Source organism: Streptococcus anginosus (assembly GCF_001697145.1).
GTDB classification, from domain to species: Bacteria; Bacillota; Bacilli; order Lactobacillales; family Streptococcaceae; genus Streptococcus; species Streptococcus hominis.
The window spans coordinates 22,501-80,171 of the sequence record NZ_CP012719.1 but is presented as its reverse complement, the minus strand read 5'-3'; the positions used below and the strand labels follow the sequence as shown (position 1 = coordinate 80,171).

Here is a 57,671-nt window from a genome sequence, read left to right as displayed (position 1 = left end):
CTGCAATCGTATTATATCCAGCAGGAGTTTGGGTTTCAGAAAGTTTATAATCACCTGCGCTGAGTCCTTTAAAAGTAAAGGTCGTTGTTTCTCCAGCGGCAATTTCTGTTACTTTCGTATACTTTCCAGTAGCATCTTTCTTATAAAGTGTGAAACCTGCACCTTTCAAAGGAGTTTGTTTATCTTGGTCAACTTTATTGATAACTACTTGATAAGTAAAGACAACAACTTTATCTTTTGGCGTTTCACCTTTGCTACCACCACCTGTACTATTTGGGTCATTTGAATAAATCAAACTAGCTGTATTTGAATTTCCAGTTGAACCAATCACAGCTTGGTCGTTTAATTTTGCAGTATAACGAACGACGATTTTAGAATCTTTTGTAATGGTAACAGCTTGCCCTTTGTCATCTGTCGTAACAGTCTTCAAATCGTTGATTGTATAACTTGCACCATTTGAATCAATAGTAAACTGACTTGTAACTTCTTGTTCATTATTACTATTGATAACATAAACTTTCGCATCTTTATTATAAGTCAAACCTGCCGATAAAGTATCATTAAATGAAAGATGATATTCTTTATAAGAGTCGTAGTTACTTGGCAGCGTTGCAGTTAATTGGAATGGAACAGAAGCTCCAATAGCATAATCAACTGCATCATGGTAGCCATTTGTATCTTGCACTTTTTTCTCGATAGTTGGAACATCAGCCTTTAGATTTGCTTGTGTATCTTTCACAACTTCTAAAATGAAGCGTGTGTATGAGCTAGCTTTTCCATCTTGAGAACCACTTTTGTCTTTAATCAAGTAGTAACCAGCAGCCAAGCCTGAAAAAGTAGTTGTTCCAGCTGTACTCGTTACTGTAGCAGCAGGATTTTGTAAATATGGAGCAACATCTTGAGCAAATTTTTGAGCTTCTGCAGCATCTTTTGCTTTTCCATCTAAGCTCTCTGCCTTGACACTCGCATCGCCAAGAGCAGTTTGCCCGGCAGCACTAACTCCTGATCCCCATTTAATGTTAGAAAGAGTGCTTCCAGACAAATCACCAGCAAAAATTTGGTAGGCTTCATAAGTATGTCCAGTAGTTGTTCCATTTAAAGTGACTGTATAGCTATCCGCTAAAACTTTACCACCAGTGAAGACGGCTAGTACAGCAGCTAGGGCCGCTAAAATATATTTTATGTGTTTCATTTTTTCTCCTTTTATTAACCTTACAATAGCAACTTTAATGATTTACTATGTGTCTATCCGTTAACTTTTCGTTTATGATAGAAACGGTAAGTCAACACAGCAACTGCACCTACTACCAAAGCTGAACCTAGCATTAGATAGATCCCAATGCCTGTTCCTCCAGTTCTTGGCAAACTATATTGCTTAGGAGTTGGATTTTTAGTTGTATTCGTTTTTACAGTGTTATTTCCAGTAATGACTTGAGCAGTGTTTTCAATTTTATCTTGATCAACTTTGTCATCAACTTTAACCTTGAATTTCACTGTCCAGGTTTCATTTGCAGCTACATTCTTAGTCCAAGTAACTTTACCGTCCGCATAAGTTCCAGCATTATCTGCCGAATTTTCAACATAGGTTGTGTGTTCAGGGATTGCATCCGTAATAGTGACATCCTGAGCTTGTCCTGTTGTATTTTGATAAGTTACAGTATATGTCAATTCCTGTCCACGTTTTACTTCTTGACCATCAATGCTAGTGCCCTTAGTATCCAAGACATCTTTGACTGGTTTTTTAGGAGTTGGATTATGGGTTGGATTTGTATCAATTTTTTGTAGACCATCATCCACATGTCCTGTATTTTCTATAGCTTTACCATTTACATCATCATTAACTTTTACTTGGAAAGTCACTTTTAAAGTAGTGTCTTTAGCAACCGTTTTTTTCCATGTCAATTTCCCGTCTGCATAGACACCATCATTATCTGCGGAGCCATTAACATAAGTTGTTGATTTTGGAATTGTATCTGTAATAGTTACTTCACGATCGCTATCCGTCGTATTTGTATAACTAATTGTATAAGTTAAAACATCGCCAGGCTTAACGCTTTGACCATTAATACTAGTCCCGGCTGTATCGGTAACATCCTTTACTGGTTTAGCATACTCTTCAATCACCCAAATTCCGATAAAATGAGCATCCTTGTTGTTAATGACTTCTGATTCTTTGTCGTAGCCTTTAAAGACCCAATTTCCTTCTGGTACACTGACTTTTTGGATATTATTCTTTGGTGGGTCAGGTGTAACCGTTGTTCCATTTGGAATATCTAATTGAGCCGGTGGAAGTAAATCCAAAACAGATTGCGGTAGTTCTTTACCTAGTGTTCCGCTTCGATATTCGTGTGTTTTCTTAAAAAGTACCTGTGTTTTAACCGTATTAGAGTGGGACGGAACATTATCTAGAATTTGTTCAGCTCGATTTTCAATATCTGAACCATTTTGCTCAATTTTACTATTAGTTACCGTCTTATAAGTGATAACATAATTTTTACCACCGTTCCCTTTAGCTAGATACTTAGCTGCTGGAGTCACCGTGACAGTTTGTCCAGAAACATCTACAGTATAATCCTCTCCTTCTATTAATGTCTTACCATCTAAAACAACACTTAAACTTTTAAAATCGAGCCGTTCATCAAAGGTGTCTGCCATCTTCATACTATCCAGATTCCCAATCAAGTCAACCCCTGGAACTGGAGCAGTATAATTTACTGTATAATTAATCTCTTGCCCAGACTTAGCAGTCACTTTTTCAGTACTGACTGTTTTAACAGGTGGAGCCGCGGGTACTTCAGTATAAATCCCAAAGAGACCTCCGCAACTTGCAGTTGTTCCATAGGAAAATGTCACTGTATTGTTAACTGACCGTACTGCAAGACCTGTTTTATTATGTTCGTACCAGTCACCGCTTGTTCCATTAGGATCAGTAGGGGTCCAAGTAATATTACCTCCAGACGCTACTTCTGCCAAGTTGTTGGCATTATTGGTTACTATCTTTGCAATAGTACTAGTAGCATTTTCCAATGTAAAAGATTCTTTAAGGGTTTGTCCATGGATATTACTGATGACATCAATATCAGATGGTGTCATAACTAATTTTAAATCACAGGGGGTTCCATCTTGATATCGCAACTCAGCAGTAACATTAGCGTTGATCCAGTAAGATTGATAGATATCATGTGTCACCGTTGGATGATTTGGATAAATATAATCCATAATTTGAATGGATTTTGTGCCCCAATTTTCATCTACCGTTAAGAAAGGAACTACTGTTTTTGATGAGTTATTATAGTCAGCATTCTTTTCAGCTAGATTAGCTGTAACATTATTAACCTTAACGTAGACATCAACCACTTTACCATAAACAATACCAGCATTTTTAAATCGTAGTGTTATCGTATTTGGAAAAGACTGGCTATTTTGATTCTTATCTACCTTCAAAGAAAAAACTGTGCTTTCTTTCCAAGAGCCATTAGCAGGAACAACATCCTTAACTACAGCTGCATTCTGGTTAAGGACTTCCATATTATCCTGTCTCAAAGTAAATTGGTACAAGTTTATCTTAGATAAATCTGTGTCGTCTTTAATCCGCGAAATTGCCATAGTATTCTTCGCAGAAAAAACCAACAAAAGAAAACTGAAAACCGCTATGGCTGTCATAGCAATTCTTTTTCCTATTGACTTGAACATGAACTTTGTCTCCTATTTATTCTTTAACTGTGTCTCTTTTATTCTTTAACTGTGTCTCTCACTATTGCGGATAATTAAATATCTATATTATTATACTGCAATAACCTTCATCAGTCAATAGTTATATCTTAGAATGTTTACATTTTGTAAACTTCTTATGTCTTTTTTCTAATTTTTACTCGTGGTGCTAGTTAACCTCAAAACACCATAAAAAGCCCATTTGGACTATACTGTAAGTGACGAAACAAACAGGAGGTTGTCCAAATGAGACATTTACAGTATACCGCTAAATCCCATCATTTACAATGGAATATGAAGCAATTATCCAAAATTTGTCATCAGCTTTATCGGGATTATTACCCTGATTCATTGAAGCATCGCCGTAATGTCAGCTTGTCAAAAGTTTCGGATGAATCTCTATTAGTCTTACTGCTCTTGCAAGCTGAACTAAGAATCAAATCCCAACATCATTTTCACCGAATCTGCCAACTATTTCCTTGTGGCCAAATGCTTGAAAGAAGTCGCTTTAATCGTCGCTCAAGACAGTTGATTTGGCTGCTACAACTCATTCGACAAGCGATGAATGACCAAATCTCCTCCGATACGATTGCCATCGTAGACAGTTCTCCCCTACCACTTTGTCAGTCTGTTCGTAACCATAGGGCAAGTATTTTCGAAGGAGTGGCAGACATTGGCTACAATGCGTCAAAACACTTATGGTTCTATGGTTTCAAAGTTCACATGCTCGTTACCTTATCTGGCTATATTCTGAACTATATTGTCACCTCAGCTGCTGTTCATGATATCAAAGCGGTGGAGGATTTATTGGAAGGCTGCCAACAATCTGTGATTTTAGCAGATTTAGGTTATCTCAGCCAGGCTCTTAAAGATCGGTTGAAACAGAGAGGGTATCACTTATGGACCCCACTGCGTCAGAACATGGAAGGAGCGAGCCAGCATAACAATGGGAGATTACTGGCTATGAGGCGAACCATTGAAACGCGCTTTTCTGAGTTATGTGCTCTCTTTGATATGGAACACACCTTCGCCAGAGGAGTAGCTGGACTACAGTTGAGGATTGAACAAATCCTATTGGCTTATCATTTGAGCTATTTTGAACTTAACTAGCACCACGGGTTAATTTTTAGGCTCTATAATTTCTGTAGTGGGTAAAACTACCGCAGAGATTATGGAGCTATTTTTGTGTATACAAAAAGTCCCATATGACCTATAATGAAAAGCGACCAAACTACTCATTAGAAAGACTCATATGGAACAATTCGATTTTATCACAAAACTTCTTGGAATTGAAGACAAAAATATCAAAATAGACAATCTTTTTGATGCCAGCACTCACAAAGAAATCCTGGCCCACCTTGACTATGATGCACCTCCATGCCCTGCCTGCAAGGGACAGATGGCCAAATACGACTTCCAGAAACCTTCTAAAATCCCTTATCTGGAGACAGCGGGATACAAAACTCTTATCCGACTCAAAAAGCGGCGCTTTCGCTGTAAAGGATGCAGGAAAATGGCCGTCGCTGAAACCTCCCTCGTCCAGAAAAATCACCAGATTGCCTCTGCAGTCAAACAAAAAATCGCTCAATTATTGGTTGAGAAGCAAGCCATGACTGATATTGCCCACAGGCTCTCAATCTCAACCTCAACCGTCATTCGCAAGCTCAAGGAATTCAAATTTGAAACCAACTGGCAGAAACTGCCAGAAATCATGAGCTGGGATGAGTATAGCTTCAAGAAAGGGAAGATGAGCTTTATCGCTCAGGATTTTAATACCAATGGAGTCCTAGCCATCCTGGACGGCAGAACCCAAGCGGTCATTCGAAATCATTTTCTACGCTATCCTAGACAGTTTCGTAGGGGGGTCAAAGTGATGACCATGGACATGTTCAGTCCTTACTATCAGCTGGCCAAGCAGCTTTTCCCGCATGCCCAAATTGTTCTCGATCGTTTCCACATTATACAGCACCTCAGCCGAGCTATGAACCGTGTCCGCATCCAAATCATGAACCAATTCGACCGAAAATCTCAGGAATACCGAACCCTCAAACGCTATTGGAAACTCCTCCAGCAGGACAGCCGCAAGCTCAGCCATAAGCGTTTTTACAGACCAGCTTTTCGGGCGCATTTAACCAATCAAGAGATTCTCCATCAGCTGCTCAGCTATTCGGACCAACTTCGACAGCACTATGAGCTTTACCAGCTCCTGCTCTTTCACTTTCAGGAAAAGCAAGCTGACTATTTCTTTGACCTGATGGAGGAGAATCTTTCAGCTGTTCACCCGATTTTTCAAACCGTCTTTCGAACTTTTCTGAAGGACAGAGACAAGATTACCAACGCCTTGGAACTCCCCTACTCCAACGCCAAGCTGGAAGCGACTAACAATCTCATCAAGGTCATTAAGCGAAACGCTTTTGGATTCAGGAACTTTGATAACTTCAAGAAACGCATTCTCATCACCTTAAACACAAAAAAGAGAGAACGAATCTCGTCCTCTCGTGATGTTAGCTGACATCAACCCACTACAGTTGACAAAGAGCCAATTTTTATATAATTTTAAAAAAGCACAAAAAACTCCACCTTTTTCGGTGGAGTTCAGGGAGATTATTATGAAAAAGAAAAGTTTTTAGGAGTTCAAGTTAAGTTCTTCTCAACTTGTAATTATAGTATACCGATTCTGACTTAAATTTTTCTTAAAGATTTTACTATTTTTGAGAAATTTTAAAGAAATTCAATTTGAAGATTGTTCCACTTCTTCTGCCAATTCTTTTTGCTCAGTCGTTGTTCATAAAGAGCTTTTCTCGCTGGATCTGTTAAGAAATGCGGAGTCGGCTGAACACGAAAATGGAGGATGTCGTCTAAGCCATAGGGAGCAAAGAATTCCAGCCGTCCATTATCCAACAAACGTAAGCCTACAGCTGTACAACGCTCTGGATATTTACTCATGGCATCTTGTGAGCTAGTATAGGGTTGGGTATTTGGACTGTGGATATGCATATAGACTTGATTCTTGACTTCCCAATGGTAATGTGGAAATTCTCGCTTGAGCCGATTTTCAATGTTGAGTGTTTCCTCATAAGAAACATCTGGGTCAAAGAAAATCACATCCACATCCGTCTCTGTATCAAAGCCGGGCTTGTCCGACAGGATATTCCAGATGAAATTTCGCACCGAACCAGCACAAAGCCAGCTGTCTTTCAATTTCAAGTCATAGATAATCTGTAAGATAGTCATCATATCTCGGTCTGATGAAAACGCATGTAAAATCTCTTTTTCGGACAGCATGTTATTTCTCCAAATACTCATAACCCAAATGCTCGTAAGCCTTACGGGTTGCCACGCGCCCTGTTCGTGTCCGCATGACAAAGCCTTTCTGGATCAAATAAGGCTCATACATATCCTCTACCGTTTCCTGCTCTTCTGCTATATTAACAGACAAAGTTCCCAGACCAACTGGCCCGCCGCCATACACTTCAATCATGGTCTTGAGAATCTTCTGATCCACATAATCTAGACCTTCCTGATCCACATCAAGCATCGTCAGGGCTTGATCAGTAATTTGGTCATCAATTAGTCCGTTGCCCATAATCTGAGCAAAATCTCGTACGCGTTTGAGAAGCCGATTGGCAATTCGAGGGGTCCCTCTGCTACGTAAAGCCAACTCCTCAGCCGCTTCATGTGTAACCTCCATCTCAAAGATTTCGGCCGTTCGCTCTACAATCTCGGTCAAATCCGTCTCCTCATAGTATTCCATATGTCCAGTAATACCAAAGCGAGCCCGCAAGGGATTTGACAACATACCTGCCCGCGTTGTTGCTCCAATCAAAGTAAACGGTGGCAAGTCCAAGTGAACACTACGGCTCGCCTCACCCGTTCCAATCATAATATCAATGTAGAAATCTTCCATAGCGCTATAGAGCACCTCTTCAACAGACATAGGCAAGCGATGAATCTCATCAATAAAGAGAACATCTCCCGGCTCCAAATCGTTCAAGATTGCTACCAAATCGCCCGCTTTCTCAATAACTGGACCCGAAGTTTGCTTGAGATTGACTCCCAGTTCATTGGCAATGACGAAAGCCATAGTGGTCTTTCCCAACCCTGGAGGTCCAAAAAGCAACGTGTGATCTAGCGCCTCATCTCGCAGTTTAGCTGCCTCAATGAAAATTTTCAATTGATTTTTGACCTTGTCTTGACCGATGTATTCTCGTAAATACTGGGGACGCAATGTGCGCTCTACGAGCTCCTCGTCTCCCATCAATTCATTATCCAAAATTCTACTCATAATTACTATTATAACAAAAAATCAGGTTAGTAAGTTAGTTTGAACTTAGGTTTTACAAATAGAAATTGAAGGGAGTGTTATTATGAAAAAGACTAGAAAGTCTTTATTTGATAATGCTGGATATCTCAAATAAAAAAACGACAGACAAATAATCTATCGTTTCAATATATCGTGTTATTTAGTTGTTGCATGATAAATCGTTGTGCTGGTAAAAATCTCACTCGCTTTTAAGATAACATCTGCTTTCAAGTCGCTATGAATCGCATCAGGAAGTGCCTGAGTTTCCAGAGCTAAGCCGTTGTGCTGGATCATGGGATGTCCATTTAAAATGACCGTATCATCTACAAAATTTGCTGAATAAGTCACTAGGCATGGCGCACTTGTTTTAAACGTCAAAAAGCGACCTGACTTCGGATCGTACAAGGAGCCAGCTTCCTTCTCTCCTTTTTTCAATGCAAATGGATGATCCAAACCGGAAACAATCTGAATCTGCTCATCTTGATTGGCAAAAATATCTTTAAAAGCCACACCTTCCGTTAAATCTTTGACAAAATCTCGCTCTGAATCTGGCGTTTTAGCAGGCACACCGTCCGGTGCGATTGGAAATACCCCTAAGGTATTTAGCTGCAATACACAATTGTCAATCGGTTGACTGAAATCGCCCGATAAATTGAAATAACTGTGATTGGTTGGATTGACCAAGGTATCCTTGTCCGTCTGGACTTGGTAAGAAACTTCTAATTCGCCTATCTCCGTTAAAGCATAGGAAACCCAGACTTTCAGATTTCCCGGAAAACCACCAGTGCCATCTACACGCTCGGTGTAAAAAGTGACGCCTTCATTCGTGACTTCCTCAACTTGAAAAATAGCACTATCCCAGCCAGTAGAGCCACTATGATTACAATTTTCTGCATTATTGACTTCTAACTGATAGGTTTCACCATTCAGCTCAAACTGTGCTTTTGCAATCCGTCCTGCAACTGGTCCGACGCTTGCACCATATTTAGGGCTGTTGCCTACATAGGCATCAAAATGATCAAACCCCACCACGATATTTGCAAATTCAAGATTTTTGTCCGGAGTGACATACTCTAAGACAGTCGCACCATAAGTCATGACTTTCAAACGATAGCCCAAGTCATTTTCAAATGTGTAAGCAACAATATCTTTTCCTTGAAATGTTCCAAAAATAGCTTCTTGATAAGATTTCATACAACTTTCCTTGTTTTTATTACAAATTTATGTTTTCCTCTTTTAAATCTCTAGCTTTTCCGTCCACGAAACGGCTGTTTCACGTAAAACATGATTCAAGTCTTCAATATTTTGACGCCCCGTTTCATCAAGCCAAGCTTTGGCTGCTTCTGCTCCTTGATTAGCAAAGACCGTAACTGCATCTTTCCAAGTAGCACGTCCGCAAAGGACACCGTTGAATTGAGAACCTGCTTCATGCGCTACTTTCAGCGTTTCCTGGAAAAGATCTGCGCTAACTCCAGCACTCAGGAAAATAAAGGGCAGATGAGTTGCATCAGACTGCTCTTTGAAAAATGTCTTGGCTTCCGCGAGGTTGTAGACAGCTTCAACTCCGCCTTTCGTAAACCCTTCGACAAAATTCATATTGACCGGTACTTCCACTTTCAAGACATCAACATTGTAGCGTGGATCTGAAAAGAGCTTCATGGCTTCATTGACTTTGTGTGGTTTTACTTTCGCATAATCTGCATCTACTACACTAGCACGCTTCCTATCATAAGTCAAGATTTCAAGGAAGTAAGGAATGTCTTCTGCCACACATTCGCTTCCTACGCGCTCTACCCAGGCTTGTTTGATGTCGTTGATTTCAGGCTTGTCATCTACATCATAGTAAATCAAAACTTTGACTGCGTCAGCGCCTAACTCTTTCATGCGTTTAACCGACCAATTTGGTAGCAAGTCTGGCAGGCGCCCTTCTGTCGTCGCATCATAGCCTGTTTTTTCATAAGCAACAATAAGACCGCATTCTGGCGCACGTAATTTGGTAGCAGGTACACCGAATTCTGGATCCAAAAGGATAGAAGTTGCATACGGAGTCAACTGACTGGAAATCAATTGTTTAAATTCAATGAGCGCTTCATCTCCTGACACAGCATGTGCGCCACTTGCCAGCATTTTTTTCAATGAACCTCTCTGGTCAATCGCCAAAGCTCCAATAATGCCATTTTCATCTGAAAGATTCTTTAAATGTGATAATTTTTCGTGACTAATCCTTAATTTTTCCATGGATTCCTTCCTATTCTTTGTCAAATGGATGAATGATAACGCCTTGCACGACACGGTTGACAGTACCTGTCGGAGACGGTGTGTCTGGACGATTTTTCACTTTGAGAGCTGTCAACAAGGCAAATAATTGACCATAAACAATATAAGGGAATACGCGATAAACATCATCCACAAGATATTGACTAGAAAGAATGACTTGTTCAACATTTTCCAAATTTTCTTTTTGATCTGTCAATAAAATTACCTTGCGGGCAATCTCATCTCCAGCTACTTCTCGTACTAAGTCAAGATCGTATAATTTAGTATAAGTATCTGTCGAGCTAAATACCACAACGACCGTTTCTTCATTCACTAACGATTTTGGACCGTGGCGAAAACCGATGGGACTTTCATACATCGTTGCCACCTGTCCTGCGGTCAATTCCAAAATTTTCAGCTGGGCTTCATGCGCCAAGCCAAAGAAAGGACCTGCTCCCAGATAAATGACACGATTATAATCTAAGGAAACCATCTTTTGAATGGCTGCTGCTGAGTCTAACATCTCTTGGCTCAAGGCTATCAAAGCAGAAATTTTCTCTTCTTTTGTAACTAAGTCTGTTTTGGCAAAAACGAGCAAGGCTGTCAACATCATAGACGTAAAGCTCGATGTCATGGCAAAGCCAGCATCATTTGACGGCGCAGGTTGGAGCAAGAGCAAATTGCGTTCATCACCATGTGCTTGCTGGGCTAATTTGCCTTCTGCTGCACATGTAATCGTGATTTGGTAAAGTTCCTCAACTATGTCTTTTGCCAAGTCAACTGCCGCAACACTCTCTGGTGAATTGCCACTACGGGCAAAAGAAACCAAAATAGTTGGTACTTCCTTGTGCAGATAAGCAAGCGGATTAGCGACAACATCTGTCGTTGCAATGGCATTAAAGTTCCACTTGCGCTCATCGTAAATCTTTCTGAAATAAGGGAGAAGTGTTTCTCCGACATAGGCTGAAGTTCCAGCACCTGTCAAAATAACCTTGATATAATCATACTTTTCATCAATATTATTCAGAAAAGCAGCAATCTCATCAGCTTGCGCTTTATAATTTTCAAAAGCTGTCTGCCAAACTTGCGGCTGTTGATAGATTTCCCGTGTGGTGATTTCCGCACCTAATTCAAGCAAGTCTTCCTTTGTATAATCTAGCATGGTTCTCCTTTCTGCTTTGCAATGCTAACTAAAAGAAAGGGAGTGGGAAAATGATGATTTCAAAGAAATCCATTTTCTTGCCCCAGCCCCCTTAGTTATACAGATTGCTCATTGGAGCAATTCAAGCAAGGACGTGTTTTTCAGCGACTATTAGCTAGACACTCCTTTATTCATCTTCGTCATCGTTCATTTCTGCTAATACATCATTGACTTTCACGATGTATTTGTTCGCTTTTTCGATATATTTTGCTTCAACGCCAGTCAGGGCAGAATTGATAAATTCAATCACCATTGGCATATTCATCCCTGCATAAAGTTCAATTTGGAGTCCTTCCAAAATCAGACGGCTAACGACATTGCAAGGCGTTCCACCAAACAGGTCGGCAAAGACGATATAATCATCTAAATCTTTTACAGTTGCTGAAAATTTAGCAGTAAAATCGTCTATTCCTTCTTCTGGAAGCAGGGGAACTGTATGAATGAAGTCCAGTGGCCCCATAATCATTTCGGTGCTTTTCTTCAATTCTTCGCAAAAGCGACCGTGACTGACCAATACAAGTTGTTTTGTCATTTATAGAGAAGCTCCTTTTAAACACCTAAGATTGGTGTATGAGTAAAGTGTGAAAATGCAGAAACACCAATTGCAATAATAATCACGATAAAGATTGCTTTTGTTGAATTCATACCTTTCTTACCAAGTAGCCAATAAACAAAACCTGTAAACAAGGCTGGAACTAAACGTGGGAAGATTTTATCCAATGTTTCTTGAAGATTGAAGGTTACACCACCGAAGCTTTGTGTATAGGTAAACTTAAAGTTAATCATCGTAGCAATCAAGGCAGCCACCATGAAAACACCAAGAACTGTTGCAGCATCTGTGATGGCAGACAATTTGTCCTGCATGGTTGTAACTAATTTCACCCCTTCTTTATGGGCAAACTCTAATTGTTTCCAACGGAAGACATTGATTGCGATTGTCACAGCTATCCAAAGGAAAATTCCAAGAGGATTGCCTTCAACAGCAAGTCCAGCAGCCAGACCACCCATAATAGCAGGAATAGTAGAACCAAAAATCGCATCGCCAATCGCTGCAAATGGCCCCATTAAACCAGTTTTAATCCCTGTAACGGTATCTTTAGCCGCAACTCCTTCATTTTCTTCAAGTGCTAGGTCAATCCCTGTTACTAAAGTATGGAAAAAGTTAGATGTGTTGAAGAATTGCGTATGTGTCCGCATCATTTCCTTTAATTCTGGCGTACCGTCTCCATATATCCTGCGCAATTGCGGCAAAATCATATAAAGATAGCCTGACGCTTGCATACGCTCGTAGTTCCAACCCCATTGGAAAGTAAAGAGACTACGACGGTTGATTTGGTTAAAATCTTCTTTTGTTAATTTATAATTAGAGTTCGTCATCGTCAATTTCCCCACTTTCTGATTGTTCTGCAGCAACAGTCACGACTTGTTTATTAGTTGCATTTTTATAGTTGATTGTTGCCAAGGCAAAGCCAATAATCGCAATTCCAATCATTGGTAGGCCTTCAAATTTTGCACCACCAAGAGCTGTAGCGATTTGTTTGACAGCTCCTGAAGCAGCTGCCAGTGTTGAAATATAGTCAAAAACAACTTTCAACATAGCTGTAATGGCAAAACCTAAACCAAGATAATGAAGATTTTTCTTGACTGGAAGGTAACGAAGCAAAATTGCAAAACCGACACCAGGAAGCATTTTACCTGCAAGAATCAATCCATCTGCAATCCATTGTGCATTATTGGCAAGCCAGTCTGAGAAGGCTTTTACAGCGTCTCCACCGAGCCACAAAGCCAGAAATACTGGAAGTGCACGTGAAAGTCCCCACGGAATGGCACCTAGTAAGTAATTGCGTTCAATGCCTTTGTAGTCAAATTTTTCAACCGCTGCATCAATACGATGTGCAAAGTAAGTCGTAGAGAACCGTCCAAGGACGTCTGTATAAACCAGCAAGGCTGCTACCGGAACGGCAATAGCTGAAATAGCGAGTTCTGATTTCATACCTGTTGCCACAGAGAATGCTGTTGCAAGAACCGCACCAGAAGTTGCGTCAATCCGAGAGGCACCACCGAATGTACCAACCCCAAGCACAACGAGTTGGAGACTACCACCAATAAACAAACCAGTCTTCAAATCTCCCATGACCAGACCAGTGATAAAACCTGCAAAAACAGGGGAGCCAGCTGATGAGTTAATCGTCAACTCATCCAAAATTTGATACGCTGAATACAGCGTCAATAAGAGAATTTGCCACCATTGTATCATAACAATGACCTCCTAAATTTATTTCAATAATTTCATAAAGTCTTCAACTGGATCATTTGGAACCATTTGAGCTGTTATTGTCACACCTTTATCATGCAGTTTGTTAAATACTGCCACATCTTCATCTACCACGTTAATTGAGCGTGTGATAGAGCGCGTTTCAGGTGTTTGCGACATATTGCCCACATTGAGCGTTTCAATTGGTACACCTGCTTCTACTAATTTCAAAAAGCGGTCCGGTTTTTTCGCAACAATGAGCAGACGTTGGCTATCATATTTGCCTGCTAAGATATTTTCAGCTGCTCTTGCGACTGGCAAGACACTCAATTTCACACCAGCTGGTGTTGCCAATTTCAAGCCGCTTTTTTCAATAGCATTTTCTGCTACTTCATCATCCACGACCATAATCCGTGAAATATTGAGCTTAGTAGTCCAAAGATTGTCTACCTGTCCATGAATCAAACGTCCATCGATTCGGTTACCTACGATTGTCATAAATTTACCCCCTTTATCGTTTTAAATGTAGGTTTGTGAACTAAATGAATAAATTCGCTGTATTTCCCTTCGGTTTCAAAAATAATAATTCGATTTTGTCCGAGTTTTAACAAACTATGTGGAATATACAGCGATAAGGTCGGTCCGACATCCCAGAAGCGACCGATATTGACACCATTGACAAAGACGATTCCTTTGCCAAAGTGGGTCAACTCCAGATAAGTATCTTTAAGCGCTTTCAATTCAACGTCAAACGCATAGAAAGCTGGCTGATTTTCATGCCATTCTTTCGTAAAATCAATTTTTTCTGGATTTTTCAACTCTAATGGATACTGTTTCCAATGGAGCATAAAGTGCAAATCCTTGCAGACTCCAGTCCGAATACCCTTGTGTTGCGTCTCTGCCAACAGTTTGTGGCCATAATTGACGCGCCCCATATTTTCTATCAAAATATCAATCTGATGCGTGGATTGCTTCTGCCGGGGAACAAAGATATCTTCACCAATTTCTGTCTGATACTGAGTGGTGATGAAGTTCCCGTCTACAAAAAGCTGCATCCGGTCACGCGCATCAATGACACGAATCCGTTCCTCGTCCGCATCCCATTCCGCTTCTGTACGATAGAGCAGATAACCAACATTTTGGCCCAACTCCTCCATTTTCATAGGATACAAGCTCTCGATTGGCTGCGCTACATCTTCTAAAGTCTCAAATAAACTAACTTTCTCACTGAGCGGAATATCCTTTAACTCAAACGATTCTTTTACCAACGGCTCCATTTGTGGATACTCTGGATAATATTTTTTTAACATTCGCTGAATAGCAAAGTATTTAGGTGTTGGATTTCCTTGTTCATCAAGGAGAGCTTCGTAATCATAAGATGTCACCTGCGGCAGGTCAATGCTGCCTCGCGCTGAACAGCCATTCATGAAACCAAAATTGGTTCCCCCGTGAAACATATAAAGGTTGATACTGCCTTGTTGCAAGACTTCGTGAACCGCTTCAGCCAACTCTTCTGGATCTCGCGTGACAACCGGCTCCTTCCAACGATTGAACCAACCGTCCCAAAATTCCATACACATGAGTGGCCACTTCTTGCCATGCTCATCAAAGAAAGCTTGCAGATTTGCAAAATTATAAGCAGCTTTAGAGCCGAAATTTCCCGTGACCAGCACATCATCTTCAATCAACGTCCCTGCCCTTAACGCCGCACGCCAGGGTCCGTCTGATGTAAAGAGTGGGCACGTCACACCTCGCTCTAGCATCATATCTCGAACAGCTCTCAAATATTCCTTATCTTCGCCATACGAGCCGTATTCATTTTCGACCTGCATCATGAGAATGTTGCCGCCATTTTCCAAAAGATGCGGGACTAAGCGCGGCATTAATTCATCGTAATAACTAGCAACCGCTGCAAGATAAGCAGGAGCAGAAGAGCGAATCCTCATCTCCTCCTTCAAAAGCCAAGCAGGCAAACCACCGAATTCCCATTCTGCACAAATATAAGGTGACGGACGAAGCAAGGCATACAAGCCTAAATCTTGAGCGATTTGGAGAAATTTTTCTATATTAAGGCTACCTTCAAAATCAAATTGCCCTTTTTCCGGCTCATGCATATTCCAAGGAATATAGGTTTCAACCGTATTAAAGCCCAGAGCTTTCAAATTATAAAGCGAATGATACCAATCCTCTGGCTGAATCCGAAAATAATGAATGGCACCAGACAATAGTTTAAAAGGCTGTTGATTCAGATAAAATTCTTCTCTAACCTCAAATCTTGCCAAACCATTTCCTTCTTTCACACAATGTTTTTGCAATCGTTTACATTGGTTAATATAATATATTTTGTATGAAATGTCAATAGTTTTTGAAAAATTTAATAAATTTAACCATTTTAAGAAAAATTATGGTAAAATTTTTTATGAGAGGGAAGCGAAAGAGAGGTGAATAACATGGCAATCCCTAAATACCAATACATTAAAGACGAACTCAAAAGCAAGATTATCTCAGGTCAATTTGAGAATGGAGATAAATTTTATACAGAAGCTGAGCTAATCACAATGTACGATGTGAGTTCTATTACTGTTGTCAGAGCTTTAAACGAGCTAGCAAAAGACGGATATATCATTCGCCAGCAAGGAAAAGGAACATTTGTATCACGTGCCCGCAAACACAAACTCGTTGAATTTTCTGACGTTGAGATATTTCCTACCCAAAATGATCAAGTGACCGTTTTATCGATCGAGCGCGGAAACGACTTGAAATTTCTTGATAAGTTAGATTTGAAGGGACACCAATTTTACTATAAAATTGAGCGACTTCGTAAAGCAAAAGATATCCCTTACATCTATCATCAATCCTATATCCCAGAGCAATATATCAATGCAAATTATCCAAATCTTGAATATTACAGCTCTATCTACAACCGCTTCAAACAAGACTATCATATTCACATGAATGACGAGCACTTTGAAGAAACCAATGAAATTATCTTCCCGACACCAGAAGCTGTTGCAACATTACTGGATATTGACACAAACTTCCCGACCGTCTTCCAAGTAAAAACAACACAGTTAGAAAGCACAGGGCAAATTTTAGAGTATAGCGAAGCCTACAAACGTGGCGATTTCTTTAAAATCAAGTTCGTGTCACGCAGTGGAAATCACTAATTATTTTTTACGTAAAGAACATCTGAATGCCAGTTGTTCTTTTTTATATCTTGAGATTATTATAACCTATCTAGACCAATTTGAAAAGTATTTTATTATTCTTTATTTATCAATTTTTCTATCCTTGCTATAAGAAAAAAACTGCAAAGATTAGGAACATCAAAAAAGGCAAACCACAAAAGCAAGTTTGTCTTCAGTCTGAAACAAGATTTACTGTCATCTTGTTTTTCTCTTATTTATTAAAATTCTCAATTTCTTTAGTAGTCATATTTTTCTTGATTTGTAGCACTTTTTCTTCTGTAAAACCAGTAAATTTTCCAAAATAAGGAACAAATTTTATCTTATATACTTCACGAAAAGCAACTAGCTCTGGTGTCTTTTTCTCACTATCTAAATAATAAAAAGATTTTGTTTTGATTCGTTCCAGTTGTTTCACAAATCGCCTACAGTGTGGACAAGTTCCCCGACCAATGTAGAGATAAAAATTTTCGCTCTGAGCCTGCTTTTCTTTGAGTTCAGGCACGGTTATCTGATGAAATTTCGCTACAATAGCTCGATACTCTTTTTGTTCATCTATTCGCTCAGCTGGATCTAGCAAAACTGAATGACAGGTAACTATTCCAAAAATCAAAAACATTCCAAGTAATTTCAGCCAATGCTTCTTTGCCATCTCTATCCTCGCTATTCTATACAGCTATTATAAAAAATTCAGACAAGAAGCACAAGAAGAGACAGCAAAAGTAGGCCGAAACCTACTTTTTGACTGCTTTTAAACGATACCCAAAATGATATTATACAGCAAGGCCCCTACGACACCGCCGACAATTGGACCTAGGACTGGAATCCAAGCATAGGACCAGTCAGAATCCCCTTTATTTGCGATTGGTAAAAGAGCATGCATGATACGCGGGCCCAAATCCCGTGCAGGATTGATTGCATAGCCTGTCGTTGGTCCAAGTGAGAAACCGACTGCAAAAATAACCGTTCCTACGATGATTGGACCCAAACCAGCAGCAACTTTATTTGGACCAATTGCCATAATCGTGATGACAAGAATGGCCGTTCCCAGTGCTTCCCCCAAAAAGTTAGAAGCTGTGTGGCGAATGGCTGGACCCGTTGAAAAGCTGGCTAAAATCAAGCCTGAATCTTTCGTTTCAGCCCAATGAGGGTAATAGTGAAGCCATAGAACAAAAGCCGCAGCCATGGCACCCAGCATTTGTGCAAGAATGAACGGAAAAACCTGTCCCCAACTAATCGCTCCAATAGAAGCCATTGCAAATGTGACCGCTGGATTCAAGTGAGCTGGACTGAAAAATCCAGATACATAAACCGCCACTGTACAAGCAATCCCCCAGCCTAAAACGATAGCAACCCAGCCAGTTCCTTCCTCTTTTGTCTTGCTCAAAACATTCCCGGCAACAACCCCGTCGCCAAGCAATACTAGGATAAAAGTTCCTAAAAATTCACCGAGATACTGAATCATAATCAAACTCCTTTATTTCTTAATTTCTAACTCTTTCAATTGTTCTTGTATGGTTGCCAAATCTGCACCAGCTTGCAAAAGAGCAGCCGCAGTATAAGCTCCTTCAACAATGGGAACATTGTTAATGATGATGTCTTTATCTGAAAAATCTGCTACTAGCTCCAGATTCATGCGAGCCGATCCAAGATCAAAGAAAGCTAAAATCTTCTCTGCTTCATTGGCTTCTACAATCGTTTGGACTTGCTCAAAACTTGTACCAATACCTCCATCTTCTGTACCACCTACATAGGTCAGCACAACGTCTTTAGCAACTTCTGAAATTAAATCCACAAGGCCTTGAGCAATCCATTTTGAATGAGAAACGATGACAATCCCAACTTCTGTCATGCTTTTCCCTCCACTTCTAGCAAGGCTTCAAAAAGTAAGCCTGATGAATACGAACCGGGGTCAATATGTCCGATAGAACGCTCTCCGACATAAGAAGCCCGACCCTTCGTTGCTTTCATATCTTTCGTCGCTTCAACCAAAGTATGAATGGTTTCTTTGGTCAATTCTCCTTTTTGAAGAGCCATCACCACACCAGACCAGACATCCACCATGGTTTTTTCACCCGGAACAGCCTTTCCTCGCTTTTGAATCATATCAAGCCCTGCTTGAACAGCATCCGCCAAGCTAGTACCCTCTTTTTCAGCCTTCATTATTCCCATAAAGGCTGAGCCATAAAGGGGGCCAGAAGCCCCGCCAACCTTGCTAAGCAATTGCATGGAGACAACTTGAAAGACTTCTGCTGAATTGGCAAAATCCTTTCCTTCCAGATTTTCAACGACAGCTGCCATGCCACGCGCCATATTTCCTCCGTGGTCTCCGTCACCAATGGGCGTGTCTAACTCTGACAAGTAGTCTTTGTTGGCTTGAATTTTTTCATTAAAGAGAAGCATCCATTTCTTTGCTAATGCTGCATCCATATCGTACCTCCTACCAAGCAATCGTTGCAACTGGACTGTTCAAAGCTTCCAGCCAGTCTTCACGTTCCAATTTGACAAAGGTCAGAGAAATGCCTGCCATGTCAATAGATGTCATGTAATTTCCTAATTTCTTGTAAACAACTTCCAGACCTGCTGCTGCGAGAATTCCAGCCACATCGTTGGCAAAGACGTATTGTTCCATGAGCGGCGTTGCCCCCATACCATTGATAAGGATTCCGATTTTATCTCCTGCTTTGAATTCAAAAGAATCTTTTAATTTCGCCACCAATTCTTGTGCCAAGTCTTTAGACGGCTGCATTTTTTCTTTGCGATAGCCGGGTTCTCCATGAATGCCGATTCCAAATTCAATTTCATCATCAGCAAGCACAAAGCCGGGTTTTCCGACTTCAGGAACAGTTGCTCCACTGAGAGCCAGCCCAACCGTATGAATCTGAGGAACCAATTCGTCAGCCAAGGCCTTGATTTCACTCAGTGATTTTCCAGCACGCGCAGCATTTCCCAAAATCTTATGAACCAAAATGGTACCAGCAACTCCACGGCGGCCTTGCGTGTAAAGGCTGTCCTCAACAGCAATATCGTCATCGACAACAACACTTGCCACCTCGATTCCTTCCATTTCTGCCATATCCTGCGCCATTTCAAAGTTCATGATGTCGCCAGAATAATTCTTGATAACCATGAATACACCTGCGCCCTCGTCTGCTTCTTTGATTGCCTGCAAGACTTGGTCAGGAGTTGGGGAAGTAAAGACCGCTCCGCAAATCGCAGCTGACAACATACCATCGCCCACAAAGCCAGCATGAGCAGGCTCATGACCGCTCCCGCCACCTGAGATAATCGCTACCTTGCCAGATTTTTCGCTATTTCGAGCAATGATATCAAAGCCTTCTACACGATGCACCAAATCACCATGGATATAAGCCAGACCGTCTAGCATTTCGTCCACAACAGCCGTTGGTTGATTGATAATTTTTTTCATGAGTTTCTCCTTTGCTTTATTTTTCTTATTTTTATTGTAAAATTCTTTGCTCTTTTTTGGAACGGACAAAATTAGGAATATGTCCCTCTTTTTAGTTTTCCTATTGCATCATTCATGATAAACTAAGGATAGAACAGAAAAGACTAAGGAGTAAAAATGACATTATCCTTAATCACGAAAAAAAGGATTGCCAAATCCTTTAAAAAATTACTGACCGAACAAGCTTTTGAAAAAATCTCTGTTCGGCAAATTATGGAAGATGCCGGTATTCGCAGGCAAACTTTTTACAATCATTTTCTGGATAAGTATGAATTATTAGAATGGATTTTTCAAACGGAGTTGCGAGAGCAAATCACAGATAATCTGGAATATATCTCTGGCTATCAGCTGCTGCAAGAATTGCTGCACTATTTTAGCGTCAATAAGAGTTTTTATGCACAATTATTTGACATCGTTGACCAAAATGACTTTTCTTCTTATTTTCAAACCTATTGTCAGCAGCTTGTAGCCAAACTCGTCAGAGAATATCATTCCCGTCCTTTCCATTCTGAAATGGAGTATCATTTTTTCATTCATTATCACAGTCAAGCGCTTGCGAATGCTATCAAACATCTGCTGGATTTATCTGAGCAAGATTACCAGCAACAGGCGCAACTCTTGACACAACTAATCAAAACAGCTATAGAAAATTAAGGCAAGTATATGGTTCACATTATCAATTCAATTCATTCAAGCATTCAGCAAAGCATCAATGCAATTACTCGCATGTATCCTCACCTTTCGCAGCTTAAACAGCTACCCGTCATCTATCACAATCAGCACGATTCTTCTGTCGTACCCATTATTTCAGGCGGTGGGAGTGGTCATGAACCAGCTCATTTTGGCTATGTGGGCGATGGTATGTTAGCCGCTGCTATTAGTGGTCCCATTTTTGTGCCACCTTGTGCGGAGCATATTTTGGAAACCATTCGTTTTCTGCATCGAGGTAAGGGCGTTTTTATCATTATTAAAAACTTTGATGCAGACATTAAAGAATTTTCACAAGCCATTCATCAAGCACGCAAGGAAGGGATTCCAGTCAAGTACATCATTTCTCATGATGATATTTCTGTGGAAAAAAGCAATTTCCAAATCCGCCACCGCGGGGTTGCAGGAACAATTCTTTTACATAAAATTCTCGGGCAAGCTGCCAAAGAAGGAGCCAGTCTGGATGAGTTGGAAAAACTCGCTCTTTCTCTGTCCACCTCCATTGCGACACTAGGAGTAGCTACAAAATCTGCCACCTTACCAAGCAAGCAGCTGCCTATCTTTGATTTGCCCCAAGGTCAAATTTCCTACGGAATTGGAATCCACGGTGAGCCCGGTTATCGGATGGTTCCGTTTGAATCTTCCGAACTGCTTGCTGTTGAGCTTATCAACAAAATCAAAATGAAATTCAAGTGGCAAGAAGGACAAGAATTTATTCTCCTCATCAATAACTTAGGCGGCACTTCAAAATTGGAAGAACTCGTTTTCACAGATGATATCCTGCAACTATTGGATATTGAGGGCTTGAAACTTTCTTTTATCAAAACAGGTCACCTCATCACAAGCCTAGATATGGCAGGGCTTTCTGTTACCCTCTGTCGTGTTTCCGACAGTTCCTGGCTAAAAGCCTTAGAAACCCCAACCAATGCTTTTGCTTGGTGAGAGAACAAAAATCCAGTAAAATCAAGTTTGATTTTACTGGATTTTTTAGTTTTGTTTTAATCCAAACCTATACGGTGGAAAATATCATCCACCCGTTTCGTGTAGTAAAGAGGGTTGAAGATTTCGTCAATTTCTTCTTGGGTCAGGCGGGAAGTAACTTCTGGATCAGCTTCCAGAAGCGGTTTAAAGTCCACTTGGTTATCCCATGAGTGGGCTGTTTTTGGTTGCACTAGGTCATAGGCTTGTTCACGGGTCATGCCTTTTTCAATCAAGGTCAACATAGCCCGCTGGCTGAAAATAAGACCAAAGGTTGAGTTCATATTGCGGCGCATATTTTCAGGGAAAACAGTCAGATTCTTAACGATATTGCCGAAGCGATTAAGCATGTAGTCAATCAGAATGGTCGTATCAGGTGTAATAATACGCTCCGCTGAAGAATGCGAAATATCACGTTCATGCCACAGCGACACGTTTTCATAAGCCGTCACCATGTGACCGCGAATGACACGCGCCAGACCGGTCATGTTTTCAGAACCGATTGGGTTGCGTTTGTGAGGCATAGCAGAGCTACCTTTTTGTCCCTTGACAAAGAACTCTTCCACTTCACGCTGTTCAGATTTTTGCAGACCGCGGATTTCTGTTGCCATACGCTCGATTGATGTGGCAATGCTGGCTAGCACGGCAAAATACTCGGCGTGCAAATCACGCGGTAAGACTTGGGTCGAAATTTCCTGAGCACGAATGCCTAATTTGTCACAAACATATTTTTCCACAAATGGCGGAATGTTGGCAAAGTTCCCAACAGCACCAGAGATTTTCCCAGCTTCCACACCAGCAGCAGCATGTTCAAAACGCTCAATATTACGCTTCATTTCGCTGTACCAAGTCGCGAGTTTAAGACCAAAAGTCGTTGGCTCCGCATGGACACCGTGTGTGCGCCCCATCATGATGGTGAACTTGTGTTCTTTGGCCTTATCAGCGATGATATTGAGGAAATTATCCAAATCCTTACGAATGATGGTATTAGCCTGTTTGTAAAGATAACCATAGGCTGTGTCCACCACGTCTGTCGAGGTCAGACCAAAGTGTACCCACTTGCGCTCCTCACCCAACGTCTCAGAAACCGCACGCGTAAAGGCCACCACATCGTGACGTGTTTGCTGCTCAATCTCCAGAATGCGATCAATATCAAAATCCGCCTTCTCGCGAATCTTGACCACATCTTCCTTAGGAATCTCACCCAACTCAGCCCAAGCCTCGTCAGCTAAAATTTCTACTTCAAGCCAAGCACGGTACTTGTTTTCCTCACTCCAAATGTTCGCCATCTCAGGGCGTGAATAACGTTCGATCATGTCATGATACAGAGGGTGTCTAAAAAACAAGAGAAAAATAGGAGACTGATGCTGTGTGCTTGCACACTAGGAAGTCTATCTGTTTTCCGATGCTTTTAGCCCGAGTTCAAATGCTTGAACTTGCCCTCTTCTCCTTTCTATTTCTTAAAATTATGGTATCAAATTTATAGGAGCAGGTCTATTTATTACCGAGTTTTCCGTTCGGGTTCGGTTTAATAAACTAGATGCCTGTTTTCCTTTCAGTTTTTGTTTAAATTATTTTTTAATTTTTAACTAACACAGCGTATTAGCTAAAAATACTTAAAATCTTTATTTTTCCCACAATCAACCAATGCAACATTTAAGTCAAGTAAATCTTTGTAAAAATTATTTATGTTTTGTTGACTCCCTTGAGTAAAAATATACTTTGCATTTAGTTCTGACTTATAGCCATTTCTTCCTGATTGAATTCCTTTACTTTTCAAATACGACTTGACTATTGTATCATTAATTATATTGTTTTTTATTAAATAATATATAAAATATCTATAATACCACAATTTTCCTGAAAATCGTGATTGATTCGGATAATTTCTACAAGTTTCTTCTAACAAATCATTTATTTTATCTAACAAATCTTTACTATGTAGCTTACGCTTTATGTAAATAATAGTTAATAAACAAAGCGAAAAATCATCTACCCGCTCATCTATCAAAGATAATAGACTTTTTTTAGATATAATTCCTCTTGTATCTACATTAAATTAAACTATATAAAGTAAAATTTGATAAAACTCCTGACTGAAATTATTCTTTTTATAGTAAAACATTTTAGATATTAAACTTTTAGTATTGTCTTCAAAGTATTTCTGAATTATTTTTTTTGCACTTATTTTAAGTTTAGCACTTGTAAACAAATCCTCAAACAAATCCATGAATCTATTAGTCAATTCTGGTTTTTTTATAGAAATATCAAATATTTTTTCTAATAACGATGTTTTTGTCTTTGGATTTATATAAAGAAACAATTCATTAATTCTATTTTCTGATAGTTTACCAAAATATACAATATTTCTTTGAAGACCTGAAAAAATAATTTTTAATGCTCCTTTATTTCCCTTACTTTCCTCTGTAATACACAGATCTAAATAATTATTAATCAAATCTCGCTGCACTTCTGGTTGTTTTGTTATAAAATCACAACTATCGAAAAAACTAAAAATTTTTGATTTACTTCTGCTATTGTTTTGTGGGAAGTCCTCAATTATAGTTTTTTCAGAATTTAAATATAAGTTATATTCTCTACATAATAAATTTACTTGTTCTAAAAATTCCTCTTTTTCTGATTCCATGGAATACGAAAAAGTGAAGTCATCAACATAACGAGCATACTTAAAGCCCTTTTTTTCTATTTCTTTATCAAAATAACACATGAACAACTCAGCTATAATCCTTGAAGCTAAATTCCCAGTTGGAATTCCGTGGGTTTCTCCATATTGACAAGCCTCAATTAATTTATCTAAATAATTTGCAAAACCTCCACTTCTATGTAATTTGGCATTAGCTTTTCCCATTAGCATCCAAGGGATACTATGGGTATATAAAGTGTGATAAAAATTAGATAAATCAAGATGTAACTGCTTATTTCCAGAATATAATAATTTTGATTTTATTTCTTCTGTGACGGCATATTTATATTTAGGAGAATCAAAATATTTAGATGTTGAAAATTTATTTTCTAAAAAAATATCAATAAACTCATTTTGGTTAGCACACATATACTTAACCAAGTTAGTGTAGCTGTACAAATTCGGGAGTTTATACTGTCTTCTAGTAAGACCTTTTTTAGGAATGCTAAAATATATTGGTTCTGTAATTGTCATATCATAATCAGATGGTAACCTATAAATGGCTATTTGAGAAAGTTGATTTAAGTTGAACATTCTATAAAATGTTTCTGTACTAAAATAGCTATCATCATCCGAATTTTTTTCTTTATTCTTTTTATAAGAAAAATAACCATATTTAATCAGATACTCTGGATTAAAAATTTCATTATAAACATCTTCTAACAAGATTGCTAAAACTCCTCTTTTCCTATCTCCACCGACGGATAGTGGACTAAAGTATCAAGATCTATATCCAGTGGCAGGTCATAGGTTGCTAGGTAATCTGCTGGGTACTGTTTTTGCAATTCCTCATATTTGGCTTGGATTTTCTCAGCGTCTTTGCTGGCAAAGAGCACTTCGACGATTCCTGCTTTTCCATTTTCAATAAAGGCATGGACAATGATTTGAATCATAACAAACTCCTTTAAAAATCTATTCCCTCACCTAGTTCTCTCACCTCATCCGGCTCATCACTAAACAGGGTCACGTGGCCCATTTTGCGGTTGTGTTTGGCTTCTGTCTTGCCGTAAAGATGGAAGTGGGCGCTAGGGTTTTGAGCGACGTAGGCTTGGGCTTGCTGGATATGCTGCCCAAGGACATTAAGCATGACAGCGGGAGCGTGAAGTTTGATGGCTGGGAGGGGTTGGCCGAGGATGCCTAGGATATGGGTGTCAAACTGTGAGAAATCACAGGCTTCGATAGAATAATGCCCTGAATTATGCGGGCGCGGTGCGATTTCATTGACCAAAATCTGGTTGCCAGCCACAAACATCTCTATACATAGTGTACCAGAAAGTTGGACTTCTGTGGCAATTTTTCTTGCCATTTGCAGTGCCTTGTCCGCTAAATCTTGGGAAATCCGCGCTGGGACAATCGTTTTAGAAAGGATATTGTTGCGGTGGATATTTTCCTGAACAGGGAAAAGGGTCAAATCCGTGCCATTTCCAGACACAATGACCGATATTTCCATGGTGAAGGGGACGAAATCCTCCAACACACAAAGAGTCTTGTCTGCCAAATCACGCGCAGTCGCTAAACTCTCCTCGTCTCTAATGACCACCTGACCGTGACCGTCGTAGCCACCCGTTGCTGTCTTTAGTACACGCTTGACAGAGAAATCATAATTTCCCAAGTCTGCAGATGAGCGAATGACGCGATAAGGAGCTAAATCCACGCCAGTACTTGAAAGAAATTCTTTCTCGTGTACTCGGTTTTGAGAGATACGTAGCAACCTCGTTCCTTGCGGCAGATCTGCCAAATCAGCTACCGCATCTAAGCTGTCTGCGTCCACATTTTCAAATTCATAAGTCAGGACATCACAGCTCTCAGCCAATTGACGAAGAGCCGACACGTCATCATAAGGAGCAACAATAACCTCACTGACACGAGCAGCTGGACAATTAGCAGCTGGATCTAGCGTAATGACCTTGTGACCTCGATAAATTGCAGCAATCGCCATCATTTGTCCTAATTGACCGCCACCGATAATTCCAATCGTTTTAGTTGAGTTCATTGCTAGACTCCTCAGCAATCTTTCCTTGTTTTTCTACAAAATCAGCTAGTGCTTGGGCAATTTTGGCATCTTCAACAGACAGCAAGCGCAAAGCAAAGAGCGCTGCATTGGTCGCACCTGCTTCGCCGATAGCCATTGTTGCCACAGGCACGCCGCCAGGCATTTGCACGATAGAGTAAAGTGAGTCCACTCCGCTCAAAGCACGAGATTTGACAGGCACACCGATAACCGGCAACGTTGTTTTAGCTGCTACCATACCCGGCAGATGAGCTGCACCACCAGCCCCTGCAATGATAACCTTAATCCCACGGCCACGCGCTTCCTCAGCATATCGAAACATAAGGTCTGGTGTTCGGTGGGCAGAGACCACCTTTTTTTCATAAACAACACCGAAGTCCTCCAGAACTTGGGCTGCCTTTTTCATGGTTTCCCAGTCGGATTTAGAACCCATAATGATAGAAATAATTGGTTGCATAATTTCTCCTTTTTTCAAACCCGCCTTAGGCTGCGGGGCCGTCGTGAGCTTTCTTGTATGCAATGTTACGCTTCTCTTCTTACCTTTTCTTAAAAATCGAGGAAAAGCTAAAATCACATCTAAAAAATCTTCTTAACTAGGTTTGTAGACCTTTGAGCTACAAACTTTCCCAAAATACCACAGCGATAGCAGGCATGGTTTCATAGCGACCTTTGGTCGCTTGAGCTAGCGCTATACTTTATTTAATTATATCTTCAGCATCAATAACTCTGTAGCCTCGTTTTTTTAATGCTTGTGCAAAAAGACCGCTGCCCTCTATTTTTCGACCAGTAAAACGACCATCGTAAATCTGGTTGACACCACAAGAGGGACTTCGGGACTGAAGAATAGCAAAGTCAATATTTTTTTCAGCTAAACTAGACAATGTGCGATCAATTCCTACTTGAAATTCTTTATCATAAAAATTCCCATTAACATCACATGGCCGCCCTTTTAAAATCTCTACTGGCTCTCTTGGAACTGGTAAGCCGCCCGCAACTTCCGGGCACACTGCTAAGACATCTTTATCCGCAACAAAGTCAATAACAGCTTGATTATAATTATTGCCTCCATTGTACTTGCAATTTTCTCCAAGTAAACAAGCACTAACTAGTATACACCTTTTATTTTTCAAGAGCCTTACTCCCGATGTCAGTTCTGTAGAAAAGTCCAGTCGTGTCTTGTTTGTCGAGTTGGGCGTAAATTTTTTCCTGCGCAGCTGAAACGCTGTCAGATGTGGTGACTAACATATAGACTCGGCCGCCATTGGACAGCAGTGATTTGCCATTTTCATCAAACTTGGCGCCCGCATAGTAGGTGATGATATCACCGTCAGTCTTTTCTGGCAAGATTACACCTTTTTCGTAGGCAAGTGGATAACCTTCAGAAGCCACGACAACGCCCAAGGTCACACCGCTGTCCGTCCAGGTCATATCTGGCTCCTTGCCCTCCAAAATGTCCGTGATGTTCTGCGCCAAGTCAGAAGTCAGGCGTGGCAGAATAACCTGCGTCTCAGGATCACCAAAGCGAGCATTAAACTCAATGACCTTAGGGCCTTCCTCGGTCAGGATCAGGCCTGCATAGAGGACACCGACATAAGGTCGCCCTTCTTTAATCATCCCCTCCAGCACTGGCTTGACAATGGTGTCAACCGCAGTTTCAACCACGCTTGCTGACAGATGTGGCACGGGCGCATAAGCACCCATACCGCCTGTATTAGGACCCTTGTCACCGTCATAAGCACGTTTGTGGTCCTGAGCCGTTGGCATGATGTAAAACTTGTCACCATTAACAAAGGCAAAAAGAGAAAATTCCTCTCCAGTCAAAAATTCCTCAATCACCACACGCGCACCAGAATCGCCGAATTTATTGTCTAAAAGCATTTCATGCGCTGCTTCGACCGCTTCTTCCACCGTTTCAGCGACTACCACACCTTTCCCCAAGGCCAAGCCGTCCGCTTTCACCACGATTGGAGCGCCCTCTTTTTCGATATAGGTTTTAGCTTTTTCAAAGTCTGAAAAAGTTTCGTAGCGTGCTGTCGGCACACCGTATTTTTTCATGATTGACTTGGCAAAATCCTTGGACCACTCCAGCTCCGCAGCCAGCCGAGTCGGACCAAAAGCCTTAAGTCCAGCCTGATTGAAATCATCAACGATACCTGCCGCTAGCGCATCATCAGGACCAATGAAAGTCCAAGCAACATCATTTGCTTTAGCAAAGTCAATCAGCGCTGCATGCTCAGAAATCCCAATCGAAACCAACTTAAGACCGTCGAAGGTCATCCCGTCATTTCCAGGAGCCACAAAGACCTGATCCACCTGCGGTGACTCCAACAACTTCTTAGCAATCGCATGCTCACGACCACCCGAACCAACAACTAATAGTTTCATGACGCAAGATACCAAGAACAAACAGAAAAGCAACAGAATTTTAGAGAATCACCGTATTGTACTGACACACAAGACAATCTTTCTAAATTCCGAACTTTCCACTCGGGTTCAATTCCTTTCGTTTTACGAATTATATAGAACCATTATAACATATTTGTTCGGATTTTTGAACTTCTAATCCAATTTATTCGAAAAAGAAAAGCACCACAAATGTGAACCGCACCCCAAAAGTTAGACAGAAAAATCTAACTTTTGGGGTGTTTTTAAATGAAACTAACTTATGATGATAAAGTCCAGATCTATGAACTAAGAAAACAAGGACAAAGCTTCAAGCAGCTTTCAAAAAGATTTGGTGTGGATATTTCTGGTCTAAAGTACATGGTGAAATTAATTGACCGTTATGGAATAGAAATCATCAAGAAAGAGAAGAATCGTTACTATTCCCCTGAATTAAAACAAGAAATGATGGATAAAGTTCTGCTGGAAGGTTGTTCACAAAGAAGTGTATCTCTAGATTATGCCCTCCCAAACCAAGGAATGCTTCCGAATTGGCTGGCGCAATGCAAGAAAAACGGGTATACTATTGTTGAGAAAATAAGAGGGAGAGCAGCTAAAATGGGACGTAAACGGAAGAAAACTTGGGAAGAAATGACAGAACTAGAGCGACTTCAGGAGGAGAATGAACGCTTATGGACTGAGGTGGCCTACCTAAAAAAGTTAAAAGAATTAGAGGAAAGGGACGAAGCCCTAGAGCGAGAAAGGCAGAGACAATTAGAGAAATGGTTTCAGCAGGATTTCGACTAGATTTACTTCTTGAAACGGCACATTTAGCTCGCTCAACTTACTACTATCACTTAAAACAGCTAGATCAACCAGATAAGAATCAAGAACTTAAAGTTGAAATTCAGTCCATTTATAATGAACCTAAAGGCAACTATGGCTATCGTCGAATCCATTTAGAATTAAGGAATCGTGGTTATACGGTCAATCATAAAAAGCTTCAACGGCTGATGAAAGTCCTTGGTTTGGCGGCTCGAATTCGTCGGAAACGGAAGTATTCTTCCTACCAAAGAGAGATTGGCAAGAAAGCAGATAACCTTATTCAACGCCAGTTTGAAGCATCCAAACCAATGGAAAAGTGCTATACGGATGTGACAGAGTTTGCCATTGCAAATAGCACACAGAAATTGTATTTGTCGCCAGTTTTAGATGGTTTTAATAGTGAAATCATTGCTTATAATCTCTCTACTTCACCGAATTTGGAACAAGTGAAAACCATGTTGGAGAAAGCTTTTACAGATAAGAGATATGAGAACACTATCCTCCATAGTGACCAAGGATGGCAATACCAACACACTTCTTACCATCAATTTTTAGAGAATAAGGGGATCCAACCGTCCATGTCACGTAAAGGAAACAGTCCAGATAACGGTATGATGGAGTCCTTCTTTGGTATTCTTAAGTCTGAGATGTTTTATGGTTATGAGAAGACGTTTCACTCACTTGAGCAATTGGAACAAGCTATTGTAGACTATATTGATTATTACAACAACAAACGGATTAAGGTAAAACTAAAAGGACTTAGTCCGGTGCAATACAGAACTAAATCCTTTCAATAAATTATTTGTCTAACTTTTGGGGGTCAGTACAATGTGATGCAGGGAATGGAAAAATTATATATCTTTTACCCATGGTGCTAGTTAAACTCAAAATAGCTCAAATTATAAGCCAATAGGATTTGTTCAATCCTCAGTTGTAGTCCAGCTACTCCTCTGGCGAAGGTGTGTTCCATATCAAAGAGAGCACATAACTCAGAAAAGCGCGTTTCAATGGTTCGCCTCATAGCCAGTAATCTCCAGTTGTTATGCTGGCTCGCTCCTTCCATGTTCTGACGCAGTGGGGTCCATAAGTGATACCCTCTCTGTTTCAACCGATTTTTAAGAGCCTGACTGAGATACCCTAAATCTGCTAAAATCACAGATTGTTGGCAGCCTTCCAATAAATCCTCCACCGCTTTGATATCATGAACAGAAGCTGAGGTGACAATATAGTTCAGAATATAGCCAGATAAGGTAACGAGCATGTGAACTTTGAAACCGTAAAACCACTGGTGTTTTGACGCATTGTAGCCAATGTCTACCAATCCTTCGAAAATACTTGCTCTATGGTTACGAACAGACTGACAAAGTGGTAGGGGAGAACTGTCTACGATGGCAATCGTATCGGAGGAGATTTGGTCATTCATCGCCTGTCGAATGAGTTGTAGCAACCAAATCAACTGTCTTGAGCGACGATTAAAGCGACTTCTTTCAAGCAGTCGACCACAGGGAAATAGTTGGCAGATTCGGTGAAAATGATGTTGGGATTTGATTCTTAGTTCAGCTTGCAAGAGCAGTAAGACTAATAGAGATTCATCCGAAACTTTTGACAAGCTGACATTACGGCGATGCTTCAATGAATCAGGGTAATAATCCCGATAAAGCTGATGACAAATTTTGGATAATTGCTTCATATTCCATTGTAAATGATGGGATTTAGCGGTATACTGTAAGTGGCTTATTTGGACAACCTCCTGTTTGTTTCGTCACTTACAGTATAGTCCTTTGGGGCTTTTTATAGTGTTTTGAGTTTAACTAGCACCACGAGTATCTTTTATAAAAGAACAAAATCATTTATTTCTACAATGTTAAATTACTTTGTCGAGTATAATGATCATCAATAAAATCCAAAATCTCTGTAATACTATTTATTAACTCTAAGTTAATTTTATCTGATTGTCTTAACCTTTTCTTAATAATATTAAGAGAAGTTTGCACATAGTCTAATTTATATAGTTCTTTCGATAAACCAAGAATTTTAATATATTTTTGTGACAAAGCTTTTTCATGATCCTTAATATCATTATTCGTTACAATCGCTCCTCTATTATTTCTATAAAATAAATTTTTATACTCTTCACCTAAAGGATCCAAATTAGAAGGAAGAGGTTTTTTATTTTTGGTTGTATTACATATTGGACAGCTTAATGCCAAATTATTATAGTCATCTATTAACGCTTTATTATCTATTTGACTTTTAATATGTTCTATATGGAAACTAGCTGCACCATATCGCTTACAATTCCACCCACAATATATACACTTCCCTTCAAAGTCTTCCACTAAATATTCTTTTAATAATGACCTTTGACTTTTAATAGAATACTTTTCAATAACATTTTCTCGTCTATGTGGTAAAGATTCAAATCCTCTATAATCTTGCTTATATAATTTCCTGATATAATTCACTATATATCCCCCGATTCATCAATAATCTTATAAGCCTTTGCTATTAAACTGTCTAAACGATCAGCAACATCATCATTTAAGAGTCGAGGCTGATTAATAGAAAATTGATGTTCTATTTTAGTTTCATTAATTGCCACTTCCGTTGAAAAAGCATCTGATTTCTTTAAACCTTGATTTACTCTCTCCAGCGTATTGATATTTTCTATTCCTAACTTAACTTGCTCATCAATATATTTTAACATACTATCAATTTCATCTTCCTTAGTAAATACCTGTCCACCCAGTGAGTATTCATTTTTAGAAAATTTCTTCTCTACTGAAGAGTCAATTTGAACATCATTACTGTGAGAAGTATAAATACAAACAGGAAAGAAAGGATTTTGTTTCTTAATAGTTTGCCATAGTTCAATTGCATCCCCATAAATTTCACTCATAGATAAATCATAGTCTAAAATAATTCCGTATTTTTCTTTTGAATATAATTTTGTTAAAAATTCTTCCTTTGATGCTTCATTTTTTATTCCTAGAAACTGGACATCATATCCTTTGCTTAAAAAAATTTCTTTTAGATCTTTTAATGTATAAATAGCATCTTCATCATCATCAATATAATAGATTACTTTTTTTTCAGACATTTTATTCAACTCCACCTTTTAAAGTCATTCTAATTTTAAATCCAGACTCACCAGGATTAGATAACAATTCCGTATCACCTCTTAAATTAGATATAACTGAAGCTAGGATTGTCATCCCTAGACCAGTCCCACCTTTAGTATACGACTTGTAAGCTTCAAAAATTATATCTGAATTTTTTATGTTCTTATTTAGACCATTACCGTTATCTTCATAAGTTATCTTAATCAAGTCACAATCTACAACTTCTAGCTCAATGTTAATTATTCTGTGTTTAATTTTTTTTGGATATTTAAAATTTTTATAAGAATTAGTTATTAAGTTTAGAAAAATGCTATCTAATTGAGTTTCGCTGGCATAAATATAAATATTTTTAATCTGCTCAGGTAAAGATTCTCTAGATGATTTACCATTAACTAAATAATCATATGAATAAAAATTATCTTTAACCGAATTATCCCACCAAGAATAAATTTTAAATAAATATGATGATAAATTAATTTTCTCTTTTTTATCTCTTATTGGATTATTAACGCTACTCTCCAAAAATCCAAGTATATTAGTTGTTTTTCTTCCAACCGCTTTTGCAAAATCATATAAATTGTACGGTTGTTCAATTTCATGAAAATCCGAATTAAAATGCTCCGAATAATAATCCCCAGTATCTATTAGATTTTGGGGTATCTGCTGAAAGAATTTCTTATCATTTTTTATTTGATGAGCAAAAGTTGACATAACTATTCCTTGAGTTGCCATAGTTCGTAATGTATCACTCTCACTAACCAGAGAACTATTTTCTTCCTCAGTGGTATCCTGTAATGAATACATTTCAAATAACGATTGTGGGTTAGAGACCAATGCTTCATAGTCCGGATCTTTATAAAGCTCTTGTAAATTGCCCTGATACTTATTAACAAGATTGTCTAACTTTTTCTTTGTCTTCTTTCCTTCTTCACTAAAATGCGGAACATCAGCTTTCTCTTTCAAAAATTCATTATATAAAATAATAATTTCTGAACGTATAGAAGAAAAGTCTTTTATAATTCTGAGAATGACACTCTCGAGATATTCAAGCTCCCCACTATTTTTTAATCCTTCACGGTTAGCTTGATCTTCAAACCATTCGTTCTTTTCTTTAGTAATATTTACATAACCACTTAGCTGATTTGCTTGCATTATATAGCCACTGCGGCCAACACCAGCTGGATTTTTTGTTCTTTCTTTTTCAATTCCTAACCAGTCAAATCCTATAGTATCAATTTCTCCGTATGGTCTAATCCTAAAACCATCACGATATAATAAAATTCCAGGTTCAATATCAACTGTATTGGTTCTCATTGCTGGTTTCTTAAAAAAAAGATACTTATTAGAACCTGTTCTCTTTGTAAAATAGAGAACTCCATCAAAATCTCCTATCGGATTATTAGGTATATTATCAGAAATATACTCTGAAATTTTAAACTCTCGTTCAAAATGGTACCTACTTCTTTTTTTACCATTATTATCTTGAATATAATTTTTTAGCTTATCAAATTTCGCATTTACAAAATCCGCCGGTAATTGATTAATATCAATTTCATCAAAATAACCATCTAAGACTAACATATCACTATCGTGTGAAAAAGCAAAAGAAATTTCTGCATCTGTTGAGACATCAGCTAAAGACGGCTCTATTTTTTCTTCCTCTCCAAAATAGTCTAATATGACTACAAATTCGCCTGATTTCTCTAATTTAAGTGGATTTTTTAATTTGTTTAAAGTAAGCTTCAACAAAGAATAATTTGTTCCTACCTGACTCTTATCTGATAGCAACCATTCATCTTTCAGCTCGCTGGCTATTAAAATGGTGCCTGTACACTTTTTATTCTCTAAACCTCTATTTGTATACTCTGATACAAACTCATCCATTGACAGCTGTTCTATATTTATCTTTACAGTATCTAAAGATTCTCCTGTTATGAAGCTATTCCAATTTATACTAAATCTATAAGCTTCTCTACCATCTGAAGTAATAACGCAACTTACATTTCCAAGTCTACCGAGTGACAATCTACCTATTCCCATAGAACCATTCATCACACGCTCAAATTCTTGGTTCTTTATAGATGTTATGTATGTTTTATCATCAGTTCCTAATGTAAAAAAAACATCAATAATTTTATCTAAGCTCATTCCTTGACCATCGTCAATTATTTCTATTGAAGTAGCTTTTTTATCCTTTCCTTTACCAATAGTTTCCCCATCTATTCGAATATTAACCTGATTAGAGAATGCGTCATAACTATTTTTCACTAATTCTAATATCGCACTTCTATAATCTAATACATTATCTCTTCCTAAAAGGTTTACCGTTCTTGTAGTTGATTTGAAACTTACTTCTTTAACTATTTTTGCCATAGATTTCTCCTCATTTCTTTATTGGGTAATTTTTCACATCGTTCACAGATATACGGATTGATTTTCCACTCGCATTAATTGCTCTAGTTTCTAGATAGCTGTAAAACTCTTTTGATTCAAGGATTTCTTTAGCAAAATCTAAAGTCTCTTCTGCTATTGGTATAATATAAAACCCTGAATAAGGTATTGTTTGAGAATCTAATTTATATACATTGACTTTTTCTGTAATTACTGATGAAATCATTAATTTTTCCTGATTCATAAATTTTAGACCTTGAGATCGACCATACTCAAACCATTCCCCATCCGATTTTCTTTTATCTAAAATTTTTTTCTGTTCCCTAAGGTAACTGGTTACTTTAGGAAAGCTCATTTCAAATTCTTCTTTTGAGTACCTTATAAGTTCATCATTCTCATACTTATAAGGAAAAATAATCTTTTCTATGATATTTTTTGATAACCTTCTTGGGCTAGCTGCTGGTCTCAATATTTCACACTCTAACTCCAAATCCATTTCCTCAGATACTATAAATACCTCATTAGATAATGTAGCTACACTATTTGAAACTTTAAACAGTTCTCCAAATGTGATATCACTCTTTATCTTATTTGTATTATATTCAAAATACCACTTTTCTGATAAATTTCTCTTGTTTATTGTTAAAAATCTTTTATTATCAACATCACTATAATCAAAATTAGATGAAATATTGTTATTATCAATTATAATAACTGCAGAAGAAGTTAGTATTTTACCAAATATATGAGTATGCTTATAATCAACAATCTTGATCAAATTATTAATCATAAGATTTCTTAAATTATAAGCAAAAACATTTTTAAAAATACTACTTGGTATTAAATATGCTAACTTACCTGTTTCTGATAAATCTCTCAGACTTTTCTCAGTAAAAGCATAACAATAATCAAATTTCCCTTTATAACAAGAAATAAAGTTTGCTTTTAAGTAAGCTCTATCTTTTTCTTTTAATTCTTGATAAGTAATGTATGGCGGATTTCCAACAATATAATTTACTGGCATTTCAATAGATGATTTTAAGTAATCCTCTTTTCTAATATCCCACTTAACATCTTTTATTCCATATTCTGAAATCAACTGATTTAATCTTTCTATGCATGTATTAAGTACAACTTCATCTATTTCAAAGCTAATAAAATACTTTTCTAAATCAGATTGAATTTCCTCCGTGGAAAATCCTTCCTGTTTTGCAACCATTACATAGCGCTTAATGGCAGCTAGTAAAATATTTCCTTCTCCAACTGAATTCTCCAGAAAAGTTTTCTTTAAAATTTCGACACCTTGATAACCAACTTCATCTAACATCTGCTCAACGTATTGAGAAGGAGTGAATACTTGAAATTTTTTCATATTTCTACATTTCTACTAAATTTTTTATTTAATTATATCAAAAAACAAGCATTTTAGCTCTCCTCTTATATATTTCCACTAACTGATAAATAACTTATCAGTTATTTGTAAAAACTAATTGATTTTCACTCTATTCATCCGTACAAGAATATCTACCCTATCACATCAAATAGAGCCATCTTATTTCATTTTAACAAAATAAATAGTATTTTACCAAGAATTCAATGGTTAACCAAAGTTATTAAGAACTCTTATGATAACCAATTAATAATATATTAACAATTAGTCAATATTTCTAACATAAATCCCAAAACAGCTTATAGCCTCAATTCCTCAAAATATTTAAAAATTATACTATCTTTCAATCTTTTTCCCGAATAATCTAAATGGAACTATCCAAATTATTTATTCAAAGGAGATTTATGAAGAAATACAGTCAATTATTTTTACTATCTAGCACTATTTTGGGCGTTTTTTCTGCTCAACTAACTGCTCAAGCCTCGGAAGCAGATAATGCTCAAAAAAGCTCAAATCCAGCAACTCTTGCTAACAACATTACCGTCAATGTTTCTGGAAATACAGCTTCTATTAACTACACACGCTCACAGACACAAGTTCCTTACACCATTTACCATGCTGTTTGGTCTGATGAAAATGGGCAAGATGACATTAAGTGGTATTCCGCGCCCCAGACACCAACTACAGCTATTGATTTGCGTCAGCACACTGGTTATGGAACCTTTCACGTCCACACCTATATCAATATCAATGGAAAAATGGTCGGTTTAAACGGAACGACTTTCAAAGTAGAAAAACCAGCTAGCGGCACGGTTTCTACAACCGTTTTAGGAAAGACTGCTCAAATATCCTTTACTCGAAACAAAGATCAAACAAATGCCAATATTTTACACGCTGTTTGGTCTGACGAAAAAGGACAAGATGATATCAAGTGGTATACAGCAGGGCAAGACACAACAGAAATTGACTTATCCAATCATAAAGGATACGGTGTTTACCATGTTCATACTTATGAAAGTAAAAACGGAAAGATGATTGGATTAAATGGCACCACTTTTAACCTTGAAAAACCAAATCCTACTATTCAGACTAGCTTTCCTGAGCCTGGTATCATGGATATTCAGATCAAAAATGTTCCTGAAACAATCTACAAACTAACTGTTCCGGCTTGGTCTGACCGCAACGGACAGGATGATCTTCAATGGCATGCAGCTACTAAAAATCCTGATGGAAGCTACAATGTTAGAGTTGAGCTAAAAAAACACAACTATGACACAGGAACTTATCACATTCATCTTTACGGAGAAAGCTATGTCAAACCAGAGTTTACTGGCTTAGCTGGAATCACTGCCCAAGTTGATGCTGATAAATTGCCTTCTGAAGAAGAGCAAAAACCATTCTTCTCTGTTGAAAATATCAATCAAGAACAAGGGACTTATACCGTCAAAGTTAGTGAAACTTCAAAGTCCAAACCGATTCAATCTGTCCGAGTACCTATTTGGAGCACGAGCAATCAAAGCAATATCAAGTGGTATGCAGCCACTAATCACGGTGACGGAACATTTACGGCAGCATTTGATATTCGCAATCATCAAGTTTTGTCTGGAACATACACCAATCATATTTATGTAAAATATAAAGACGGTAGCGAGCATAGTTACGCAACGGATTCGGTTGCTATGTCCGCAGAAAAAATTAAAACCAAAGTATCTGTCAATAAGCGCTCAACTTATCTTTATGAGGTGACAGTGACAGATGCCTACGGAGACGGATCGATTACCCTACCGACTTGGTCTGAAGTCAACGGGCAAGATGATATCCAGTGGTACACAGCTACTAAAACTGGAAATGGTATCTACAAGTTCACAATTGATACGCAAAAACACACTGGTAGCGGGCTTTTCCACACACATGTCTACCGCAATCTCAACGGTCAAATGATTGGACTAACTGGTACGAGCTATCAAGTAGAGAAACCTGCTGTTTCTTTCCAACCAAATTATGCCGCAGCAACGACTTATCCAAAAGGGCAATGCACTTGGGGCGCCAAAGCTCTTGCGCCTTGGGCTGGCAATTACTGGGGCAATGGTGGTGATTGGGCTGCTAGCGCCAGACGAGCTGGTTTTAAAACCGGTACAACTCCACAAGTAGGGGCTATTATTTGTTGGACAGACGGTGGCTACGGTCATGTTGGAGTTGTTACTCACGTAGCCTCAAACACACGCATTCAGATTCAAGAGGCCAACTACGCTGGGAAACAGTATATTGGCAACTTCCGTGGCTGGTTCAATCCTCATGCAGCTGGACAAGGAGCAGTTAGTTACATTTATCCAAAATAAGTTCCTCTGAACAACTTTAAAAACCTTGGAAAACAAATCCAAGGTTTTTATACTATTTTCAATGTCTAAAATGCCGTACGCCTGTAAACACCATGGCAATGCCATATTTATCAGCCATGTCAATAGATTCTTGGTCACGGACGGACCCACCAGGTTGGATGATTGCTTTCACACCTGCAGCTGCGATTTCTTCAACATTGTCCGCAAATGGGAAGAAAGCATCACTAGCAAGGACCGCACTGTCAAGACGGTCTTTCGCTTGGTCAAGAGCAATACGAACAGAAGCCACACGATTGGTTTGACCAGGACCGACACCAAGTGTCATGTGGTCATTTGTCACGATGATACCGTTTGATTTCACATATTTGATCGCTTTCCAAGCAAATTCAAGCGCTGTTTTTTCTTGGTCGTTTGGTTGTCGTTTGGTTACAACCTTCCAATCCGCTGGATTTTCTTCAATAACATCTTGGTTTTGAACCAAAAGCCCACCGACAACACCCGTGTATTCTTTTTCAACTTGGCTAGCTTCTTGAGCTTCAAATGGCAATTGAAGAATCCGCAAGTTTTTCTTCTTCGTTGTCAAGATTTCAAGGGCTTTTTCTGAATAACTTGGTGCAATGATGATCTCAAGGAAAATAGCGTGCATTTTCTTAGCAGTTGCTGCGTCAACTTGGCGATTCAGCACAACAATTCCACCAAAGATTGAAACTGGGTCAGCTTCATAAGCGTAATCCCAAGCTGTTTCAATATCGTCAGCTTGTCCGATACCACATGGATTCATGTGTTTAAGAGCAACAACAGTCGGGTGGTCTTTGAAATCACGGATAATACGGATTGCAGCGTCAGCATCGCGGATGTTGTTAAATGACAATTCTTTACCGTTTAATTGTTTAGCAGAAGCAATTGAGTAATCTGTTGGCAAAGCTTTTTGGTAGAAATCAGCGTCTTGTTGAGGATTTTCACCATAACGCATTGGTTGTTTCAAATCGTAAGTGATTGTGAGTTTTTCAGGTTTTGTTTCACCAACTTGTTTTGTGAAATATTCTGCAATTAAAGCGTCATAAGCTGCGGTGTGACGGAAAACTTTTGCTGCCAAACGTTGGCGAGTTTCAAAGCTTGTTTCACCATTAGCTGACAATTCATCCAAAACAACAGCGTAATCAGCTGGGTCAACGACAACTGTGACACTAGCGTGGTTTTTAGCAGCCGAGCGAAGCATGGAAGGACCACCGATATCAATATTTTCAACCGCATCAGCGTAAGTCACTTCTGGTTTCAGAATAGTTTCTTTGAATGGGTAAAGGTTAGCCACAACAAGGTCGATCAATTCAATGTGGTTATCTTTTGCGGCTTGAAGGTGGCTGTCAAGATCGCGACGGGCCAAAAGACCACCATGAATATTTGGATGAAGTGTTTTCACACGACCATCCAACATTTCCGGAAAACCAGTCACATCATCAATCGCAATAGTCTCCACACCTGCTTTATCAAGCGCAACTTTTGTTCCACCAGTCGAGATAATATCCCAACCAAGTTTTTTCAATTCTTGAGCAAATTCAACAATGCCCGCTTTATCAGAAACACTAATTAGTGCACGTTTTGTCATTTCAGTCCTACTTTCTATAAAAAATAAACCAGTCAATCATAATGCCAGCAATAAGCCCGATAGCATAAGCTAAACTAAGATGCTATGGATTTTCAAGATTACCAAATAGTACATTTACTATAAAGGCAACGACAATAAAAGTTAATACAAACGCCAAAATCTTTTTTATCATCATAATCTCCTTATAAGGCAGCATACTAATAGCTAACTACGCTATCAAATACACGGACTACTTTTTCTTAACTCCTAAGCTCTCCAAAACATCTGGATAGAGTTTATACTCTGCTTCATGAATACGAGCTTCAAAACTGTCAATGGTATCATCAGCCAGACGAGGCACACGAACTTGTTTAATCACTTTTCCCGTGTCAACACCATTGTCAACCCAGTGAACGGTCACACCGGATTGACTGACACCAGCATTCCAGGCATCTTCAATCCCATGAGCACCTGGAAATTCTGGCAGATAAGCTGGGTGAATATTGATGATACGGCCTTCGTAAGCTGCTAGCAGAGTCGGACCAACAATCTTCATATAACCAGCTAGACAAACCAAATCAATATCATTTTTTTCAAGCAAAGCAACAATAGCCTCCTCGTAGGCTGCTTTATTGTCAAACTCTTTGAGTTCAAAAGCATGAGCTGTCACACCGAGTTTTTCTGCACGTTCTAAGACATATGCATCCCTGTGGTCTGAAAAGACAAACTCAACTGGAAATTGCTCTGCAATGACTTGAAAATTTGACCCATTACCACTCGCAAAAACTGCGATTTTTTTCATTATTTAATCACCACACTTGCATCAGCTTTTTTAACGATACGACCAAGTTCGTAAACTGGTTCGTCAAGCAATTCTTTCACACGCTCAACCTTATCAGGGCTAACTGCCAACATCAAACCAATACCCATGTTAAAGATTTCAAACATTTCTTCGTGTTTGATGTTACCGTGTTTTTCAAGAGCTTTGAAAATTGGAAGAACAGGAACTTTATCTTCTTCGATTTCAGCAGCTAAATCATCTGCAAACATCCGTGGGACATTTTCGATGAAACCACCACCAGTGATGTGAGCAATACCATTGACCAATTCTTCCTTGATAAGTGGAAGCACCGCTTTGACATAGATACGTGTTGGTTCAAGCAGCACTTCTTTTAATTTTTTGCCTTCAAGCTCTGGAAGAACCTCTTCGCCTGTATAATCAGCAAAGACACGACGGACAAGTGAATAACCATTTGAGTGAATCCCACTGGAAGCAAGTCCAAGAAGAACATCACCATCAGAAACTTTTGACCCGTCAATGATTTGGTTTTTTTCAGCCACACCTACTGCAAAACCAGCCAAATCATAATCATCTTCACCATACATACCAGGCATTTCAGCAGTTTCACCACCGATAAGAGCTGCGCCAGATTGAACACAACCTTCCGCAACACCTGCAACGACTTGTTCAAGTTTTACAGGTTCATTTTTACCAGTAGCAATGTAATCTAGGAAGTAAAGTGGTTCAGCACCAGCTGCAATGATGTCATTGACACACATGGCTACACAGTCTTGGCCAATCGTATCGTGTTTGTCATATTTAATGGCAAGCATGAGTTTTGTTCCCACACCATCAGTTCCTGAAATCAAAACAGGTTCTTTCACGCCAGTTTTTGTAAGGTCGAACATCCCACCAAAGCCACCAAGAGCTCCCATAACACCTGCACGTTCAGTACGCGCAACGTGTTTTTTGATACGTGCAACAACTTCATAACCCGCTTCAACATCAACACCAGATTGAGCATAAGCATTTTTTGTCATAATAATTTTCCTTCTCTTTTTTGTCAAAAAACCATATTGGAGATTGCGACGTTTTTTCAGTTAAACCATTCTTTTGACTGAAAAAGCTAGTCAGGTCTTTAGCTTTGGTCCCATAGGACAAAGCGTCCATTGACAAATGCTTTAGCCTTTAGTCAGTGGTAAGACGTGGAGCATAAGCATTTTTTTGTCATAATATTTTTCTCCTTTTGGGAAACAGCAGAGCTATTAAACAGTTCTATTTATTTTCATTAACTTCATGAATATAGAAGCTTGTTTTTTCTTCTAAGCTTTTGAGGTAAGGTTCTTCGTAATCGTAAAGTGGTGTTGGATACTTACCGTCAAAGTAAGCCACACACAAACCACCATTAGGTGCATCTGTATCAAGACCGATTGATTCAATCAAACCGTCAATTGACAAGTAAGTCAAGCTATCAGCACCGATAATCTCACAAACTTCATCTTTGGTATGATTAGCTGAAATCAATTCACGACGATTTTGAATATCGATACCGTAGAAACATGGGTATTTCAATTCTGGACTACCGATTGCCACATGAACTTCTGTCGCACCAGCTTCACGAAGCAAACGAACGATACGACGCGATGTAGTTCCACGCACGATAGAATCATCAACCATGACCACGCGCTTACCTTTAACAACACCAGATACGGCTGAGAGCTTCATGCGAACACCTTGCTCACGCAACTCTTGTGTCGGTTGAATGAAAGTACGTTGTGTGTACTGATTTTTCACCAAGCCCATTTCATTTGGGAGACCTGATTCTTCAGCAAATCCCATCGCTGCTGAAAGTGATGAATTCGGTACACCAACGACAATATCGGCTTCATGTTGAAATTCCTGTGCCAAACGTTTCCCCATATTTTTACGAGCCGTGTGAACATTGACACCATAAATATCACTGTCAGGTCGTGCAAAATAGATGTATTCCATTGAACAGATAGCAAGCTGTGTATCATTTGTGTAAGTGTCATACTGAATGCCATTGTCATCAATGATAACAAGTTCTCCTGGTTTTACATTACGAACCCATTTAGCACCAACCACTTCAAAGGCACACGTTTCACTTGATACTACCCAAGCACCATTTGCCATTTGCCCAATTGACAAGGGACGAAAACCATTTGGGTCAAGCGCAGCAATCAATTTATCTTCTGTCATCAAAAGATAAGCAAAGCCACCTTTGACAGTGTTCAACGCTTCTTTGACTTTACCGATAAATTCAGGATTATGGCTACGGCGAATCAAATGCATTAGAATTTCAGTATCAGATGAGGCATTAAAAATCGCCCCTTGGTCTTCCAATTCTTTTTTCAATGATACTGCATTTGTCAAATTACCATTGTGGCAAAGTCCAAATTGCTCGTCTGTAAAGTTGTAAAGAAATGGTTGAATATTATTAATAGACGCAGAGCCAGCAGTCGCATAGCGAACGTGACCAATAGCAGCAGTTCCTGTTAATTTTTCCAAATCAGCAGGATTTTTAAATACTTCTGAAAGAAGACCAGTATTACGGTGCTGAAGAAGTTTGCCCTTATCGTTTGTGACGATACCAGCACCTTCTTGACCGCGGTGTTGAAGACTGTGAAGTCCAAAATAAGTCACTTGAGCTGCTTGAGGATGCCCCCAAATCCCAAAAACACCACATTCTTCATTTAGAGATTTAACTTCGTATGTCACTGACATTTCCTCTTATTTTTCTGTCATTTTTATGCTCAATCATTATCAAAAGAATCCGAAATCATAGTTTCTTTTGATATTTGACGAGTATTATTCCCCTGTAAAGTAACGCACAGCACTTGCAAAGAGATGTTGGTCTTTATTTCCTGGAATATTTTGGAAAAGGCCGTCTTCGTAACGTTCTGAATGTCCCATTTTACCAATGATTTGACCGTTCTTGCTAGTAATCCCTTCAATCGCATTAATAGAGCCGTTTGGATTGTATTTAGAATCCATGCTTGGTTTGCCATCAAAATCCACGTATTGACTGAAGATTTGTCCGTTGTCGCGGAGTTCTGCAAATTCTTCATCTGTTACGACAAATTTCCCTTCACCATGTGATACTGGGATTGCATGAATATCACCAACTTTGACACCGGCAAGCCAAGGTGAGTTCGTATTGGAAATACGTGTTTCAACCATTTTCGCCACATGTTGGTTAGCATCATTATAGAAGAGTGTCGGACTTGTTTCGGTCGCTTCTTCAAAGTTACCGTATGGAAGCAGGCCTGATTTCACAAGCGCTTGGAATCCATTACAGATACCGATGATAAGTCCACCTTTTTCAATAAAGTTGTCAATAGCTGCGCGGACTTTTTGGTTCAACAAGATGTTGACAATGAATTTAGCAGAACCGTCTGGTTCATCAGCGGCTGAGAAACCTCCTGCAAAGAAAATAATATTTGCTTTACAGATGTTGTCAACCATTGTGTCAACAGATGCTTCAATTGCTGCTTCATCAAGTGTCACAAATGGTACCAGATTCACTTTTGCTCCAGCTTGTTCAAAAGCTTTTGCTGAATCATATTCTGAATTTGTACCAGGGAATACTGGGATGTAAACCAATGGTTCAGCAACTTTTTCACTTGCTTTAATCACTGCATCTGAAGCAATTGCCGGAACATCTTCAAGTTTTGTACTTTGTTCAAATTCAGTTGGGTAAACGTCTTCGAGTTTGCCTTCAAAGGCTGAAAGAAGTTTATCTCCTGCAAGGTTGACACCGTTGACAGTAAGTGTAAAGTCAGATCTTGTTTCACCGATTTTGTTAACTTCAGCAATTTCTTCAGTAGATGTAAAAATAAAGCCACCGAGTTGTGCTGTCAAGCTAGTTGCAAGCTCTGCCAATTCTACTTTAGCTCCGATATGGTTACCAAAAGCTGCAAGTGCCAAGCTTTCAATCACACCACCATATTTAACAGCTGAAGCTGATGTGATATGGTGTGCTTTTTGAATCGCTTCAAATTTAGCAAAATTAGCTTTAATCAAATCAAAATCAATCTCTTGTGAAATAGCTTGCCCTGGAATGTAGTAAATGTATTCACCAGCTGCTTTAAATTCTGGCGAAAGAACATTACGACTATCAGCCGTTGTCACACCAAAAGCAACCAATGTTGGTGGTACTGTCAATTCTTCAAAAGTCCCTGACATGGAGTCTTTACCACCGATTGATGGTAAACCAAGTTGCAATTGCGCTTCGATTGAACCAAGAAGAGCTGAAACTGGTTGTCCAAAGCGTTCAGCTTGTTTGTCCATACGTTGGAAATACTCTTGATAAGAGAAACGTGCTTTAGACCAATTCGCACCTGTTGCCACCAAACGCGCTGTTGCTTCGATAACAGCATAAGCTGCACCATGATAAGGTGACCACTCCGCAATATAAGGGTTGAACCCTTGTGCCATAACTGATGCTGTTGTTGTTACACCGTTTTGAACAGGAAGTTTTTGAACTGAACTTTCTGTTGGTGTGATTTGATAACGACCGCCGATTGGATGATTAACTGTTGAACGCCCAACCGAGCTGTCAAAGATAGTTTGCAACCCTTTTTGACTAGCGTGGTTAAGATCAGACAGAACTTTCACTGTGTCTGCTTCAAGTGTTGCTGCTGATGTTGTACGCACCTCAGGAAGGGCAACATCCTTATCCACAACGTTTGCATCAACCACCACACGCACACCGTTTGTATCAAGGAAACGACGTTCAATATCAACGATTGTTTGACCATTCCAAGTCATAACAAGATTTGGTTTTTCAGTAACTGTGGCAACCACTACCGCGTCAATATTTTCTTTATGACATTCTGCCACGAAAGCCTCAACATCTTTCGGACGAACCACAACAGCCATACGTTCTTGTGATTCAGAAATAGCAATTTCAGTTCCGTTAAGCCCTTGGTATTTAAGTGGTACTTTATTCAGATTAATTTCAAGACCATCAGCTAATTCACCGATTGCCACACAGACACCACCAGCACCAAAGTCGTTTGATTTTTTAATGAGGCGAGTCACATTACCATTGCGGAAAAGACGTTGAATCTTCCGTTCTTCAATGGCATTCCCTTTTTGAACTTCTGCGCCAGCTGTTTCAACAGATTCAACGGTTTGAACCTTAGATGATCCTGTGGCTCCACCAACACCGTCACGGCCTGTTTTACCACCGAGAAGAATAACCACATCACCAGCTTCTGGTTTTTCACGAACAACATTCCCTTTAGGAGCTGCACCGACAACGGCACCAAGTTCCATACGTTTAGCGACGAATCCTGGGTGGAAGTATTCTTTAACGTAAGTTGTGGCAAGACCGATTTGATTCCCATATGAAGAATAACCATGTGCCGCTGTCTTAGAAATCACTTGCTGCGGCAATTTGCCGGCACGCGTCTCAGCAATCGGTGTTGTAATATCACCAGCACCTGAAATACGCATTGCTTGATAAACATAAGAACGTCCTGACAATGGGTCGCGGATTGCACCACCGATACACGTTGCGGCACCACCAAATGGTTCAATTTCTGTTGGGTGATTGTGTGTTTCATTCTTGAACATCAAAAGCCATGGTTCTTTAACACCGTTCACATCAACTTCGATTTCAACCGAACAAGCATTGATCTCGTCTGATACTTCCATGTCATCCAAACGGCCATTGGCACGCTCGTAACGACCAAAAATAGTTGCCATATCCATAAGCGTTTGCGGCTTTTCAGAACGTCCAAGTTCATCACGCATAGCAATATATTTATCATAAGTTGCCTGTAATTGTTTTTGGAATTTAGACGCTGAGAAGTCAATATGCTTCAGCTCAGTTTCAAAAGTTGTGTGGCGGCAATGGTCTGACCAGTAAGTATCCAACACTTTCAATTCTGTTTCCGTTGGCACGCGCCCGATGGATTTGAAATAATCTTGGATGAAGACAAGGTCATCCACTTCCATTGCCAAACCTTGCTCAGTTTTATAATTAGCAAATTCAACTGCTGTATAAGTCTTGAAGAAATCAAGATTTGGAATCGTTTTGTCCGACTCTGAAAATGCTTGCGGTGCAATTCCTGTCGTAATATCTTTAAAACGAGAATCTACTGGATTAAGAAGATAATTCTTAACCGCATCAAGTTCAGCAGTATCAATATCTTTGTTAACAAGATAAAGTTGAGCCGTATTAACTGTTACATCATTACTGCTGCCAAGAAGGAGTAATGCTTCTTGTGATGAAGCCGCACGCTGATCAAATTGACCTGGAAGTGATTCGATGGCAAAGAAAGCATAGTTAGCAAGTTCAGCAACCACATCACTTTCAGCCAAAATAGTATCAGTTACCTGTTCAGAGAAGATGTGCTTTTCAGCACGCTCAAAAAGCGAATCTGCCAAGCCAAACACATCATACACTTGAATAATACGCAAATCGGTCAAACTCGTTAATTGAAGATTGTGTTTGAGTTCTTTAACAAGCGCCTGAGCCTTAATGTTAAAATTTGATTTTTTCTCAACGAAAATTCGTTTATTCATTTTTTACCCTTTTTAGAATTCTTTTTTCTACTTAATTAGAAATCACAGTTTTTAGTTAAGCCCTTTGAGTTTTTCAAGGACAACTTCGTAAACATCTGTCAAACTACCTAAATCACGACGGAAAACATCTTTATCCATGTGATGACCTTCAGCATCCCAAAGACGGCAGTTATCTGGTGAAAATTCATCCGCAAGAATAATTTTGCCATCTTTGTCCTTCCCAAATTCCAATTTGAAATCAATCAAATTCAGACCAATTTGGCTGAACCAATCTTTCAAAAGTTCATTAATACGACGTGTTTCTGCTTTAATATAAGCAATATCTTCATCACTTGCAATACCAAGGAATTTTACGTGCTCATCATTGATAAATGGGTCATCCAAATCATCATTTTTGTAGTAAAATTCAACGATTGGAGTATCTAATTTAATTCCTTCTTCAACACCAAAGCGTTTTGAGAATGAACCTGCAGTAACATTACGCAAAACAACTTCAAGCGGAATGATATCCACTTTTTTGTTCAATTGTTCGGTTTCTGACAATTGTTTAACAAAGTGAGTTGCCACACCTGCTTCATTCAATTTCGTAAAAATGAAAGATGAGATTTGATTATTAAGAACGCCTTTACCTTTAATCGTCTCTTTACGAGCACCATTAAGCATGGTCGCTTGGTCTTTGTAATGTGCAATAATAAGATTTTCATCATCTGTCAAAAATAAATCTTTAGCTTTTCCCGAATATAACAAATCACCTGTCATTTTAATATTCGCCTTTCACATTTTTCTGACTTAAGTCTATCATATTCAAAAAAGATTTTCAAGAAAATGCCGTACAATATTCGCAAACACAAAAAAAACAGCTGGATTTTCAGCTGTTTTCTCATATTTTACTTTATTTAGTCAATAAAATGTTCGTTTTTATGCTCTGTTCAAGTTTTTCTGTACGCAAGCGACGACATCGCTCACATTATTCAAACTATCTATATCTTCGTCTGAAATTTCAATGTTAAATTCATCTTCTACAGTTAGAATAAATTCCATCAAATCCACCGAATCTGCTTTTAAATCATCTTTTAAACTCAATTCTTTAGTGACAACAAAATGTTCACCCTGACTTTCCTGAATAATTTCTATAATTTTTTGATAAATTTCTTGTTCTGTCATTTTACTTCTCCTGAAAATTCTTGTACCGCTTTTCCAACAACATCTGTTTCTAACATTGTACGAATTTGGCGAATCGTGCTGTAAACTGCTTTCGCATCACTCGCCCCATGTGTTTTAACAACAGGTGCCTGCACTCCAAACAAAACAGCACCGCCTACCTCAGAATAATTTAAACTACTCTTCAAAGACTTTAGACTGTCTTTCAGCAACACTGCACCTAGTTTTGCTTTCCAGCCACTATCTAAAATAGATTTTTTAAGCTGGCTCATAATTCCCATGGCGGTTCCCTCCATAGCTTTCAATACTGCATTACCTGTAAACCCATCTGCTACAACAACATCCGCTACATGATCCATTAAATCACGCGCTTCCACATTTCCAATAAAATTCAATGAGGCATCCGACACTAACAAATCATACACTTCCTTACGAAGCGAATCTCCCTTACTTGCTTCTGTCCCATTGTTTAAAAGCCCTACACGTGGTTGGTTGATTCCACGGACATTTTCAGCATAAAATGACCCTAAAATAGCATACTGATGCAAATGATGAGCTGTATTTTCTGCATTGGCTCCCAAATCCAACATATCAAAGCCTTTGCCATCTGTCGTTGGTAATGTGGACATCAATCCCGGACGATCAATATTCTTGATACGACCAACAATGAAAAATCCCGCAGCCAAGAGCGCTCCTGTATTTCCGGCAGAAAGTATCGCATCTGCTTCTCCATCCTTTACTGCTTTTGCCGCTAGCACCATGCTGGCATTTTTCTTCTTGCGAATTGCTTTAGTTGGCTCATCATCTGAATTGATTTTTTCATCTGTATGAACAATACGAACCCGCTCAGTTGCCTTTAAATATTGCTTGATTTTTGCTTCATCTCCATAAAGAATGACTTCAATATCCGAAAAATCGTTCAGTGCTTGATTGACTCCCTCTACGATAGATTGTGGAGCATAATCGCCACCCATGGCATCAATTGCTATTTTTTTCATTTCGACTCCTTGTTCTTTAAAATTTTTCCCCAGTCTCCCAGAGAATCAATAAATTTTTTGGGCTTTAGATGAATCCCAACATATTCTTCATAAATTTGATCAATCACTTTTCGTAATTGTCGTTTTAACTCAGGCTTCAAAGAAATGTTCTCCAATTCACTAAATTGAACCGCTTGAAATTGGTCTAATAAATAAGGAATGTTGGGATCCAAATGACTCCGTCTCTCGTCTTTGTTGTAATGTTCCGAGCATAAAACGCCGTTATAAGTAAAAGAAAAATCAAACGGCAATCCTACTCGGTGGCAAAAGCAGCATTCATGGAAATTCAAAGAAATTCCAAAACGTGACAAAATTTGAATTTCAAAAATATTGGTCAGCACCTCATAATCCAAGCCCTGCTCCATCAATTCCAACGTTTTTTGCAAAAAAGCAAAGAGAGCCGAATCTATTTTATTATCCTGAATACTGGCATCTGCCAGAGCTACCACATAAGTTGCATAAGCCATTGTAAACAAATCATGATTGATATGCTGGAAAGTCGTAACCTCTTGATAATCATCGATATAACTCAAACCGTCATCATTTATTTTCATCAAAAAATCGGCCACTACCAATGGTTGGACAACCGGATTCAACTTAGAATTTCTAGCATGTTTCACGAAAAACATTCGCTTACCAGCTTGCTCTGTGAAAATTTTGACCAGTTTATCATTTTCTCGGAAATTCCGATTATAGAGAACCAAACCTTTACTTGTGATGGATTTCAGCATACTCCTCCATATATTCCTTAAGCCGCTTCATTGCTTCTTTTATCGTATCCATGCTGGCCGCATAAGAAAGACGTACATAACCTTCCCCATACTGACCAAAAGCAGCACCAGGAATGAAAGCGACTGCTTTTTTTTGTGCAAAATCCTTCAAAAAAGCAAAAGAATCTTGATTGTAGCCAGCTGGAATCTTGGCAAAAATGTAAAATGCACCATCTGGTTTGATAATCTTAAAATCCAGCTCCGTCATCTTTTCGATAATGTAATCGCGACGCTCAATATATTCCTTTTTCATCGGCTCTGCATCATCTTTACCTGCTGTCAATGCTTCCACTCCTGCAAATTGAGCCATCGTGTTTGCAGCTGTCACCAAGTATTGGTGACTTTTAATCAATTGAGCCGTAAAAGCAGCTGGAGCAAAGGTGAAGCCTAGACGCCAACCTGTCATCGCATGCGATTTAGACAGACCATTGATAACAATCGTTTGCTTCGGTAAAAATTCTGCAATAGATACATGTGGCTGATCGGTATAAGTCAACTCAGAATACACTTCATCACAAACAACAAAGACATCATACTTTTTCAATACATCGGCTAACGCAGTCATTTGTTCTCGTGAATAAGTCACTCCTGTCGGATTAGCTGGATAATTTAAAATCACTGCTTTAAGCTGATTTCCTTGCTCTAAAATCGCTTTTTCTAACATATCAGGTGTTAAAACAAAGTCATTTTCTGTCGTATCAATTTCGACAATCTCTGCTCCCACAAGATTGACAATCGGCTCATAACCCGGATAAGCAGGTGCAGGCAACAGTACCTTATCTCCTTCTTCTAAGATAGCTGTCAATGTCGCAGATAGAGCTTCTGTCGCTCCAATTGTCACTAAAATTTCTGTTTCAGGGTCATAAGAAAGATTGTATTTTTCTTTCACAAATTGACTAGCTGCCTGACGCAATGCTAACAACCCACTCATGCCTGTATAATGGCTCTCATTTGCATCAATCGCCGCTTTTGCAGCCTCTTTTACATGATCTGGAGTTGTAAAATCAGGCTCTCCCAATGTCAAACGAAGAACTCCAGGAATGCTCGAAATAGATTGATCAAATTGCCGAATCAAAGAAACTTCAATTTTATCTAAATTTTTGTTAAAACGTTTCGTCAAATCCATATCTTACCTCCAAAATCTGATAGAACTATTATACTATAAAACCTAAGTCATAGCAAAAATATCATAATATTGAGAAAATTCATCACTTATCATCTGATTGAAGCAAAAGAATCACTCCAGCTATCAGAGTGATTCCTATCTAGATATTCTTACATTAAAGAGCCGTTAAAGTTTCAAATAATGGCGAAAGGGGGCGTTTTTCATGAATACGCACAATTGCATCTGCCAAAAGATGAGCAATCGAAATCTGTTCAATTTTATCAATTAAACGCTCTTCCGGCAAATAAATTGTATCTAACACGACCAATTTTTTAATCGCTGATTTCTGAATATTATCCATAGCAGGACCCGAAAGTACTGGATGAGTACAGCTTGCATAAACTTCTACCGCACCTGCCTCAGCAAGCGCATCAGCAGCATGGCAAATTGTCCCAGCTGTATCAATCATATCGTCAATTAAAATACAAGTTTTGCCTTCCACTTTACCGATGATATTCATTACCTCACTCGTATTCATCTTATCTACACTACGTCGCTTATCAATAATAGCAATCGGTGTTTTCAAAAATTCAGCTAATTTACGAGCGCGCGTCACACCACCGTGGTCAGGACTAACAACTACATAATCGCTACCTGTCATCCCACGACGTTCAAAATAATCCGCAATGAGAGGAGCCCCCATAAGATGATCTACTGGAATATCAAAAAATCCTTGAATTTGAGCCGCATGCAAATCAATTGTCAGCAAACGATCAACACCAGCCACTTGCAACATATTTGCAACCAATTTTGAAGTAATTGGTTCACGAGCACGTGCCTTTCGGTCTTGACGAGCATAGCCATAATAAGGCATTACAACATTGATTGATTCAGCACTTGCACGCTTTAAAGCATCCACCATGATTAAAATTTCCATCAAATTATCATTGACGGGCGAGCTCGTTGACTGCAAGATAAAAACATGTTTTCCGCGGATAGATTCTTCGATATTTACTTGAATCTCCCCATCAGAAAATTGGCGCACAGTTGACTTCCCAAGCTCCATACCAATCTCTTGAGCAACGCGTTCAGCCAGTTCCTGGTTAGACGAAAGAGCAAAGAGCTTTAAATCAGAAAACGACATGATTTCCTCCAGTATATATTCGTTTCTTTGTAAATCAGTTACAAATTTCTCCATCTAACATTGTAACCCTTTTTAGTGAATTTTTCAATCAAAAATAAAAAACGCAAGATGCGCTTTTTATCTTTATATTCATTAATTTGGATAGATGTAAGTAAATGAACCTTGTCCTGCAGCAGCTGGATTGAACCAACCACGATAATTTCCAATAGCTTGATTACCTGCATAGTTTGCTTCAGATACTTGAATACTTGTAGCTGATTGAACAGCTGTTACAACAGCAACGTGTCCATAACCACCATCGTTCCATGAAATGATTGCACCTACTTGAGGTGTTGAACCTGTACGGAAACCAGCTGCTGCCGCACTTGCTGCCCATTGAGCTCCATTACCCCAATAATCACCAGCCCACGGAGCTAATGTTTTTGCTCCCCATGTACATTGACCAACTGGATAAGTTGAAGCAGATGAACTATATGTAGGACGACTCACAGTTCTAGTAGTAGTTGCTGCTTGTTGCGTCACATTTGTTTGAGTTGGAGTAGCTGCTGCACCACTATTGTTGTTTACAGCTTGTACTTGGGCTGCAAAACTTGTATTAGCAGAAGAAGCTACAGCTTGTTCTTGCGCTGCTTGTTGTGCTTTATAAGCTGCTTCTTGTGCTGCTGCCTCTTCAGCTGCCTTTTGTGCTGCTGCTTTTTGTGCCAACAATGAGTTCTTTTCACCTTCAGCAGTTGCTTTTTCTGCAGCAAGATTCAACTGCGCTGCTTTTAGTTCAGCCTGCTTAGTAGACAATGTTTTTGCATCATTTGCAAGTGTTTGTTGATTTGCGATAACAGTATTTATCGCTTCATTATTGGCTACTTGTTTTTCAGCAATAACTTTTTTATCTTGTTTTTGTTGTTCCAACATTTTGTTGTTTGCTGAAACGATTTCGCTCATAGCAGAAACACGTGAAATAGCTTCTGTAATTGATTTTGAATTTACAATTGTATTGATATAGCTTGTAGCCGTACCGCTCGTTTGAGCACTACGTGCTTGATTAGCCAATGATTCATTACGCGCCACAATATTCTTAGACAACGTTTCAATTTCAGCCGATAATTTCGTTGATTCAGCTTGAAGTTTTTCGTTTTCAGCTTTCAATTTTTCTTGTTGAGATTGAATAGATGAAACTTGAGCTTGAATTTGATCTACTTGAGCTTGAGCTGATTTTTGTTGATCATTCAAACTATTAATTTTACTATCTTGTGCAGCAATCTTGTCATCAGTAGAATCTGCATGTACATTTACAAGAGACGCTCCCTGTGCAAGAACCATTGTACTTAATAAGATTGATGTAAGTAATTTTTTCTTCATAAATGATTATACTCCTATTCAATAAGACAATTATAAGTATAACAAAAAAAGGCGCTGAGTATGTTACGCCTTTATTACATTTCTATTTCCAATTCATCATAAAATCTTATCATAAATATATCTTCTCCAAAATTGGTTGAAGCAACAAAAAGAATAGTAAATTTGAGACCATTGTCGGAGCAATTGTATAAACGATAAAATCTGCAAAAGACATTTGAATTAGATGGGTAACATTTGCCAAAGCGAACGTAGCCACCTCAAAGAAAAATACTAAAATGGCAACTGTTAAAAAACGACTAACTCGATTAGACATCAAAACAGAATTATATTTACTAATAACAATCCCCGCTAAAGGCAACAATAGTGTCGAAATGCCGATAATATGAAAATAATATGCATCATACAACAAACCAATTAACAGCAACATGATAAAATTAGTATTTTCTGAAAGATTTATCGAAATATACAAAATAAAGATAAGCAAAAGATGACTTAGTAAGTGGATATTATTTGGAAATAAATTAGTCAAAAGATTTGAAAGATGACCATCTACTAACATCACAACAAATAAAACCAAAAAGGGTAAAATGTAGCTTTTAAAAAATTTCATATCAATTTCCTACTAATGTCACCACACGAATATCTGACAAATCCGCACTTGGTTTTACGAAGACTTCTTTTGTTAAATAGTCCGATTTTTCAGTAACAGAAAGGACTGTTCCAACCGGAATATTAGGAATGTTGTACGTTCCTAAACCACTGGTCACAACTTTCTCACCTTTTTTAATGGTATCCGAACTATTTAACTGACTGATAATAAAAGCAGATTTTTCTTTACTGTAGCCAACAATCACACCATAAATTGTGCTTGTCTCCGTTTGAATTTTTACTGAAATATTATCAACATTTTTATTATTGGTTAAAAGATTTACTCGGCTAGAATGAGAAGCGACATCTTTCACACTACCAATCAAGCCACCATTTGCCACCGCTAGCATTGTATTTTGAATCCCATTTTGACGACCAGCATTGACAGTTAATTCAGATAACCAAGAAACCGGCATACGCGTAATAACATCAGATGAAACCGTTTTTTTTGACTCATAAAGATTTTTCATTTCTAATAGCTGTCTTAATTGAGCATTTTCATCTTTTAATGAAGCTGAATCAGCAGATTGTTCTTCTGCTTTAAATAAAGCTTTTTTTAATTGCTTGTTTTCTTTATATGTCCGTGATAAATCAGTCAAATCCGATTTAATATCTGCCAAAAAATTAAATGGTTTTGAAACAATATTATCCAAAATAGAAACAACATTAGAAGTTGCGTTTACCACACCTAAAGAACGAGTAGTAACTAAAAGGAAAGAAGTTACGATTATCAAAATAGCAGTCATAATAATAAATTTGGATTTTTTCATACGATTCACTCTACTCCCACAATAGATACGCCAGATTCAACAGGTAACAGAAAAGGAGATAGCTACCGCTACACTCCTCAAATACGGAGAATGGGGGATTCGAACCCCCGCGCCAGTCACCCGACCTAACGATTTAGCAAACCGTCCTCTTCAGCCTCTTGAGTAATTCTCCAAAAATTATTATGGGCACGAGTGGACTCGAACCACCGACCTCACGCTTATCAGGCGTGCGCTCTAACCACCTGAGCTACGCGCCCAAGTCCAAAAACTTGGTATGGTTGAACATCTCTGTTCAAAGCGGGTGACGAGAATCGAACTCGCGACAACAGCTTGGAAGGCTGTAGTTTTACCACTAAACTACACCCGCTTAATCAATCAAATAATGGCGCGAGACGGAATCGAACCGCCGACACATGGAGCTTCAATCCATTGCTCTACCAACTGAGCTACCGAGCCTACCTATTGCGGGAGCAGGATTTGAACCTACGACCTTCGGGTTATGAGCCCGACGAGCTACCTAGCTGCTCCATCCCGCGTTATTCCTACTAAGGAGGATGTGGGATTCGAACCCACGCACGCTTTTACACGCCTGACGGTTTTCAAGACCGTTCCCTTCAGCCGGACTTGGGTAATCCTCCACATATAACAAAATGGACCTTGTAGGACTTGAACCTACGACCACTCGGTTATGAGCCGAGAGCTCTAACCAGCTGAGCTAAAGGTCCAACAAGATCAATTATAGCGGCGAAGGGGATCGAACCCCCGACCTCCCGGGTATGAACCGGACGCTCTAGCCAGCTGAGCTACACCGCCATAGCATCGGGAAGACAGGATTCGAACCTGCGACACCTTGGTCCCAAACCAAGTACTCTACCAAGCTGAGCTACTTCCCGTATAGATAGAAAAAATGAAGTCCTAGGAGACTTCTTTTCTATGCACCCTAGAGGAGTCGAACCTCTAACCGCCTGATTCGTAGTCAGGTACTCTATCCAGTTGAGCTAAGGGTGCTCTTTCTATGAATATAAATTTATTATATCACAAATACAAAAAAAGTCAAATCTATTTATGCACCCTAGAGGAGTCGAACCTCTAACCGCCTGATTCGTAGTCAGGTACTCTATCCAGTTGAGCTAAGGGTGCTCTTTCCTATGCCGAGGACCGGAATCGAACCGGTACGATTGTTTCCAATCGCAGGATTTTAAGTCCTGTGCGTCTGCCAGTTCCGCCACCCCGGCTTCCTCAAGCGAACGACGGGGTTCGAACCCGCGACCCCCACCTTGGCAAGGTGATGTTCTACCACTGAACTACGTTCGCATTCGCTTCTTTCCTTTAATGCCGGCTACATGACTTGAACACGCGACCCTCTGATTACAAATCAGATGCTCTACCAACTGAGCTAAGCCGGCTTATCTCCTATGCGGGTGAAGGGACTTGAACCCCCACGCCGTTAAGCGCCAGATCCTAAATCTGGTGCGTCTGCCAATTCCGCCACACCCGCCTGTGACTATGACCCGTACTGGGCTCGAACCA

At 39.1% G+C, this 57,671-nt stretch carries 51 protein-coding genes and 16 tRNA genes (2 of these 67 only partly in view); 7 read left to right on the top strand and 60 right to left on the bottom strand.

The features are described 5' to 3' along the window. Positions 1-1,192 carry the 5' portion of a SpaH/EbpB family LPXTG-anchored major pilin gene (locus tag SanJ4206_RS00450; protein ID WP_003028547.1) on the bottom strand. 272 nt of this gene lie to the left of the window's left edge, so only the first 1,192 of its 1,464 coding nucleotides appear in the window; its start codon is at positions 1,190-1,192; its stop codon lies beyond the left edge, outside the window. Positions 1,193-1,245: 53 nt separating this feature from the next. Beyond that, positions 1,246-3,693: an Sgo0707 family adhesin gene (locus SanJ4206_RS00445; protein ID WP_003028546.1), complete on the bottom strand. Its 2,448-nt coding sequence runs from the start codon at positions 3,691-3,693 to the stop codon at positions 1,246-1,248. A 264-nt stretch (positions 3,694-3,957) separates the two neighbouring features. On the opposite strand from SanJ4206_RS00445, the gene SanJ4206_RS00440 reads away from it, so the two are divergent. Both SanJ4206_RS00440 and SanJ4206_RS00435 read left to right on the top strand, forming a co-directional pair. Continuing rightward, complete coding sequence (locus SanJ4206_RS00440; protein ID WP_022525239.1) at positions 3,958-4,821, top strand: IS982 family transposase; 864 nt, start codon at positions 3,958-3,960, stop codon at positions 4,819-4,821. Between the two features lie 142 nt (positions 4,822-4,963). Next, positions 4,964-6,213, top strand: a protein-coding gene (locus SanJ4206_RS00435; RefSeq protein ID WP_200886045.1) for an ISL3 family transposase whose coding sequence is annotated in 2 segments (ribosomal slippage) — positions 4,964-6,179 and positions 6,179-6,213 — 1,251 coding nt in all. Because the reading frame shifts where the segments join, the coding sequence is not laid out codon by codon here. 219 nt (positions 6,214-6,432) lie between these two features. Here SanJ4206_RS00435 and SanJ4206_RS00430 read toward each other — a convergent pair. The 10 genes from SanJ4206_RS00430 to SanJ4206_RS00385 form a co-directional block, all read right to left on the bottom strand. Continuing rightward, positions 6,433-6,996, bottom strand: a complete 564-nt coding sequence (locus SanJ4206_RS00430) for a nucleotidyltransferase family protein (protein WP_037582569.1) — start codon at positions 6,994-6,996, stop codon at positions 6,433-6,435. Position 6,997: 1 nt separating this feature from the next. Continuing rightward, on the bottom strand, positions 6,998-7,996 hold the full coding sequence (ruvB, locus tag SanJ4206_RS00425) for a Holliday junction branch migration DNA helicase RuvB (protein WP_157621993.1): 999 nt from the start codon (positions 7,994-7,996) through the stop codon (positions 6,998-7,000). Between the two features lie 174 nt (positions 7,997-8,170). After that, positions 8,171-9,208 (bottom strand): aldose epimerase family protein, encoded by a 1,038-nt coding sequence (locus SanJ4206_RS00420; protein WP_003027941.1) that lies wholly within the window; start codon positions 9,206-9,208, stop codon positions 8,171-8,173. Between the two features lie 42 nt (positions 9,209-9,250). Continuing rightward, positions 9,251-10,252, bottom strand: a complete 1,002-nt coding sequence (gene lacD, locus SanJ4206_RS00415) for a tagatose-bisphosphate aldolase (protein WP_003027942.1) — start codon at positions 10,250-10,252, stop codon at positions 9,251-9,253. Positions 10,253-10,262: 10 nt separating this feature from the next. Next, entirely contained in the window at positions 10,263-11,432 is a 1,170-nt protein-coding gene (locus SanJ4206_RS00410) for an SIS domain-containing protein (RefSeq protein WP_003027943.1), read from the bottom strand. Positions 11,433-11,598: 166 nt separating this feature from the next. Beyond that, the gene (locus tag SanJ4206_RS00405) at positions 11,599-12,003 is read right to left on the bottom strand and encodes a PTS sugar transporter subunit IIA (RefSeq protein WP_003027944.1); all 405 of its coding nucleotides are present in this window, start codon (positions 12,001-12,003) and stop codon (positions 11,599-11,601) included. A 17-nt stretch (positions 12,004-12,020) separates the two neighbouring features. After that, positions 12,021-12,848, bottom strand: a complete 828-nt coding sequence (locus SanJ4206_RS00400; RefSeq protein ID WP_003027945.1) for a PTS system mannose/fructose/sorbose family transporter subunit IID — start codon at positions 12,846-12,848, stop codon at positions 12,021-12,023. After that, positions 12,835-13,728, bottom strand: a complete 894-nt coding sequence (locus SanJ4206_RS00395; RefSeq protein ID WP_003027207.1) for a PTS mannose/fructose/sorbose/N-acetylgalactosamine transporter subunit IIC — start codon at positions 13,726-13,728, stop codon at positions 12,835-12,837. The genes SanJ4206_RS00400 and SanJ4206_RS00395 overlap by 14 nt, the downstream gene beginning before the upstream one ends. Before the next feature lie 18 nt (positions 13,729-13,746). Next, on the bottom strand, positions 13,747-14,223 hold the full coding sequence (locus tag SanJ4206_RS00390) for a PTS sugar transporter subunit IIB (protein ID WP_157621992.1): 477 nt from the start codon (positions 14,221-14,223) through the stop codon (positions 13,747-13,749). Next, positions 14,220-16,007, bottom strand: a complete 1,788-nt coding sequence (locus SanJ4206_RS00385) for a glycoside hydrolase family 35 protein (RefSeq protein WP_037582571.1) — start codon at positions 16,005-16,007, stop codon at positions 14,220-14,222. Before SanJ4206_RS00385 ends, SanJ4206_RS00390 begins: the two co-directional genes overlap by 4 nt. Before the next feature lie 168 nt (positions 16,008-16,175). On the opposite strand from SanJ4206_RS00385, the gene SanJ4206_RS00380 reads away from it, so the two are divergent. Further along, positions 16,176-16,892: a GntR family transcriptional regulator gene (locus tag SanJ4206_RS00380; protein ID WP_003027950.1), complete on the top strand. Its 717-nt coding sequence runs from the start codon at positions 16,176-16,178 to the stop codon at positions 16,890-16,892. Between the two features lie 232 nt (positions 16,893-17,124). Here SanJ4206_RS00380 and SanJ4206_RS00375 read toward each other — a convergent pair whose 3' ends face one another. The 5 genes from SanJ4206_RS00375 to dhaK all read right to left on the bottom strand — a co-directional run bounded on the left by SanJ4206_RS00375 (position 17,125) and on the right by dhaK (position 20,340). Beyond that, positions 17,125-17,562 (bottom strand): DUF6568 family protein, encoded by a 438-nt coding sequence (locus SanJ4206_RS00375; RefSeq protein WP_003027952.1) that lies wholly within the window; start codon positions 17,560-17,562, stop codon positions 17,125-17,127. A 99-nt stretch (positions 17,563-17,661) separates the two neighbouring features. Next, positions 17,662-18,375, bottom strand: a complete 714-nt coding sequence (locus tag SanJ4206_RS00370; RefSeq protein ID WP_003027953.1) for an MIP/aquaporin family protein — start codon at positions 18,373-18,375, stop codon at positions 17,662-17,664. 12 nt (positions 18,376-18,387) lie between these two features. Then, complete coding sequence (dhaM, locus tag SanJ4206_RS00365) at positions 18,388-18,762, bottom strand: dihydroxyacetone kinase phosphoryl donor subunit DhaM (RefSeq protein WP_003027954.1); 375 nt, start codon at positions 18,760-18,762, stop codon at positions 18,388-18,390. Then, positions 18,759-19,340, bottom strand: coding sequence for a dihydroxyacetone kinase subunit DhaL (dhaL, locus tag SanJ4206_RS00360; RefSeq protein ID WP_157621991.1), 582 nt, complete (start codon positions 19,338-19,340; stop codon positions 18,759-18,761). The genes dhaM and dhaL overlap by 4 nt, the downstream gene beginning before the upstream one ends. Before the next feature lie 10 nt (positions 19,341-19,350). Continuing rightward, positions 19,351-20,340 (bottom strand): dihydroxyacetone kinase subunit DhaK, encoded by a 990-nt coding sequence (dhaK, locus tag SanJ4206_RS00355; RefSeq protein WP_003027192.1) that lies wholly within the window; start codon positions 20,338-20,340, stop codon positions 19,351-19,353. A 156-nt stretch (positions 20,341-20,496) separates the two neighbouring features. Here dhaK and dhaS point away from each other — a divergent pair, with 156 nt between their 5' ends. Then, positions 20,497-21,033, top strand: a complete 537-nt coding sequence (gene dhaS / locus SanJ4206_RS00350; protein WP_157621990.1) for a dihydroxyacetone kinase transcriptional activator DhaS — start codon at positions 20,497-20,499, stop codon at positions 21,031-21,033. A 9-nt stretch (positions 21,034-21,042) separates the two neighbouring features. Next, positions 21,043-22,029, top strand: coding sequence for a DhaKLM operon coactivator DhaQ (gene dhaQ, locus SanJ4206_RS00345; protein WP_157621989.1), 987 nt, complete (start codon positions 21,043-21,045; stop codon positions 22,027-22,029). A gap of 56 nt (positions 22,030-22,085) precedes the next feature. Here dhaQ and purB read toward each other — a convergent pair whose 3' ends face one another. The 8 genes from purB to purD all read right to left on the bottom strand — a co-directional run bounded on the left by purB (position 22,086) and on the right by purD (position 29,165). Further along, positions 22,086-23,381 (bottom strand): adenylosuccinate lyase, encoded by a 1,296-nt coding sequence (gene purB / locus SanJ4206_RS00340; protein WP_157621988.1) that lies wholly within the window; start codon positions 23,379-23,381, stop codon positions 22,086-22,088. A 290-nt stretch (positions 23,382-23,671) separates the two neighbouring features. Next, positions 23,672-24,076: a hypothetical protein gene (locus tag SanJ4206_RS00335; protein WP_003027961.1), complete on the bottom strand. Its 405-nt coding sequence runs from the start codon at positions 24,074-24,076 to the stop codon at positions 23,672-23,674. A gap of 48 nt (positions 24,077-24,124) precedes the next feature. Then, positions 24,125-25,435 carry an RNA-directed DNA polymerase gene (locus SanJ4206_RS00330; RefSeq protein WP_003027962.1) on the bottom strand — a complete coding sequence of 437 codons (1,311 nt, stop codon included), beginning with the start codon at positions 25,433-25,435 and terminating at the stop codon, positions 24,125-24,127. 5 nt (positions 25,436-25,440) lie between these two features. Continuing rightward, positions 25,441-25,662 carry a hypothetical protein gene (locus SanJ4206_RS00325; protein WP_003027963.1) on the bottom strand — a complete coding sequence of 74 codons (222 nt, stop codon included), beginning with the start codon at positions 25,660-25,662 and terminating at the stop codon, positions 25,441-25,443. Positions 25,663-25,673: 11 nt separating this feature from the next. Beyond that, entirely contained in the window at positions 25,674-26,762 is a 1,089-nt protein-coding gene (purK, locus tag SanJ4206_RS00320; protein WP_003027964.1) for a 5-(carboxyamino)imidazole ribonucleotide synthase, read from the bottom strand. Next, positions 26,749-27,237: a 5-(carboxyamino)imidazole ribonucleotide mutase gene (gene purE / locus SanJ4206_RS00315; protein ID WP_022525246.1), complete on the bottom strand. Its 489-nt coding sequence runs from the start codon at positions 27,235-27,237 to the stop codon at positions 26,749-26,751. The genes purK and purE overlap by 14 nt, the downstream gene beginning before the upstream one ends. Positions 27,238-27,475: 238 nt before the next feature. Beyond that, positions 27,476-27,910 (bottom strand): 2-thiouracil desulfurase family protein, encoded by a 435-nt coding sequence (locus tag SanJ4206_RS00310; RefSeq protein ID WP_003027966.1) that lies wholly within the window; start codon positions 27,908-27,910, stop codon positions 27,476-27,478. Next, positions 27,900-29,165, bottom strand: coding sequence for a phosphoribosylamine--glycine ligase (gene purD, locus SanJ4206_RS00305; protein WP_003027967.1), 1,266 nt, complete (start codon positions 29,163-29,165; stop codon positions 27,900-27,902). Before purD ends, SanJ4206_RS00310 begins: the two co-directional genes overlap by 11 nt. A gap of 267 nt (positions 29,166-29,432) precedes the next feature. On the opposite strand from purD, the gene SanJ4206_RS00300 reads away from it, so the two are divergent. Further along, positions 29,433-30,784 (top strand): IS3 family transposase gene (locus tag SanJ4206_RS00300; protein WP_187152428.1). Its coding sequence is split into 2 segments (ribosomal slippage): positions 29,433-29,874 and positions 29,874-30,784, totalling 1,353 coding nucleotides; the frame shifts between segments, so codons are not numbered across the junction. A 77-nt stretch (positions 30,785-30,861) separates the two neighbouring features. Here the strand turns inward: SanJ4206_RS00300 and SanJ4206_RS00295 are convergent. The 5 genes from SanJ4206_RS00295 to SanJ4206_RS00275 form a co-directional block, all read right to left on the bottom strand. Beyond that, a complete protein-coding gene (locus tag SanJ4206_RS00295; RefSeq protein WP_037607457.1) occupies positions 30,862-31,725 on the bottom strand; it encodes an IS982 family transposase in 864 nt (287 codons plus the stop codon). A gap of 118 nt (positions 31,726-31,843) precedes the next feature. After that, a complete protein-coding gene (locus SanJ4206_RS00290) occupies positions 31,844-32,452 on the bottom strand; it encodes an HNH endonuclease signature motif containing protein (RefSeq protein ID WP_003028777.1) in 609 nt (202 codons plus the stop codon). Further along, positions 32,452-33,087, bottom strand: coding sequence for a DNA-binding transcriptional response regulator (locus SanJ4206_RS00285; protein ID WP_022525486.1), 636 nt, complete (start codon positions 33,085-33,087; stop codon positions 32,452-32,454). The genes SanJ4206_RS00290 and SanJ4206_RS00285 overlap by 1 nt, the downstream gene beginning before the upstream one ends. A gap of 1 nt (position 33,088) precedes the next feature. Beyond that, positions 33,089-35,482, bottom strand: a complete 2,394-nt coding sequence (locus SanJ4206_RS00280; protein WP_003028771.1) for an ATP-binding protein — start codon at positions 35,480-35,482, stop codon at positions 33,089-33,091. 10 nt (positions 35,483-35,492) lie between these two features. Further along, positions 35,493-36,872 (bottom strand): Eco57I restriction-modification methylase domain-containing protein, encoded by a 1,380-nt coding sequence (locus SanJ4206_RS00275; RefSeq protein ID WP_003028768.1) that lies wholly within the window; start codon positions 36,870-36,872, stop codon positions 35,493-35,495. A gap of 422 nt (positions 36,873-37,294) precedes the next feature. Here SanJ4206_RS00275 and SanJ4206_RS00270 point away from each other — a divergent pair, with 422 nt between their 5' ends. Continuing rightward, positions 37,295-39,229 (top strand): GBS Bsp-like repeat-containing protein, encoded by a 1,935-nt coding sequence (locus SanJ4206_RS00270; protein WP_022525462.1) that lies wholly within the window; start codon positions 37,295-37,297, stop codon positions 39,227-39,229. Between the two features lie 58 nt (positions 39,230-39,287). Here the strand turns inward: SanJ4206_RS00270 and purH are convergent, their stop codons facing one another. The 30 genes from purH to SanJ4206_RS00115 form a co-directional block, all read right to left on the bottom strand. After that, positions 39,288-40,835 (bottom strand): bifunctional phosphoribosylaminoimidazolecarboxamide formyltransferase/IMP cyclohydrolase, encoded by a 1,548-nt coding sequence (gene purH / locus SanJ4206_RS00265; RefSeq protein WP_003028764.1) that lies wholly within the window; start codon positions 40,833-40,835, stop codon positions 39,288-39,290. A 229-nt stretch (positions 40,836-41,064) separates the two neighbouring features. Beyond that, positions 41,065-41,616 (bottom strand): phosphoribosylglycinamide formyltransferase, encoded by a 552-nt coding sequence (gene purN / locus SanJ4206_RS00255; RefSeq protein WP_003028762.1) that lies wholly within the window; start codon positions 41,614-41,616, stop codon positions 41,065-41,067. After that, on the bottom strand, positions 41,616-42,635 hold the full coding sequence (purM, locus tag SanJ4206_RS00250) for a phosphoribosylformylglycinamidine cyclo-ligase (protein WP_003028761.1): 1,020 nt from the start codon (positions 42,633-42,635) through the stop codon (positions 41,616-41,618). The genes purN and purM overlap by 1 nt, the downstream gene beginning before the upstream one ends. A gap of 235 nt (positions 42,636-42,870) precedes the next feature. Then, the gene (purF, locus tag SanJ4206_RS00245) at positions 42,871-44,334 is read right to left on the bottom strand and encodes an amidophosphoribosyltransferase (RefSeq protein WP_037582645.1); all 1,464 of its coding nucleotides are present in this window, start codon (positions 44,332-44,334) and stop codon (positions 42,871-42,873) included. Positions 44,335-44,424: 90 nt separating this feature from the next. Beyond that, a complete protein-coding gene (locus SanJ4206_RS00240; RefSeq protein WP_003028759.1) occupies positions 44,425-48,150 on the bottom strand; it encodes a phosphoribosylformylglycinamidine synthase in 3,726 nt (1,241 codons plus the stop codon). A gap of 51 nt (positions 48,151-48,201) precedes the next feature. After that, on the bottom strand, positions 48,202-48,909 hold the full coding sequence (gene purC, locus SanJ4206_RS00235; RefSeq protein WP_003028757.1) for a phosphoribosylaminoimidazolesuccinocarboxamide synthase: 708 nt from the start codon (positions 48,907-48,909) through the stop codon (positions 48,202-48,204). Between the two features lie 159 nt (positions 48,910-49,068). Then, positions 49,069-49,314: an acyl carrier protein gene (locus SanJ4206_RS00230; protein ID WP_003028756.1), complete on the bottom strand. Its 246-nt coding sequence runs from the start codon at positions 49,312-49,314 to the stop codon at positions 49,069-49,071. Next, positions 49,311-50,309 carry a phosphate acyltransferase PlsX gene (gene plsX, locus SanJ4206_RS00225; protein ID WP_003028754.1) on the bottom strand — a complete coding sequence of 333 codons (999 nt, stop codon included), beginning with the start codon at positions 50,307-50,309 and terminating at the stop codon, positions 49,311-49,313. Before plsX ends, SanJ4206_RS00230 begins: the two co-directional genes overlap by 4 nt. Further along, on the bottom strand, positions 50,306-51,079 hold the full coding sequence (gene recO, locus SanJ4206_RS00220; protein WP_003028752.1) for a DNA repair protein RecO: 774 nt from the start codon (positions 51,077-51,079) through the stop codon (positions 50,306-50,308). The genes plsX and recO overlap by 4 nt, the downstream gene beginning before the upstream one ends. Beyond that, positions 51,057-52,244: a pyridoxal phosphate-dependent aminotransferase gene (locus tag SanJ4206_RS00215; RefSeq protein WP_003028750.1), complete on the bottom strand. Its 1,188-nt coding sequence runs from the start codon at positions 52,242-52,244 to the stop codon at positions 51,057-51,059. Before SanJ4206_RS00215 ends, recO begins: the two co-directional genes overlap by 23 nt. A gap of 154 nt (positions 52,245-52,398) precedes the next feature. After that, positions 52,399-53,367, bottom strand: a complete 969-nt coding sequence (locus tag SanJ4206_RS00210) for a ribose-phosphate diphosphokinase (RefSeq protein WP_022525464.1) — start codon at positions 53,365-53,367, stop codon at positions 52,399-52,401. A gap of 132 nt (positions 53,368-53,499) precedes the next feature. Further along, positions 53,500-54,723 carry a peptidoglycan hydrolase PcsB gene (gene pcsB, locus SanJ4206_RS00205; protein ID WP_003028745.1) on the bottom strand — a complete coding sequence of 408 codons (1,224 nt, stop codon included), beginning with the start codon at positions 54,721-54,723 and terminating at the stop codon, positions 53,500-53,502. 109 nt (positions 54,724-54,832) lie between these two features. Then, positions 54,833-55,333 carry a rod shape-determining protein MreD gene (gene mreD, locus SanJ4206_RS00200; protein WP_003028742.1) on the bottom strand — a complete coding sequence of 167 codons (501 nt, stop codon included), beginning with the start codon at positions 55,331-55,333 and terminating at the stop codon, positions 54,833-54,835. 1 nt (position 55,334) lies between these two features. Continuing rightward, positions 55,335-56,141, bottom strand: coding sequence for a rod shape-determining protein MreC (gene mreC, locus SanJ4206_RS00195; RefSeq protein WP_003028741.1), 807 nt, complete (start codon positions 56,139-56,141; stop codon positions 55,335-55,337). Between the two features lie 84 nt (positions 56,142-56,225). Next, positions 56,226-56,313: transfer RNA gene (locus SanJ4206_RS00190), tRNA-Ser, on the bottom strand. An 11-nt stretch (positions 56,314-56,324) separates the two neighbouring features. Beyond that, positions 56,325-56,398 (bottom strand) — tRNA-Ile (locus SanJ4206_RS00185). Between the two features lie 39 nt (positions 56,399-56,437). After that, a tRNA-Gly gene (locus tag SanJ4206_RS00180) sits at positions 56,438-56,508 on the bottom strand. Between the two features lie 16 nt (positions 56,509-56,524). Further along, a tRNA-Phe gene (locus SanJ4206_RS00175) sits at positions 56,525-56,597 on the bottom strand. Positions 56,598-56,603: 6 nt separating this feature from the next. Beyond that, positions 56,604-56,677, bottom strand: a tRNA-Met gene (locus SanJ4206_RS00170). A gap of 12 nt (positions 56,678-56,689) precedes the next feature. After that, positions 56,690-56,779, bottom strand: a tRNA-Ser gene (locus tag SanJ4206_RS00165). A gap of 13 nt (positions 56,780-56,792) precedes the next feature. Further along, positions 56,793-56,866 (bottom strand) — tRNA-Ile (locus SanJ4206_RS00160). Between the two features lie 14 nt (positions 56,867-56,880). Continuing rightward, positions 56,881-56,954 (bottom strand) — tRNA-Met (locus SanJ4206_RS00155). 6 nt (positions 56,955-56,960) lie between these two features. Beyond that, positions 56,961-57,034, bottom strand: a tRNA-Pro gene (locus SanJ4206_RS00150). 41 nt (positions 57,035-57,075) lie between these two features. After that, positions 57,076-57,149: transfer RNA gene (locus SanJ4206_RS00145), tRNA-Arg, on the bottom strand. Between the two features lie 58 nt (positions 57,150-57,207). Next, positions 57,208-57,281: transfer RNA gene (locus SanJ4206_RS00140), tRNA-Arg, on the bottom strand. 9 nt (positions 57,282-57,290) lie between these two features. Beyond that, a tRNA-Leu gene (locus tag SanJ4206_RS00135) sits at positions 57,291-57,376 on the bottom strand. A gap of 7 nt (positions 57,377-57,383) precedes the next feature. Then, positions 57,384-57,455 (bottom strand) — tRNA-Gly (locus SanJ4206_RS00130). A 19-nt stretch (positions 57,456-57,474) separates the two neighbouring features. Beyond that, positions 57,475-57,547: transfer RNA gene (locus SanJ4206_RS00125), tRNA-Thr, on the bottom strand. A gap of 10 nt (positions 57,548-57,557) precedes the next feature. Beyond that, positions 57,558-57,639, bottom strand: a tRNA-Leu gene (locus SanJ4206_RS00120). A gap of 9 nt (positions 57,640-57,648) precedes the next feature. Further along, positions 57,649-57,671, bottom strand: a tRNA-Lys gene (locus SanJ4206_RS00115); it runs 50 nt beyond the window's last position.

Coding starts and splice junctions, on each gene's coding strand:
- SanJ4206_RS00445 (WP_003028546.1), bottom strand. CDS start 3,693: ATGTTCAAGTCAATAGGAAAAAGAATTGCTATGACAGCCATAGCGGTT.
- SanJ4206_RS00440 (WP_022525239.1), top strand. CDS start 3,958: ATGAGACATTTACAGTATACCGCTAAATCCCATCATTTACAATGGAAT.
- SanJ4206_RS00430 (WP_037582569.1), bottom strand. CDS start 6,996: ATGCTGTCCGAAAAAGAGATTTTACATGCGTTTTCATCAGACCGAGAT.
- ruvB (WP_157621993.1), bottom strand. CDS start 7,996: ATGAGTAGAATTTTGGATAATGAATTGATGGGAGACGAGGAGCTCGTA.
- SanJ4206_RS00420 (WP_003027941.1), bottom strand. CDS start 9,208: ATGAAATCTTATCAAGAAGCTATTTTTGGAACATTTCAAGGAAAAGAT.
- lacD (WP_003027942.1), bottom strand. CDS start 10,252: ATGGAAAAATTAAGGATTAGTCACGAAAAATTATCACATTTAAAGAAT.
- SanJ4206_RS00410 (WP_003027943.1), bottom strand. CDS start 11,432: ATGCTAGATTATACAAAGGAAGACTTGCTTGAATTAGGTGCGGAAATC.
- SanJ4206_RS00405 (WP_003027944.1), bottom strand. CDS start 12,003: ATGACAAAACAACTTGTATTGGTCAGTCACGGTCGCTTTTGCGAAGAA.
- SanJ4206_RS00400 (WP_003027945.1), bottom strand. CDS start 12,848: ATGACGAACTCTAATTATAAATTAACAAAAGAAGATTTTAACCAAATC.
- SanJ4206_RS00395 (WP_003027207.1), bottom strand. CDS start 13,728: ATGATACAATGGTGGCAAATTCTCTTATTGACGCTGTATTCAGCGTAT.
- SanJ4206_RS00390 (WP_157621992.1), bottom strand. CDS start 14,223: ATGACAATCGTAGGTAACCGAATCGATGGACGTTTGATTCATGGACAG.
- SanJ4206_RS00380 (WP_003027950.1), top strand. CDS start 16,176: ATGGCAATCCCTAAATACCAATACATTAAAGACGAACTCAAAAGCAAG.
- SanJ4206_RS00375 (WP_003027952.1), bottom strand. CDS start 17,562: ATGGCAAAGAAGCATTGGCTGAAATTACTTGGAATGTTTTTGATTTTT.
- SanJ4206_RS00370 (WP_003027953.1), bottom strand. CDS start 18,375: ATGATTCAGTATCTCGGTGAATTTTTAGGAACTTTTATCCTAGTATTG.
- dhaM (WP_003027954.1), bottom strand. CDS start 18,762: ATGACAGAAGTTGGGATTGTCATCGTTTCTCATTCAAAATGGATTGCT.
- dhaL (WP_157621991.1), bottom strand. CDS start 19,340: ATGGATGCAGCATTAGCAAAGAAATGGATGCTTCTCTTTAATGAAAAA.
- dhaK (WP_003027192.1), bottom strand. CDS start 20,340: ATGAAAAAAATTATCAATCAACCAACGGCTGTTGTGGACGAAATGCTA.
- dhaS (WP_157621990.1), top strand. CDS start 20,497: ATGACATTATCCTTAATCACGAAAAAAAGGATTGCCAAATCCTTTAAA.
- dhaQ (WP_157621989.1), top strand. CDS start 21,043: ATGGTTCACATTATCAATTCAATTCATTCAAGCATTCAGCAAAGCATC.
- purB (WP_157621988.1), bottom strand. CDS start 23,381: ATGATCGAACGTTATTCACGCCCTGAGATGGCGAACATTTGGAGTGAG.
- SanJ4206_RS00325 (WP_003027963.1), bottom strand. CDS start 25,662: ATGATTCAAATCATTGTCCATGCCTTTATTGAAAATGGAAAAGCAGGA.
- purK (WP_003027964.1), bottom strand. CDS start 26,762: ATGAACTCAACTAAAACGATTGGAATTATCGGTGGCGGTCAATTAGGA.
- purE (WP_022525246.1), bottom strand. CDS start 27,237: ATGCAACCAATTATTTCTATCATTATGGGTTCTAAATCCGACTGGGAA.
- purD (WP_003027967.1), bottom strand. CDS start 29,165: ATGAAACTATTAGTTGTTGGTTCGGGTGGTCGTGAGCATGCGATTGCT.
- SanJ4206_RS00285 (WP_022525486.1), bottom strand. CDS start 33,087: ATGTCTGAAAAAAAAGTAATCTATTATATTGATGATGATGAAGATGCT.
- SanJ4206_RS00280 (WP_003028771.1), bottom strand. CDS start 35,482: ATGGCAAAAATAGTTAAAGAAGTAAGTTTCAAATCAACTACAAGAACG.
- SanJ4206_RS00275 (WP_003028768.1), bottom strand. CDS start 36,872: ATGAAAAAATTTCAAGTATTCACTCCTTCTCAATACGTTGAGCAGATG.
- SanJ4206_RS00270 (WP_022525462.1), top strand. CDS start 37,295: ATGAAGAAATACAGTCAATTATTTTTACTATCTAGCACTATTTTGGGC.
- purH (WP_003028764.1), bottom strand. CDS start 40,835: ATGACAAAACGTGCACTAATTAGTGTTTCTGATAAAGCGGGCATTGTT.
- purN (WP_003028762.1), bottom strand. CDS start 41,616: ATGAAAAAAATCGCAGTTTTTGCGAGTGGTAATGGGTCAAATTTTCAA.
- purM (WP_003028761.1), bottom strand. CDS start 42,635: ATGACAAAAAATGCTTATGCTCAATCTGGTGTTGATGTTGAAGCGGGT.
- SanJ4206_RS00240 (WP_003028759.1), bottom strand. CDS start 48,150: ATGAATAAACGAATTTTCGTTGAGAAAAAATCAAATTTTAACATTAAG.
- purC (WP_003028757.1), bottom strand. CDS start 48,909: ATGACAGGTGATTTGTTATATTCGGGAAAAGCTAAAGATTTATTTTTG.
- SanJ4206_RS00230 (WP_003028756.1), bottom strand. CDS start 49,314: ATGACAGAACAAGAAATTTATCAAAAAATTATAGAAATTATTCAGGAA.
- plsX (WP_003028754.1), bottom strand. CDS start 50,309: ATGAAAAAAATAGCAATTGATGCCATGGGTGGCGATTATGCTCCACAA.
- recO (WP_003028752.1), bottom strand. CDS start 51,079: ATGCTGAAATCCATCACAAGTAAAGGTTTGGTTCTCTATAATCGGAAT.
- SanJ4206_RS00215 (WP_003028750.1), bottom strand. CDS start 52,244: ATGGATTTGACGAAACGTTTTAACAAAAATTTAGATAAAATTGAAGTT.
- SanJ4206_RS00210 (WP_022525464.1), bottom strand. CDS start 53,367: ATGTCGTTTTCTGATTTAAAGCTCTTTGCTCTTTCGTCTAACCAGGAA.
- pcsB (WP_003028745.1), bottom strand. CDS start 54,723: ATGAAGAAAAAATTACTTACATCAATCTTATTAAGTACAATGGTTCTT.
- mreD (WP_003028742.1), bottom strand. CDS start 55,333: ATGAAATTTTTTAAAAGCTACATTTTACCCTTTTTGGTTTTATTTGTT.
- mreC (WP_003028741.1), bottom strand. CDS start 56,141: ATGAAAAAATCCAAATTTATTATTATGACTGCTATTTTGATAATCGTA.